The following is a 57,671-nucleotide window of genomic DNA, read 5'->3' as shown; positions in this document are numbered from 1 at the left end:
AGTTCCAATATAAAATTGACGATCCTCCTCGTGAAAATACACGCTGTTGACCGGACCTGTGTTAAGATCAAACGAAACCATTTGCTGTAATGACTCATGAACAATATGCACTTGACTTGCATGGTCTCCCCACGCATAATAGCTTCCATCCCGTGCAACAGCTACTCCATTTGTTAAAACGCCCGTCGATTTGGCAATTTCAATCCCATTTTTTCTGAATTTTCCATCATCAGATGCGGTAATAATATCACCCGCATCAGTCAGCGCAATATCATTGATAGATGGTGTCGCCATTTCGATCTCATCTGATATGACTTTGCCCTTTTCGATCGACCATTCACAATATGTTTTTCCAAAGCTGGCTCCTAGTATTGACTTCTCATCCTCTGTCCAGACAAGTGAGCGCTCCCACTGATATTTATGAGGCAGCAGTGTATCGACTAAATCACCTGTTTCATAATTCCACAGCTTAATTAAATGGTCGTAGCCTGCTGTCAGCAAGTAATTGCCGCTTGGAGAAAAATTCACGCGCTTGACGCCCTGTAAATGGGCTTTGATGATTTTCTTCTCCTGTAAAGTAGCTGCATCGTAAATAATAACGGTGCCATCATCTCTGCCAAGTGCGAAAACTTCTTTTTGATTGCTGCCGCTGATCGTATCGAGCTCATAATCAAACGGGCCGATTTCCCCTACAATTTCTCCGGTTTCATACAGCCATACAAGGACATATCCATCATCACCTGTTGTATAAGCTTTATCACCATGTATCCATACAGCTAATACATCTTTGCTATGGCCATGGAATTCTCTTAAAATAGCGCCCGTTTCGATATCCCAGACTAAGCATCTTCTATCTCTGGACACAGATACAAGTAAAGTATCCTGCTTCGCAAAAGCGACGGCTTCTACATCATCTGCATGACCAAACAACGTGCGGATTCGGGTATTTGTGCCTGTATCATACAATTGAATCGTATAGTCTGACGATGCACTCGCTAAATACTTTCCGTTTTCAGAAAGAGATATGGAGTTAATGATATGCTCGTGACTGCCAATAAACGTTCCTTCTCCCGTCGCCCGGTTCCACTGATAAATACAACGGTCATAGCCGCCAGTGTAAACAATTTGGTCGTGCTGAGTTGATAAAACAGATGTAATTGGTCCTCTATGCATAGTTTTACACTCCCACCTTTATATGTTGTTTTTGACGAGTCACTAAACGAAAACCAGTAAATCGAAAAACGGGATCTGGGTGCTTCCCGTGTCTTCTTGCGACTCTGCATAAATCTCCACCTCTTGCGAAAGAGCCGCCTTTTAAAATATAGTAATCATTTCCGAGTGTTTCCGTTAAATCATCGACGACCTCGATGCCGCCTTCATAAACGTGATATTTGGTGTTGACCCATTCCTCGACGTTGCCCCCCATATCATAAAGACCAAATAAGGATCGGCCCTTTTCGTAATGACGGACAGGCGTCGTTTTTTCAATATTTGATTCGTGCGTATTGCAGTAAGAAGGATCAAACTCATCTCCCCACGGGTATTGATTTCTCGTGTTTCCCCGGGCAGCATACTCCCATTCTTCTTCAGTAGGAATCGAAACATCAATCCCAAGTTTCCCGCTCAGCCACTGACAGAACGAGAAGGCATCCTCAATGTCCATGCCCCAAGCTGGATGATCTTTTCCCCCGCCAAGCTCTTCGTTCGTTAAACTCTCCGGGTATGTCTGGCCTGTTTCATCACAATAGCTTTGATACAGTTCATTGCTGACGACCGTATCTGAGATAAAAAATTCGTTGATATACGGCTGATAGGATGGAAATTCTTTGTACAGCCACTTTTGAAATTTTTTCTCACGGCCGTAGGTTGGATTGAGCAGCTTGTCCTTCCAGAATTCTGCTGCCTTTTTCATATCTTCTTCATTACTTCCAATCGTTGCATAGCCGCTTGGGATTTGAATCCAATTGATATCAGGTTTCACGCTTTTCTCCCGCCTTCTTTCAATATACTCGTCTATTGATTAATTAATTTCTTCTCATCGACCATATGTCCTGAGGCTGCTTTTGCCTTTAAATAGGCTTCATTGTAGAGAGAGGCTTCGACTGTATGATCAAACCGCAAAACAGGAAGACCATAAGCTGCAATAGAATCGACTTTATCTGGATTGTTCGTTAGTAAATGCAATGGTTTCCCTTTGTTTAAATAGTGCAAAACAGCTGCTGCTTCCTCGTAATGCCGATCATCATCCCCGCAGCCGATCAGGCGGTTGGCTTCAAAAGTATCCAGCTGCATCTCCTGTAATTTATACGTCAACGCTTTTGCCATCAGCCCAATAGACCGACCTTCTTGATTGGCCATATACACAAGCATGCCTTTTCCGTAATCGGTGATTTTCTTCAGCGATAATGCAAGCTGTGGACCACAATCACATTTCAGTGACCCAAACACATCCCCTGTTTGGCAGACACTATGGATTCGCACAAGCGGCGGCCGTTCATTTTCAAAGTCGCCAAATAAGAGACAAGAGGAAAAGGTTTGCTGCGCGGTACTCATTTGGACAATAGATTCGATCGTTGGTTTTGTATCCCGTTCAACAGGCGCGAAGGCATACCACTTAAATGGCACTTCTTCATGTTGAATGGAAATTGGCAGATTCACAGGCCCCACGAGCAAATAGTGTTTATCTTGAAAGGTAAAATGATGAATCATTGATTGTAATTCATCTACAAACTTGTTCATTAGTCTCCCCCCTATTCATCACTGCACCCAAATCGACTCCCATAGCGCAGTGATGGAGTGATGAATATGTGTACGCACCCCTCAGCTTGTGTGCTCCCGCAGAAGGAAATGGATGTGCGATGTCTCTCATCGTTTTAGACCTTGTCCTTTTCCAGTACAAAGGAGCAGAAATTTTGGTTCATATGCTTTATTTTCTGTCAGAGCAGCAAACGCTCTTGATTGGCAGACGCTCTTTCTTCCCATGAACTCCTCTGCTAGCTTTGAATCACTCACCTTTGTACTAGATTTTGACGGCAATGACATGATGCTGGCTTATTCCAGCCTTCGCTTGTAACGGTGATATGGATACAAGCTCAAGGCCTGATGTACAAATTTTTTCGCCAAGCTGAGAATCTGAAAATGAAAAATGGAAACGGCCATCTTCTCCGATTAATCCTGTTTTCCACTGTTCTCCCCAGACAACAAGTGAAAAGACACCGCCTTCATGAAGTAAAGAAGAGACCTGTTTTAAATAACGTTCATGATCATCAGGATGTTGATGATGAAAGCAGCCATGATCTAAAATTAAATCAAACTGCATCCCTCGTCCCTGATCCATGGACCATGACATAAAATCTTGATGAACAAAATGGACAGGAACTGTTTCTCTTTTCTGTAACCCTTCCCACTCCTCATGCTCATACAGGTCGATACCGACATATGCGGAAAGCCCGCTTAAATGTTCTAGTGCACGGCCGTTGCCGCACCCGATATCCAGCACAGAAGCAAGTGCATTCTTTTCCCTTGAACGCCATGCCTTTAATGACATCACTGCTGCGTCTGTTAAGGATGGATCAGTAGACCACATATCTGTTCTTTGCTCATAATGCTCTTGGAATGCCATGCGCATCTTTTCTAAATACAATCCACTGTCTTCATGGTACAAAGCCTTTTTCATCATGAAACCTCCTTCAATTCACAATCTTCTTTTCGGGCAAAGGTGGTTTTCAAGCCAAAAACCTTATGTTAAAATGAAAGATGGATTTTTTAGGAAAATCTGTTTTTCTGAAAAAGGAGAGAAGCACCCCACATGTTCACTCTTCTTTTTCAGCATTCATCCTCATATGCAGCCGTTCGAAGACCGCATCGCCTCAGCTTGTTCTCTCTTTTTTTCATATGAGTTCACCTCCTTTACCGTTCGATCAACTCACATTTCTTATTGAAACCGCTTTCTCTTTTTTATAAGGACTTAACGTCTTTTGGACAATCTCTTACACTGTGCTTTTAGTAGAAAGATCAATCTACTGTTTAGAATGGCGATCATTTTTTCTTCAAGTAAACGACGATTTGTTCAGTTCTAGTAGACATTTTTGTATCTAAGAGGCGCTTACGCTTTGGTTCTTGCCACCCCCTTTCACTAGATTATGCTTCGAATAAACCCGCCGGAAATTTAACAACTAATTCCATAATGACTGGATTAAGCCAAATATATTGTTTTTAGTTTATTTTGTCAACAAATTATTTCCTAAACATTAAAATGAATTTTCTAATTGAAAATACAGGTATTTTTCGTGGTTTTTTGACCTTAAAACACTTATTTCTACACAAAAATACAACTTAAACCAATAGAACTAAGAAATTTATCTACTAAATTACACAAGTTTTTTATTTAATTTTAAATCAAAATAGAAAGATACAATAATTATTTCCCGAATGATTTTTTGTGATATTTCGACTATTTTTTCTGATTCTTCATGATTTTCATTGGTATAACGGCATTTTCAATTAGAAAGTTTACTATTTATTCCATACTTATGTATTTACTTATTATCGTAAAAAAGATATATGTCTCTCTTTTAGACATAGAAGCATGAAAAAAAGCCCCTTACAAAAGTAAGAGGCTTTTTCGGTTGGCGATTACGCCCAGTTTTTCACTTTTTCATGATCTGTGACAAAGAGAAGGACTTTCCCTTCGTCTAAATGTTCTTCAAATGTCTCAGCTTCTTCTTTTGAGAAACCAATTTCATGAATTTTATTGCGAAGCTCATCGCCCTTTTTACTAAAGATGTTCCCAACCGCATGTTTGAGTCCAACTTCTCTTGAGCCAATCGTATTGGCATCTGCATTATTTGCAATACGCTCTGTTCGATCATCGTCATGGGACAGAACATAAATGTCCTCTCTTGCAACACCGAGTGCCTTTAATTGCTCTACATCTTTTTGAAGTGTTTCATCATTTGAATACTCTCTTACAACAGGTTTCATTTTATATTCCTCCTTTAACGTCTTACGAATCTTTTACCCGTCACTTTTGACATTAAACCTTCCACGAGCACATCCAATTTGCTTGATCGACGTACCATGTCTATCGACTTATTTTTGACAAAAAGCCTGTAAAAATGACTAAATTTTCTGAATTATTATGTTCAATCCTGTTGATTTGTTGTACAATTCTTATACTGGAGGCTAGAAATGAGGGAGAGCTGATGTATTACTTTTCAGCGGAGCAGCAGTTTAATGCTTGGGTTGTCAGTGATTTGGTGAAACAGCTTTTTCAAAAGTGGAATCCTGAAGAAGCAAATACAAAGCCGCTTACATTGTTTGCCGAACAGCACTTTCACATCTCCATTGATTATCTCTTTTCCATCATTATTAACATTGGAGATATCGAGTCAATTGAACAAGATCCACAAGACCTGTTGTCCTCATACTTGAATATCCTTTTCCCTTTTGTGACGCGCGATATGATGAAAGCCTCCATGCAAAATGCAAACGAATATTTGTTAAAAGAACGTGATGCGGATGTGTATCAGCTGTTTGGCTGTCTCCCGCCGCTCCTCTCTGTATCTTTTCAGAAAAAGTAGTCCCTTCGATAAGATGGCGGCTGCTTTTTTATGTGGGTTTTGAAAAGTCCGTATGTTTTGAACGAAAAGAAGCATCATGTTAATGTAAATCTAGGCTGTAAGTGAAAGGGAGGATTTGACATGAGTCAACAAAAGCAAATTCAATTAGCCAAACGTCCAAAAGGATTACCTACAAAAGATGTTTTTCATTTTGAAACAGTAGATATACCTGTGCCGCAAGATGGAGAGGTCTTGATTCAAACGAAATATGTTTCTGTAGATCCTTATATGAGAGGGCGAATGCAGGATACAAAATCCTATACACCTCCGTTCAAGCTAAATGAAGTGATTCAGGGCGGTGTTGTCGGAGAAGTCGTTGAGTCGAAATCGCCTCAATTTGAAAAAGGTGATTTTGTCCTTGGATTCCTTGGATGGCAAGAATATTCCACTGCCAAAGCTGAATCTCTGACTAAAATTGATCCGTCCATTGCGCCATTGTCCTATTATTTAGGGATTTTGGGCATGCCAGGGCAAACCGCTTACTTCGGCCTGCTTACGATTGGCCAGCCAAAAAAAGGCGAGACGGTTGTCATTTCTGGAGCCGCAGGCGCCGTTGGTTCCGTTGTGGGTCAAATCGCTAAGATCAAAGGCGCACACGTCGTTGGAATTGCCGGATCTGACGATAAACTCGCTTATTTAAAAGAATTGGGCTTTGATGAAACGATTAATTATAAAACAACAAATGATTTAGATGATGCCATTGCAAAAGCCTGTCCTAACGGCGTTGATGTGTACTTTGACAATGTAGGCGGCGAGATTTCAGATGCGGTGATGAATCATTTGAACCGGTTTGCACGCATTCCAGTATGCGGCGCCATTTCTTCTTATAACATTAGCGCAAGCGAGGACATCGGACCGCGTGTGCAAACAAAACTCATCAAAACAAGCGCATTGATGCAAGGCTTCATCGTTGCCAACTATTCCGATCGTTTTGGAGAGGCAGCGAAGGATCTCGCACAATGGGTAAAAGAAGACAAACTCACATATAAAGAAACAATCATTGAAGGCTTTGACAACATTCCTGACGCATTCCTTGGACTATTCAAAGGAGAAAATGTCGGAAAACAGCTTGTCAAAATTTCATAACAAAAAAGGACCCTGCCAATAATGGAGGGTCCTTTTCTTATGCCTGCTTGGGTGCAAGGTGCAGCTGGCCTTGCTTATACACAATTTCTTCAAGCGAAAGATTCAGCTTTTTCGCCATTTTTTTCAGCATTGATTGCTCTTGAGGTGTGACAAGACTGATGACTGCGCCTTCTTTTCCTGCGCGTCCGGTTCTGCCTGAACGGTGGATGTAGCCCTCTTCATTTGGCATATCTGCATGAATCACATATGGGAGATCATCAATATCGATTCCTCTTGCTGCAATATCTGTTGCAAGGAGGAGCGGGAATTCACGCTGTTCAAATGATTTTAAGATCACAGCACGCTCAGCTTTTTTTGCTTCACTATGAAGGACACCAAGGTCGACATGATGGTACGCTAATTTCTCTGCATAAATGCTTAAGTTCGTAATGTCACGCACAAAAACGAGCGCCTGCATGTCCTCAAGCCGTGAGAGCTTTTGCAGCAGTTTCACTTTGTCACGCTGATCACATAACAGATAATAGTGACCCACTTTCTGCGCTTCTTCCTCGCTTCTAGCAATTTTCAATACTTCTGGTTCAGATGTCATTTCTTTGATCAGCTGAACGGTTTCTTCTTTCAACGTTGCAGAAAAGCAAAGGATTTGTCTTTCTTTTAATGTGGACTTAATGATCCCTTGGATCGTTTTCATATGCTCTGGCACAAGAAGCTGATCTGCTTCGTCCAATACAATCGTTTTGACTTCATGCATTTTCAGTTTCTTGATTTTGATTAATTCTTGTACTCGGCCCGGTGTCGCCACAACGATGTTCGGATGTTTCTTTAGTTTTTCTTGCTGCTTCTTGATGTTCGCTCCACCAATCAAGGAGACCGCTTTGATGTCTGATCCTTGTTTGAACTCTTGCACGACATCAAAGATTTGCATCACAAGCTCTCTTGAAGGTGCCAAGATTAAGACTTGAGGATGCTTGATATTGACATCAATTTTATTTAAAAGCGGCAGTACATACGCAAGTGTCTTCCCAGTCCCAGTTGGCGATTCTGCGATCACATCACGCTTCTCCGTAATCCACTCTGCTGTTTTTTCTTGTATAGCTGTTGGTTTTTCGAAGCCAGCCGCTTGAAAATTTTCCTGAATAAATGGCTTTGCTTCTTTCAAAAATGCCCAATTTTCCGTCATGTCGATCTCCTTTATCCTCATTCAATCTATCCTTTAGTATCTCAAAATCAGCTTTGAAACGCAATTTTTCTTTTGATGCTTTTATCGAGCCGGACAGTTCGATATAATCATGAGAGGCACTAGCCGTTTTGAATCTATTTGAGGTGTAAAAAATGATATTATCTGTTAAAGATTTAAGTCATGGCTTTGGCGACAGAGCCATTTTCCACGAAGTGTCCTTCCGTTTATTAAAAGGCGAGCATGTCGGCTTAATCGGCGCCAACGGTGAAGGAAAGTCAACGTTTATGAATATTATTACTGGCAAGCTGGAGCCAGATGCAGGAAAAGTCGAATGGGCGAAAAATGTCCGTGTCGGCTACCTTGATCAGCATACCGTGCTAGAAAAGGGAAGAACGATCCGTGAGGTCCTTCAGGATGCATTCCATTATTTATTTTCAATGGAAGCCGCGATGAATGATATTTATGGCAAAATGGGTGAAGCCGATCCTGATGAGCTGGAAAAGCTGTTAGAGGAAGTTGGCGTCATTCAGGACGCACTGACAAACAATGATTTCTATATCATTGATTCTAAGGTCGAGGAGATTGCAAGAGGTCTTGGGTTAACGGATCTTGGATTAGACCGTGATGTGACGGAGCTCAGCGGCGGTCAGCGTACGAAGGTGCTGCTAGCGAAATTGCTGTTAGAGAAGCCTGAAATTCTCCTTCTCGATGAGCCGACCAACTATTTGGATGAGCAGCATATTGAATGGCTGAAGCGTTATTTACAGGAATATGAAAATGCGTTTATCCTCATTTCACATGATATTCCGTTTTTAAACAGTGTCATCAACTTGATTTATCATGTTGAAAATCAAGAGCTCACGCGCTATGTTGGTGATTATGATCAATTTAAACAAGTGTACGAAGTTAAGAAGCAGCAGCTTGAAGCAGCCTATAAAAGACAGCAGCAGGAAGTGGCTGAACTAAAGGATTTTGTCGCAAGAAACAAAGCACGTGTCAGCACAAGAAATATGGCAATGTCCCGTCAAAAGAAACTGGATAAGATGGATATGATTGAACTGGCGGCAGAAAAGCCAAAACCAGAATTCCACTTTAAACAGGCACGTACGTCTGGGAAACTGATTTTTGAAACAAAAGATTTGGTCATCGGTTATGATGAACCGCTCTCCCGCCCATTGAATTTGAAAATGGAACGCGGGCAAAAAATTGCGCTGTACGGTGCTAACGGTATCGGAAAAACGACGCTGCTCCGAAGTCTTCTTGGGGAAATCACACCTATTTCTGGTGAGGTGGAACGTGGAGAATTCTTGCATATTGGCTACTTTGAGCAAGAAGTAAAAGAGCAAAACAGCAATACTTGTATTAAAGAAGTATGGAGCACCTTCCCTTCTTACACGCAATACGAAGTCAGAGCCGCTCTTGCAAAATGCGGATTAACGACAAAACATATTGAAAGCCGTGTGTCTGTATTAAGCGGAGGAGAAAAAGCAAAGGTCCGTCTTTGCAAGCTGATCAACGAAGAAACCAACTTACTTGTTCTCGATGAGCCGACAAACCACTTAGATGTCGATGCAAAAGAAGAACTAAAACGCGCCTTAAAAGAATATAAAGGCAGCGTCTTATTGATTTCTCACGAACCTGAATTTTATCAAGATGTGGCAACCGAAACTTGGAATTGCGAATCTTGGACGACAAAAGTATTATAACGACAAAAAAGCCTTATATCTTTTGCAGATATAAGGCTTTTTTCTAATTAATGTCCTGCTTGGATATTCACCAAATGCTTACGTCCAAGGAGCAGAATAATCATGCCTAGAAGAACAACAGCAGCCCCGACATAATAAGGTGTACTTGCTGTATAGGATTCAGCGAGAACTCCAGCAATCCAGGGAGCGATCGCGCCCCCAATAAACCGTACAGCACTGTAAGAGGATGAAGCAATTGAACGTTCAACCGGTGCTGACCCCATCACAGCTGTTGTGAGCACTGTATTGATCATACCGAGAATTCCCCCAGCAATGACAATTCCGCATATCACGACCACAACATGAGACGTCCATATCCCAATGCCGAATAAAATTACAGCAAACGAAGCAAACAGAACCACAAGTGAGGTCAATGTCCCAAGTTTGCGATGAATGACCGGCGCTGAGAAGACAGAGGTCACAGCTAAAAATAGCCCCCAACCAAAAAAGACATAACCAAGTCCATGCTCATCAAGATGGAGCACAAATGGTGAATACGCTAAAAGCACAAAGAAACCGAAATTGTATAAGAAAGCGGCAGATGCCATCGTTAAAAGTCCTTTATATTTTAACGCCCCGACAGCCTCGAAAAATTTCACTTTTTTCTGCGGCTTTTGCATAGGTGGAAGCATAAAGATAATCGCTAAAAGTGCAATGAGCATTAACACGGCAACGCCAAAGAAAGGCCCGCGCCAAGAAATTGTTCCAAGCTCACCGCCAAGCAGCGGTCCAACCGATATCCCAAGACCTAATGCTGCCTCGTATAAAATAATGGCCTTCGCACTTCCTCCAACAGATACACCGACAATGACAGAGAGTGCAGTTGAAATAAATAAAGCATTCCCAATGCCCCATCCGCCTCTAAAGCCAATCAATTCATTAATCGTTGAAGAAGTACCTCCTAAAGCAGAAAAAACAATAATAAAAATGAGTCCTACTAATAATGTCCATTTCGCACCAATCCGGCTAGAAATAAAGCCGGTGAAAAACATCACAAAGCCGGTCACAAGTAAGTAGCTTGTAAATAAAAGAGACACCTGGCTTGGAGATGCGTGTAATTGCGATGCAATGGCTGGCAGGATCGGGTCGACGAGTCCTATTCCCATAAACGAAATCACACACGCAAAGGCAACAGCCCAAACGGCTTTTGGCTGCCTAAGCAGACTTGTACGCTGTTTCAACACTTCTTCTTCCTTCATTCCATCAGAACCTTTCCTTCAAATGTTGACAAAATAAAATAAACACGCAGAGGTGTTTATTTTTGTAATTGCTCAATTGCATGAGCCGCTCTTTCTTTCATCGCTTCAAGATCCTTTTTAAAGGATTGAATAGTTTCAAGCTTTTTTGAAATTAATTGATGCTGCACAGTCAGCTGCGCCTCAATATCTAACAGCTTCTCTAATCGTTCCTTCGGATCAAGCGACAGCAAGTAGCCTTCTTTATTCAGCTCTAGCTGCTTTCCGATTTCCATAAACGATTGAAGCTCCTGTAAAGAAAAGCCGAGTACCTCTTTTGCCTGCATGACTTTCTCTAGCTCTTCCATGTCGTCCTCTGAATAAAGTCTGACTCCGCCCTCTGTCCGCTTTGGTGCTGATAATAAACCAATCTCTTCATAGAAACGAATCGTCCGTTTTGTCAGTCCGCTTCTTTTCGCCACTTGATCAATTTTCATCCATTCCATCACCAGTGCCTCCTGCTCATCAATTCATGTTTTATTATACACCTTTATAACCTTAACGTAAACGTTAAAGTTTTAACCCTTGATTTCCTTCCTGTTTTATCGCAAAATAAATAGTAATTATTACGATTTAAAGGAGGTACTATATGCGCTCATTTCTATCTAAAGAAGAACGGCACCAGCTATTCGGATCTGTACCGCCAAGTCTTGGCACAAAGCCTTGGCAAAAAGAGAACATGACGGACATTCAAAAAACAGAGCAGGACTTTTATTTTCATCTTGAACAAGTCGGGATCTGCCGCATGTCCTATCCGGTGCATATCGTATCTAAAACAGCACCACAGCGCCAGACAACTACAGCTGAATTTTCACTAAGTACATCCCTGCCAGCTCATCAAAAAGGCATTCATATGAGCCGGCTCACTGAACAGCTGCACTCGTTTTATGAGAGCAGCAAGCCGCTTGATGTGAATAGCCTAAAAGAATTGACAGCAGCGCTCGCCCGGGAAATGAATCAGCCCTCTGCTTCCGTTCAAGTTGCCTTTCCATGGTACATGGAAAAACAGAGTCCAGTCACCGGTCAGTCAGGCTTGATGCATGCGACTATCAAATATGACGTCCATTTTCATGAAAAGGACGGATGGACCTGTCACGTCGGCTGTGATGCACAGGTCACGACATTGTGTCCCTGTTCCAAGGAAATCAGTGAATATGGTGCACATAATCAGCGCGGATCTGTTTCCATTCAAGTAGGGTTGTTTGAACAAGCATCGCATCCTGACGACATCAAGGCCGCTCTTTTACATATCATTGAGTCCAATGCGAGCGCACCGCTTTATCCCATGCTCAAAAGACCTGATGAAAAGAAAGTGACGGAAGAGGCTTATGAAAATCCGCGCTTTGTAGAAGATATCACAAGATTAATTGCCATCGAATTATATGAGCAGCCATGGATTAAAAGCTTTCAAATCGAGTGCCGTAATGAGGAATCCATCCACCAGCATGATGCGTATGCCAAATGCTCTTATGAAAAAAACCTGTAGATCGCTCTACAGGTTTTTATTTCCACATCTTTATTCATTCATTTCCTCAATCATAAGAGATAGTTCTGTCCAGCGGTCCATTGCTTGTTCTAATTCTTCCGCAACGGCTTTTTGTTCGTCCATCAACTCTTGAATTTTTCCAAAATCACTGCCTGCCTCTGCAATGCTGGCTTCGAGCTGCTGATGTTTTTCCTCTAATGCTTGTATCCGGTCTTCAATCCCGTCCCATTCAAGCTGGTCTTTATAAGAAAGTTTTTTTCTCTTTTTCGGCGCAGCTTCTACTTGTTTTTCAGCAGGCTTTGTCTCTGTCCGCTTCTGCTCTTTTTCCTGTTCCATATAATCGCTGTAAGCACCTTGGAAGTGTGAAATGCGGCCATTTCCTTCAAAGACAAGCAGACGGTGAACCACTCGGTCTAAGAAATAACGATCATGAGACACAGTGATGACGACGCCAGGGAACTGTTCTAAATAATCCTCTAAAATACTGAGGGTTTCTGTATCAAGGTCGTTCGTCGGCTCATCTAAAAAGAGAACATTCGGTTCTTCCATTAAGACCTTCAATAAATACAATCTGCGGCGTTCTCCCCCTGACAGCTTACGGATAAACGTCCGCTGCATCGATCTTGGGAAAAGGAAGCGCTCCAGCATCTGCTCTGCTGTGACAATGGCGCCCTCAGACGTCTTGACGATCTCCGCTGTTTCCTTGATATACTCAATGATGGTCAGCTCATCATTCATTTCCTTGTGATCCTGCGTGTAATAGCCAATACGAACAGTTTGTCCAATGGTCAATTGTCCTGAGGTCGGTTCGATTTTACCCGCTAAACAGTTCAGCAGAGTGGTTTTGCCGACTCCATTCGGTCCGATGAATCCGATACGATCACCCGGCACGACTAAATCTGTAAACCGCTCCACAAGGGTCTGGCCAGCAAATGAAATCGATAAGTCTTCTGCCTCGATCACTTGTTTTCCCAAGCGGTGCGAGCCGATGGCAAAATCAAGCTCTCCCTTCGCATCAGGTCCTTTTTGATCTTTCAGCTCTTCGACTCTGCCGATACGTGCTTTCTGCTTTGTCGTTCTTGCTTTTGCCCCTCGTCTCAGCCATGCAAGCTCTCGTCTAAGCAAGTTTTGACGCTTCGTTTCTTTCACCTGAGCTTCTGCTTCCCGCTCCGCTCTTTTTTCTAAAAAGACTTCATAATTTCCTTTATACGTATAAAGCTGACCTTGATTTAACTCATAAATCCGATTGGCCACCCGGTTTAAGAAATAACGATCGTGCGTCACGAGAATGACAGCACCGCTATATTGGCTTAAGTATCCTTCAAGCCATTCAATGGTGGCATTATCAAGATGGTTGGTTGGCTCATCTAAAATCAGCAAACCTGCAGGCTGAATTAAATTTTTAGCAATGGCGACACGTTTTTTCTGTCCGCCTGATAATGCATGGACAGAGCGGCTCACATCTTTCACGCCAAGTTTTGTCAAAATCGTTTTGGCTGAAAGGTTCGCATCCCAAGCATCTTCCTGATCCATTCGGTTTTGCATGCGCATCAGCGCCTCTTGTTTTGCCTCATTTTGCGGGTCATGCTCTAAATCAGCGAGTGCCTGTTCATACGCCTTCATCGTTTGAATCATTGGTGCCGTTCCAGAAAAAATGTAGTCAAGAATGGTTTCATTTCCGCTCATTTCAGGATCTTGCTCAAGAAATTCGATATCAAGTGTCCCTGCTTTCGTAATGTCACCTTCCTCAAACGATTCAAGTCCCGCGATGACTTTTAGAAGCGTTGACTTCCCTGTACCATTTGGTCCAATCAATCCGATGCGCTCCTTCGGTTCTATATGAAACGAAATATGATCAAACAGCGTTTTCTCGCCATAGGTTTTATATAATCCTTCAACATTCAATAAACTCATTTTATCAGCCCTTACATAGATTCTTCCTTTATTTTAAATCAGCCAGTAGCAGAAAACTAGTTTTAAAAAACCCGCTGCTGAAAAGAATGTTTCCTTTTGATGCTCGATACACTATGAAGAGGTGATCTAAAGATGATAACCATTAGCTTATGTATGATTGTGAAAAATGAAGAGGAAGTGCTGGCGGACTGTCTTTCTTCTGTTCAAGACATTGTCGATGAGATGATCATCGTTGATACGGGATCAACAGATCAAACGAAGGAGATCGCTCATTCGTTTTCAGCAAAGGTACTGGATTTTGAATGGGTGCATCATTTTGCAAAAGCACGCAACTTTGCTTTCTCACATGCAACGAAAGAGTATATATTATGGCTCGATGCTGACGATGTTCTGCTTGAAGAAGACCGCCAAAAACTGCTTCAGCTCAAGCAGACACTTGATCCCTCTGTGGATGCCGTTTCGATGTTTTATCATGTGGGATTCGATGAAAGCGGTCAAGTCAATTTCAAATATAGAAGAAATCGTCTTGTGAAGCGCTCCTTAAACTTTCAGTGGTACGGGGCCGTTCATGAGTTTCTTCAAGTGTATGGAAACATCTTTCCAGCAGATATCGCCGTCACACATCAAAAACGCAAGAAAACAACTCTTGGTGAGCCTGGGCGCAACTTGCGAATTTATGAAAACATGCTGGCAAAAGGAGAGGATATGACGCCCCGTGATCTCTTTTATTTTGCCAATGAATTAAGGGATAACGGGCAGCATGTCAGAGCGATTCGTTTTTATCATGAATTTTTAAACACAAAACAGTGCTGGATTGAGGATGAAATTCGCACATGCCAATATTTAGCCGACTGCTATTATGCGGCAGGTTTCGAGGAAGCGGCCTTATCCTCATTATTACGATCCTTCTTATATGATCAGCCCCGGCCAGAGTTTTGCTGCCGGATCGGGGATCATCTAAAAATACAAAATAAACATCAGGCGGCCATCTTTTGGTATGAGCAGGCGCTGAAGGCGCCTGAAAACGAAACAGCCTTCACACTTACACAATATAAAACGTGGTATCCTCACCTTCAGCTTTGCTACTGTTATTATCAGCTCGGCGACCTGGAAAAAGCCAAAATACATCACCATGCCTCCTCCGCCCATCATCCAACTCATCCAAGTGTCCTGTACAATGAAAAAATATTTGCTGCACAGACATAGATCGTCTGTCACCACATCCGCCTTCGATTTTACGGCGGATGTCTCTTTTTATATACTTATTCGGTTTTGACGTTTAACACTTTAGTGATTTAAAGCGTTTTTCAACCAATTGACTAAATTGTCATTTGCGCATATACTAACATTCGTCTTACGAAAAGATTTATCCATTAGGAGGTCAACATGAGTTCTTTATTTCGAAAAAAATCTCTCGACCAGCTCATGCTTGAAAGTCAAACAAAGCGGCTCAGCCGTTCGTTGAATACGTTTGATTTAATCTTGCTTGGCATTGGCTGTGTGGTCGGGACTGGAATCTTTGTCATTACGGGGGTTGCTGCGGCAAATGATGCGGGACCTGCGATTATTATATCTTTTATTTTGGCTGCGATCGCATGCGCCCTTGCTGCTTTTTGCTACGCTGAATTCTCCTCATCCATTCCTGTGTCAGGAAGCGTCTATACGTATTCCTACGCAACACTTGGGGAATTTCTTGCCTTCTTAATGGGCTGGGATCTCATGCTGGAATATGTTATTGCGCTCTCTGCTGTAGCAAGTGGATGGTCGTCCTATTTTCAATCACTGCTCAGCGGATTTGGCCTGCACATACCGAAGGCTTTATCAGCTGCACCTGGAGCCGCTGACGGGGCCGTCTTTAACCTTCCAGGCGCACTCATTATTTTGCTCATCACCTTTATCGTCTCAAGAGGCGTCAAAGAAAGCACAAAGCTGAATAACATTATTGTGCTGATCAAAATTGCCATCGTCCTGCTCTTTATCATTTCAGGCTTTGCTTACGTCAAACCTGAAAACTGGACACCGTTTATGCCAATGGGCTTCCATGGCGTGATTGCTGGAGCGGCAACTGTCTTTTTTGCTTACCTTGGATTTGATGCAATCGCTAATGCATCTGAAGAAGTTAAAAATCCTCAAAAGGCGATGCCAATCGGAATCATCGGTGCGCTCGGTGTTTGTACGATTTTATACATCGGTGTTTCATTTGTCTTAACAGGCATGGTTCACTATACGAAGCTGAATGTCAGTGATCCTGTCGCTTTTGCTCTTCAAGTGGTTGGCCTGAATAGTGTCGCTGGCATTATATCCGCAGGTGCTATTATCGGGATTACGACAGTGTTAATTGCACTTGTCTACGCTCAGGTTCGTTTAACCTTTGCCATGAGCCGAGATGGACTTATGCCGAAAATCTTTTCAAACGTTCATCCAAAATCTAAGACACCGGTTGCCAACACTTGGCTGACAGGCGCTGTTGCGGCCTGTATCGTTGGATTCGTCAACTTATCAACACTTGCTAATTTAGTCAGCATCGGTACACTTGCGGCCTTTACGGTGATCTCTATCGCTGTGATCGTACTCCGGAAAAAACATCCGAATATGAATACAGCGTTTAAAGTACCCTTTGTCCCTGTCCTTCCTATCATTAGTGCGGTCATTTGTATGATCTTGGCTTTCACACTGAAATGGGAAACATGGAGAGCCTTCCTCATCTGGATCGTCATCGGTGTTGTTGTCTATTTCACCTATGCAAGACGAAAAAGCCATCTTAACGAAACACATTAGAAAAGAGACTCGGGGGTTCCCGGTCTCTTTTTTTGCTTAAATCACGCTGTTTTTGACTGAATTTGAGTCCACCATATCTGGATCTAACACGCTTGAAATCGGAATGACAAGCGGTGAACAATCTCCATTGTCCTCACCAAAACCTTGGTTCAATTTCATTGAGAGAAAATAATCAATCTGCTGATAAGGTCCTAGCGTCAGTGATGCACCCCGATCCATTGTATTGATTTTAAAAGCACCGACATTGACGACTGAGGGTGAAAATAACATCACACGTCACTTCCTTTGAATGGGTTTAGCTGCTGGCGAAAAAGAGGCAGGTGAGTCCACTTGATCTCGATCATCTACATGGCTTTTTGTACCGACAAAACCGCTGGCATCTCCAAAATTCTGTCCGTAACCCTGATTTTTTTTATCTGAGTTTTGCCACTCTGCTAACAAATTTTGTCCGACATTCACCGCCGACGCATTTTCAAAGGAATTAATTTTTAACATGAAAATATTAATATTGATATACGGAGTTGGTTGAACCACAGATAAACCTCCTTTTTATAGGTATATGCAAGCACCCATCAAGTATGTTAACGGGAGGTCTTCACATGGACTTCGAAAAAATGAAGCAGTGGATGGATATTGCCCAGCAAATGCATGGAGATGATTTTTGGAAAATGATCTTCGATGATGAGCAAAGATCCCCCTTTATGGCAAACGGTCCATCTCCATTTACATTCACACAGCAGGATCAGCGGGGATCAGATGCGTCGTTTCCTCCAATCGACATGGTGGAAACCCATGCAGAAATTCAATACTTAATTTACTTGCCTGGCTACCGAAAGGAAGATGTTCAGGTGTTATCATATGGTGAATATTTGGTTGTGAAAGGACAGCGTTTTTCCTTTTTTAACGAGCAGGACTTTCGCCAAAAGCAAGGGAAGTATGGGCCGTTTGAAAAGAAAATCCGCCTTCCAGAAATGATTCTTGGTCAAATGAATGCTGCCTTTAAAGACGGTGTACTTTACATCCGCCTGCAAAAAGATGAAGGAAAAGCAACGGCTATCATCATAGATGACGAATATTGATACTCACTGCGTCTATTTGATCACGATCATCAATTGTTTCAATTGGCAGGATCGTGATCACGCCATCAGCATTCTGTTCCCCAAAGCCATTGTTTCGTTTGATCGTACTGCAATGATTGCGAACAAACGTCGAGCCAAACGTCATAGATGATCCTGTGCCAATCGAATTCGTTTTCATATGAGCAATGTGAATCTGAGTAGGCAGCATGTGCGTCTCCCCTTTCTTGTCATCTCTATAAGTATATATCAGATAGCTTTTCCATAGACTAGAGTAAGGCGGAAGAAAAGGTTGTGGTCTACTTGAAACATTTCATTCAATCACTCTTAAAAAAAACTGAATCCAATCCATCCCCATCTGTCATTGAGCTAGAAAAAAGGCTCGCCGCTCTTGAGCAAAAAATGTCTGCACCAGCTGCTCCTGTCTCAGAGGATACACACATCCATATTGAATCCCTGCGCGTGGACAAAATTGATTATCATTTAGAATTTGGGGAGCTTTCTATTGACCAGCTTCAAGGCAGGCTCAATATTGGGGCAACCTATTACACGCCAAAGGACACATGCATCAAAAAATCCGCACAAACACCGAAGCCAAAAGAAACAAAAACACCGGTTGTCTCGATTCGATCAAAGCCTTCATCTTCTTAAAGCGCTCAGCTTTTCAGCACGACCGGCAGCCAGAAATAGACCGCAAGAACAATCACCACAATACTGATGATATTTAACCAAAAACCCGCCCTGACCATATCAGATATTTTCAGCACGTCCGCACTAAAGACAGCGGCGTTTGGCGGTGTGGAAATCGGCAGCATAAACGCACAGGAGGAAGCCAAAGCAGCCGCGGCCATTAACCCATATGGCTCGATTCCAATCGCAAGACCAAGCCCTACCGTTATCGGAATAATCATATTGGCGACAGCCGTATTAGACATAATTTCAGTCATAAACAGAATCGCTCCCGTTAAAATAATCAACAGCATGATATACGAAAGCCCGTTTAAATGCTGTAAATTTTCTCCGATCCATCCTGTTAGATTGGTTTCTGCAAATCCCGTAGCGAGCGAAAGCCCTCCTCCAAACAAAAGCAAAAGCCCCCACGGCAGTTCTTTCATATCCTGCCATTCTAATATTCTCTCTCCATTTGTTGCTGGGATGAGAAATAACAGCATGGCACCGAAAATGGCGATAGACGTATCAGATACGGTCACCCCTCCAAACAAAAAGAGCTTAAAAATCCATAAGAACGCCGTCATGAGAAAAACAACAAATACCCATTTTTCCTCTCTTTTCATTTTTCCTAAATCCTCTAACCCCTTTTGAATGAACGCTGCACTCATTTCACCTTTGTGTTCTACCTTGAACTGTACCCTCGTCAAATACAAAAATAAGAGAATAAGCAAAATCATCGCAACAGGAAAACCAAACAAAAACCATTCGAAAAACATAATCTCTCGATCTAGCAGTTTTTTTGACATCGCAGCAAACACCGCATTCGGCACAGACCCGACAAGTGTCGCCAAACCTCCAATTGACGCAGAATACGCTACCGACAATAAAATGCTTTTACTAAATCGATCAAGAGATGGACCAGATAAGATTTCATTTGTCTTGACCTCTTTAATCACTGCAAGGGCCACTGGCAGCATCATGAGTGCTGTCGCTGCATTCGAAATCCACATAGATAAAAATGCAGTCGCAATCATGACACCTAAGACAATGCGGTCACTTCTTGTGCCAATCACCCTTAAAATGTGTAAAGCCATTCTTCTATGTAATTTCCATTTTTCAATGGCAATTGCGATCATAAATCCTCCCATGTACATAAAGACGATCGGATCTCCATAAGACCTTGATGCCTGTTCCATAGAAAGCCCGCCAAGTGTCGGCAGCAAGATGATGGGCAATAAAGATGTAGCAGGAATGGGCAGTGCTTCAGTCACCCACCATGTGGCCGTCCAAGCCGTAATACCCAAGACTACCCTCGCAGCATAGGTCAATTCATCTTCAGGTATGAGAAAAAGAACGAGCAAAAAGAGTGTCGGTCCAAGAACAAGTCCAATCAAATTCACCTTTTTATAAACGATAACAATTCCCCCCTATTGAAAGCGCTTGTCATATTTTTTCTAACATTCGATGATCTTTTAAGAAATCCTTTAAATCATAAGAAAAAATGAAGATATCTTTCATGATGAATAGCTGTTATTTTACTCCCGTTACCCAAACCATGACATGATCCCTTGGTCTATTTTCATAGGAGAAACTATACAAATCACGACCAATCACTGTAAAATATAGAGGATCTAATCAAAAAATTGAGGTGTTTTCATTGTATACGGATCAAAAAAAATCATTTTGGAAACAGAAAAAAGTCATCATCCCTCTCCTTAGCATCATCGTCGTTGCTGCTGCTTTCTTTTTCTTAAAAGATACTCTTTTCTCAAAAGAAAAAGAGGCTTTAAAAGCCGCTCAAAGCTTTACGAAACATATGGAGAAGAAAGACTTTACGAAGCTGGCAGATGAGGTGACAAGTGCATCTTTGAAAGCCAATGACTTTTCAAAAAAACAACTAGCCGAAAAATACGACAATATTTTCAACGGTATTGGTGCTTATGACCTGAACATATCAAAGCTCAACGTTGAAAAACAGGACAAAGGAAATGGGTATCAATTTTCCTATGATGTAACGATGAAAACGTCTCTTGGCAAGCTGCACAAGCTGTCTTACAAGGGCGTTCTTTCCGAAGAAGATGACAAGTGGAAAGTGGACTGGAAACCAAATCTCATCTTCCCGCAAATGGAAAAAGGAGATACCATCAAGGTCAAATCTGACCCTGCTGTCCGCGGAAACATTGTCGACCGAAAAGGACGTACGCTCGCAGAAACAACTGGTGGAAACGCACTTGGCATCATCCCAGGTAAGCTCGGAACAGGAGAAGAAAAAGAACGCAATATCAAAAAGATCAGCAAAGCTTTTGATATAGAGGAAGAACTAATCAACAATCAGTTGAAACAAGCATGGGTCACAGACGACACGTTTGTCCCGCTCAAATCGATGTTAAAACAAAAGCCAATTCCAAAGGACGTAAATGGCGTTACCTATCAAACGAAGGAAATGCGCTACTATCCATATAACAAAGCCGCCGCTCATCTCACCGGATATGTCGGAAAAGCAAATGCGGATGATATCAAAAGAAATCCAGCATTAAAGGCGGATCAAATCATCGGCAAAACCGGCCTTGAATTCACATTTGACAAAAACTTACGGGGACAAGATGGCGGAAGCATTCTCATCGTCCATGATGAAACAGGCATTGAAGAAACATTACAAAAATCAGATCGAAAAGATGGAAAAACAGTGAAGCTGACGATTGATGCTTCTTTACAGAAAAAAGCCTATGATCAGTTGAAAGGTGAAAAAGGGGCCGTCACAATCATGAATCCATCAACAGGTGATCTATTAGCGCTTGTCAGCACCCCTTCCTACGATGTCAATCTCATGACAAACGGGATTACACCTAAGCAATATCAGGCATACAGTGAAAATCCAGACCTTCCATTCCAAGCTCGATATGCGAGCCGATATGCACCAGGATCCACATTCAAAACCATTACAGCCGCCATTGGGCTGGAAACAGGTGTCACAAAGCCCGACAAAGTCCGTACCATTCATGGACTGAAATGGCAAAAGGATCAATCTTGGGGAAATTATCGCATCACACGTGTTCACGATAAAGAAAAAGTAAATATGGTCGATGCCCTTGTGTACTCAGACAATATTTATTTTGGACAGGAGGCACTCGAAATCGGCAAAGACACCTACGAGAAAAAAGTGAAAGCATTTGGGTTTGGCGAAGACTTACACATGCCATTTACAATGAAGCCTGCACAAGTATCGAACGATGGTATTCAATCGGATATCTTACTGGCTGACTCGGCGTATGGCCAAGGCGAATTACTCATGTCACCGATTGAACAAGTACATGCCTATTCTCCATTTGCTACAGGAGGCAAGCTTGTCTACCCTCGAGTGATTCAAGATGAAAAAACAGCATCACCAAAACAAATCATCAAAGAAGGCTCGGCAGACACAGTGAAAGACGCATTGACTAAGGTCGTGACCAGTCCAAACGGAACAGCCCACTCCTTACAAATCGAAGGAGCGGATATTGCCGCTAAAACGGGAACGGCAGAATTAAAAAGCAAACAAGGTGCAACAGACGGCACTGAAAATGGATTTTTACTTGCGTTTAATCCTAAAAAAGAAGATTACGTCCTCGTCGGCATGATCGAAGGGGTGAAAAACCGCGGCGGCAGCGGACTCGTCGTTCAAAAAATGAAGCCTGTCATTGCTTCTTTTTACAAATAACTCTTTAGAGACACAAGCTCAATCAAATGCTTGTGTCTCTTTTTTTCTAAATCATGACAATTTGCTATTGTTTTATAGTTCACCTTATGAATAAAATGAGAAGAATGAAAAAATCAGAAAACAGATAAATGAAGGGAGGAAGTCTCATTGGCCATTGCTGCTCGTACAAAGGATAAACCTCAACATTCTGTTACCGGCTCAACGGTTTATCCCATCTTATTGATTATTGGTATTTGTCATATGCTGAACGACACATTACAAGCCGTTATTCCTGCGATGTTCCCTATTTTGGAACGCTCAATGGGGCTGACCTTTACACAATTAGGGCTGATTGCTTTTACATTAAATATGGTCTCCTCCGTGATGCAGCCAGCTATTGGGTGGTACACAGATAAACGGCCGATGCCTTATGCACTTCCGATTGCTTTATTTTCAAGTGCTGTCGGTATATTCGGACTCGCGTTTGCTCCGTCGTTTGCCACCATTCTGCTTTGCGTTGTCTTCATCGGACTCGGCTCTGCGATCTTCCATCCAGAGGGCTCCCGTGTTGCCAACATGGCAGCCGGTCCAAGACGAGGTCTTGCCCAGTCCATCTATCAAGTAGGCGGGAATACAGGTCAAGCCTTTGCTCCGCTTATCGCTGCATTAATGCTCGTCCCGCTCGGTCAGACAGGTGTGGCTTGGTTTACGATTGTTGGAATGTTGGCGGTTGGTTTCCTTCTTTATATTTCAAGGTGGTACGCAAGAAGGCTTCAAACCATTCGGGCCGAAGCGAAAAAAGCTCCTGCAAAAGCTGTCAGATCTGATATTCATCGTAAATCAGCACTCATTGCACTTGGCATTATCGTCTTTCTCATCTTTGCCCGCTCTTGGTATGGAAATGCCATTTCGAATTTCTATGCGTTTTATGCGATTGAACAATACGGTTTGACGATTAAAGAATCACAGACTTATATCTTCTTATTTCTCATTCTAGGTGCAATTGGGACATTTTTAGGCGGACCGCTTGCAGACCGCTTTGGCAAGAAAAACGTCATTTTAGTTTCCTTATTGGCATCCTTCCCGCTTGCCCTGCTGCTGCCATTTGCCGGACCGGTTTTTGCTTATGTTTTACTCGGGCTGATTGGGCTCATTTTGACATCAAGCTTCTCTGTCACCGTGGTTTATGCCCAAGAACTATTTCCCGGGAAAATTGGCACAATGTCTGGTTTAACTGTTGGGCTTGCGTTTGGTATGGGCGCAATCGGATCGGTTGCCCTCGGCTCATTCATTGATGCCTTCGGCTTAACACCTACCATGATCGGTGTTGCCTTTTTACCGATATTAGGCATCCTAGCCTTCTTACTTCCTAGCGACCAAACCATCTCTAAATGGAATGAATCATAAAAAGAAAACCGCTCAATAATGAGCGGTTTTTTCAATTGTTGACAAAGGGATAAAATGATGTGTATTTTAGCACTTTGTCTTCTTTTCAGCGTGATAGAAAACCTTTGCAGTCTAGGAAGGACAGCTACTTTTGCGGAGCGAATATGTTATTCGTGAGCACCAGCGCACAGGACTGACACCGAATGCGAGGGTTTGTCTACACGCTGAAACCGCTCAATAAATGAGCGGTTTTTTCATCTCTCATAAAAATGCGTGTCAGGAACATGCTTCTTCGCAATAAATCCTTGCTTAAATTCTGGAAATACCTTTTGCACCTGTTTAATCTTTTGATGAACCAAGTCGGCATACGGAATATACAAATGATCCACAAGCTTCTGTTCTTTCATATAGTAATACCAATTAAGGTTAAAGGTATTCTCATCAATGATCGTAAAGGCAGAAAAATGATAGAACAAGAGTGGACATTCGTCGAGATACATATCTCCTTTTACAACTGAAAGCTTGTAGTTTTCAATGTTCCAAATCGCCGCATTGGCTCCTTTAGATGCAACGATATGAACCCCTTCAAAATCATCAACCCATCTTTCCACATACCGCTGATCTCCGTATGTCTTTTTTTCTGTATCCATTTCTACTGTACAATGGGCAAGACAATTTTCTTTCCATTGCGTGACTGCCTGTTTGGCAACATCTGTGTTACGACAGCCTACAAACCCTGTATTAAAGCGGCCAGACAGCTCATAAAAATGATAGAACCGCTTGGAATTCATATGATCCGTCAAAAATAAATGAGCGCTTGGATTCTCTGCAAAAATCGCCTCCGGATCATGATAAAAATACAAATCCGTATCCAGATGGGCAAGATAATCTGCATCCGAGGACTCAAGAATGTTGAGCAGAAAAGCAGGCTTTAATGTCCAGCAATACTCATGAAACGTTCGATCTTCTTTTGCCTTCCGCAGCGTATCATCTTCAATGTCCTCAAGCTGTTCATATTGAACATGCGGGTGAGGGAACTCCTTTAATACCTTATAAGCCAAAGGGTCTGCACATAAAACGGACAGCTTGAAGGCATGCGCGTTTTGTTCAAGCGAATGAATCAGCGCCAAAAGCTTAAAAACATGGGTATTCGACACAATGGTTGTAAAGTGATAAGACGCCATTTACAACACATCCACTTGGAACAAATCAACGCGCAACAGCTCTTTCGTCAGCCCTTGAATGGCTTCTACAAGCACCATGCAGCCATACTCCTCACGTGCAAGCTGCGCCGCTTCTGCCAGCTTTTTCAACGGAACATGCTTGGCTGTCAGCATATCTTTTTTATCCCGCTTGATGCCTACATTCCGTTCTGTGATCAAATGAAGCAGCTCTAAAAAATAGGATAACAGGTCATCAAATGCTGGATTCTCACGCAGCTGCCGAACTTCTTTCACAATATCATTTGTCACAGTGTGAGAAAACGGACCAGAGAAAGCCAAGTGGACATCAATGGAATCAATATTGTTATACTTCTCACACATATACAAAATGTTGTATTTGATGTCATCAAATGACGTTAAATTACTTGGATGCTCTTGATGCACACTCATGATATCCTCTCGCAATTCAAAGGAGAGACCAAGCTGATTCAATCGAATCCCTAAATCATAATCCTCAAATCCGTACCGAACGATATTTTCATCAAACATCCCTAATGCCATGACATGCTTACGTTTAACAGAGGAGTTATTTGTAATAAAAAATCGCCATGGCAGCTCATAAGAACCTAAATCATAGTGGTACGTTTCCAAAATGTCTTTCAGAATATCAATAAACTCAGACTGCAAATCGAAGCTTTTCTCTAAAAATGCACCATTTTCGACTTCTTCCAATGATAAAAGAGGTGTTTTGTCCTCCATTTTCCGTTTATACAGTCCTTGCTTTTTTAACCGCTTCATATGATCCTTATCAAAGGCTTTGTAAAAATAGCGATAAATCCGCTTCCAGCACACACCGCAAATGACAAGATCCTCCCTGTCAGCATGAGCCTCTGCATGCTTTTGAATAAATCTCGGTTCTGCCAGCATATCACTGTCATGAAAAATGAGCAGATCTCCCTCCGCCTCGCGAATGGCATGATTACGCCCCTTTGCAATCCCTTGATTGACAGGAATACGCACCTTTTTAAATGGGAAGTTCACCTCAATATTCTCGAGCATTTCCATCGTGCCATCCGTTGAGCCATTATCGGCAACAATGACCTCAAATGGAATATCTGTTTCCTGAAGCGTTAAGGAAAAAAGGCTTCCTTCTAAACGCTCTTTGGCATTATAGCTTGGAATAATGACGCTTACCTTTGGCTTTTCGTTCATGCGTCATCCTCCTCCCGTTTGGCATAGCCGTTAAACAGCGGGTCGACCTGCTCCACAGATTCAATCACATGGCGAAGCACTTGCCGATAGGCTTCTTGGAAGAACGGCAGGTCATTTCGTCCTTTTTCATGAATTTGCTGCATCTCATCCTTGCTCACAATCCGAAAGCCGCTGTAATGATAGCAAATGAGCGGGTGCCCATCCTCCAGAAGAATACGTCCATTCTCCTCCCGATAAGAATGCTGCCCATAGTTCCAATGACCAATATTCACGCCTTTTGTCTCAATATCTTCTACTTTGTCAAACAGCCTCGGCATATGATCTAGATATCCTTGATCGCCAAACTTGCCTTCTCCCGGTGCATTTTTACATTCTTTTAAGCATTCTTCTTTCCACCAGCTGAGGCATTTTCGTCCGGCTTCATCTCCTTTAAAATGCAGAAAGCCTGAGTTATAGCGTCCTAAAAGCTTCTGAAGCATCTTCACTTCCTCTGCATCAAAGCTTGGAATGACAATATCCCCTCTCGAAATTAAAACAGAAGCATTCGGCTGATGTTGAAAAATCACCTGAGGGCTCTCATAAAAGAACAAATCCGCATCAAGATAGGTCACGCTCTCTGCCTGCTCCTGTTCAAATAACCACTCAATCCAAATCGGCTTTAAGGTCCAGCAATATTCCGATGCATCCCGTTCCTCTTTTTTCTCCAGCAGCTCTGGTGTTTCGAGCTCCCGTACATGAACAAGATCCACATGCGGAAAATTCATTTGATGAAGCAAATCAAATGCAGCATCATCCATGCATAACGTCTTGATGACAGCATCATCTTCTACTTGCTTCAACGATAAGAAAAACGCAATGGCTTGATAAAGTCTTCCACTTGAAAGAACCGTACAATATATGCTGTTCATCTTTTTACACCTCTATTTTTGAAAGAATTCGCGGTACCATTCAATCGTCTTCTCTAAGCCTTCATCAATGGAGTAATCAGGCTTCCAATCAAGCAGCTTTCTCGCTTTCTCTGCTGACAAATATTGATGCTTAATTTCATGTGTTCCTTGGTTGAGAATACGAGGCTTCAGTTCACTTCCCATTGCCTTTAAAATCTTATCCACAAGCTCTAGCACTGTCAGCTGAATCTCGTTACTAAAGTTAAAGGCTTCTCCCGCCAGCCCTTTTTCCTCCATCTTCTCAGCTAGCAGTAAATAAGCCTTCACTGCATCTTCAATGTAGAAATAATCACGAATAAATGTCCCGTCACTTCTAATTTCCGGCGCCTTTCCTTCTAACACAAGCTGAATGGTTTGCGGAATGATTCTGTTGAAATTCAAATCTCCGCCTCCATATAAATTACCGCAGCGTGTAATACAAACTGGAAGACCATATGTGTTGTAGTACGTATGAGAAATGAGATCTGCACAGCTCTTCGAAACATCATACGGATGTTTCCCGTTTAACGGCATGTCTTCATCGTATGGCAGCTGCTCTTGATCACCGTAGGCTTTGTCACTTGATGCCACGATCACTCGTTTGATCAGCGGCTGTCTTCTGCAAGCCTCCAGTACATTCCATGTCCCTAAAATATTCGCTTCAAATGTAGAAACAGGATGTCTATTTGCGACCCCAACAATGGCTTGGGCAGCCAAATGGAAGACGGTGTCAATTTCATATTCTCCTAACGCACGTTCAATCGTCTGCATATCCTCTAATGCGCCTTGCACCACATTCATTTTTTCAAATTGACTGCCTTGATATAAATTCGATCGAGGCACCTGATCACGCACAAGTCCAGTCACGTTTGCCCCTTGATCAATCAATTCCTTAACGAGATAGCTCCCTAACAGCCCTGTACATCCAGTTACAAATACGTTCTTTCCATTCCAAAATCCGCTCATGCTGTCACCAAACCTTCCATGGTTGTTTTCCATCTGTCCACATGTCGTTGATTTCCTTCAGGTTTTTATACGTATCAATTGCTGTCCAAAATCCGTGATGCTCATAAACGGCAAGCTCTCCATCATCCGCCAGGTTTTGAAGAGGCTCCGCTTCAAACACGCATTGATCATCATCTGTCAAATAATCAAATACCTTTGGAGACAACACAAAAAATCCTCCATTGATCATCCCGATACTGTCTGTCTTCTCAGAGAAGGATTGTGCCATCCCGTTATACACCTTCAGTGTCCCGTACTGGGACTTCTTTTCAATGCCTGTGACAGTCGCAGCTGCTCCAAGATCCTGATGACGTTTCAGCAAATGAAACATATTGATATTGGCCAGTCCATCACCATACGTCATCATAAAGGTCTCATCACCAATGTAATCCTGTGCCTGCTTTAAACGTCCGCCTGTCATCGTATCTTCACCTGTATCTAAAAAGGTGATTTTCCAGTTCTCCTTTTTCCCTAAAAGCTTCATTTCTCCTGTCGCCATATCGAGCTGCATGCTGTGATGCTGCCAGTCGTAGTTCAGAAAGTACTCTTTGATCTTCTCTCCTTTATATCCAAGCAATAGGATAAATTCGTCTACACCGTAATACTGATAGATTTTCATAATATGCCATAGAATAGGCCGATCTCCGATCATAGCAAGTGGTTTAGGAAGCGCTTGTGTGACCTCACTCATTCTCGTTCCCTTTCCTCCGCAGAGAATGACTGCTTTCATCTTCTCCCCTCATCTCTCTATGAAGATTTTTTGATTAAAAACCCTATCTTTATGCGGAAAATCAGTACATGTACCCCCATACTTTGTCCGACATCAGGTTTTGAATCTACTCTATTCATATGTCGAAATGAGAGAGTGTGCCACCTAGCATTTAACTATTTTTACAAATAAAAAAAGAGCGAGATTCATATTCTCGCTCTTCCAAAGTTTAAATTGTATATTTTCAGGGTAGATGGTATGATAAACATGTGCATAACCAGCACAAACAGCCTCTTTCTACAAAGAGACTACTAGATTGAATGAATTCAAGTGGCAGCTTGTTTCATTCTCAATATGAATCACGGAGGTGAATTCCCTTGGCACAAAACGTTCTTTGTGAAGTGAACTCTTGCCGTTTTTGGGCTGAAAACAGCTGTACCGCTTCTACCATTAAAATCGGTAAAAACACGATGACTGAAGTGACTCGCAATGCTGAAACTGATTGCGAAACATTTGAAACAAAATAATATTTTTCTCTGAGATGAAGGAACTGGCAGGTTCCTTCTTTTCTTTTACCATTCTATCAAGAATGATAATTATTATCAAGTGTTTTTCAATAAACATTTCTCGGGAAATAATGACACGATATTTCTCCATTCGTTGACGATTTTCACTCCTTTTTCTATACTCAACATATCCGAAGAAGAAAAAGTGGTGACCAATCAATGGATTTTACGATACGTTTTCTATCATTCTTTGTCGTGGAAATCGAAGGCAAAGATGAACAAGCAAATAAACGATTTAAACATTATCAAACACTAGATCAAGAGGAATTTGAACAAAGTGAGCTGAAGGACTTTTTAGACGGTGAACTGAAAAAAATCGTCAAACGAAAAGTGGACCGACACCCTAAATCTGAACAAGTACCGACCAAAATTGGCCGATTTATTGTAGAACCCGGTCATGAGCTCGATTCAAACCCAAACTACAACCTATTTCATCAAACGAGATTTGCAGATACAAAAGAATTGTTTAATGAATGCAGTGAACAGTTTGTTCGCACATATTTAGATACAAGTGCTGTCAGAGGCGGCGTTTTTTTAGTTGCTTCTGCTGTTCCTAAAAAGTATTTCGATGATTCCTTTGTCTTTATTATGAAATGCGATTTCGAACAAAAAGTGGCTTCTATCGCTGATACATCTACCTTGATTAGAAAAGTCGAAATGGCTATTACGACAAAAAACATGAAATCGATTCAATACCCCTTTATGCCAGAAGAGGGAATGACTGAGGAAGCTGAAGTGAAAATTCACCAATCTTCACACGCTCGTTATTTTGAAGACTTTTTGAAGTTCGTCGAATACGGTGAATCCATGCCTGAAATCATGAAATCACAGGTTATGAATATGGTACAGGAACAGGTTTTTGAAACATTACAGGATGAAAGTGAAGAATTAAAGCAGTTTGAAGAGGATCTTGAAATATGGGAAGCGAGTGAAAAACGAGAAATTAGAGAAACACTCGATACAGAACAGGTCACACAAGCGGCCTCCCATATTGTTGAACAAACCCCTGATATCACAATGAAAATGCGTCTAGGCGAAACGGAAATCAAAGGTCTTCTAGCAGACTTTGGCCAATCAATCCATATTGCAAAGCTCAACAATCGATATGTCGTGCTCGTTGAAGCTGATCAAATCGTCTTCGAAAAAGGAAGCACACCTGTTGAATTCCATAAACCAAATGGTTTAAAAGAGGTGGTCAGCCAGCTGACGAAAAAAGCCTATGATTCAGATCTAGAATAAAAAAACACGACTGCCTCTTGCATTCAGCGCATGAGGCAGTTTTTTTGTATAACGCTTGATTTATTACGCTGGATCAGAAGAAACATTCAGCTCCCTGCCTCTTGCCCACATGCTGACAAGCAATAAGCTTATGATGAGCATCAGCCAAAAGACGCTGCTTGATCCAAAAAACTGAATCATCGTATATCCGCACAAGGGTCCTAGAGCCGCTCCCATATCTTGAACAAAGGAATAGCTTGCGAGGAAGCGGTTTTTATCTGTTTGAGCAGACGCTTTTTGAAAAGCAAGCGTATCCGTTAATGTCGTTAAGATTGTTGACATCAGCTGGATCAAAAGCAGCATCACAAGAAACCAGCCGCTTACCTTCAGCATGACCGCCAGAAAACTGAGACCTCCAAATGAAAGAAACATCCAGCAAAGCGTTCGTTCCTTCATTACAAGCCCATCAAACCATCTGCCCGTTTTCGGTGCGACAAATGGTTCCCACCCCCATCTGAGCGCTTGAATGATTCCACTTAAAGCCGAAGCTCCGATAACAAAGCCGAACAGAGCAAATTCACCATGACCGATCCTTGCTTCAATGACATGACTGAGGGTTGATGCGAATAACCCTTGGATCACAAGTGCGATCAGCATACCTGTCATTAATACTTTTACAACATCTCGTGCAAGCCACCTCTGTTTGATGACTTGATACACCTGCCCCTCTTCTCCCTTTTCAATCTCATCCAAAGAGACATAAAAAATGATTCCTAGTAATGAGAGTAAACCAAAAACAAGCGTCATGAACTGGAAGCCGATCAGGCTGGCGAATATTCCGCCACATAACATGCCGAATAAACTGCCAAGCCGGTAAAGTCCATTATAAATGCCCGTATAATGCCCTTGAGAGCTTTCCTCCATCTCAGCAATTAATCTCATTCCACTCATACGCAATAACGTCCATGCCAGCCCCCAAGCGCAGCGGCAAATCAGCAGGAGCCAAAAACCGCTCACACCATATAACATCGTGGTCACTGATGCAATCAAAATAGCGATCAATACACCAGTCTTCATTGGGACAAACCGATAAAGCCACCAAACGACAGGTGTTAGCGGGATGCGGATGAATCGGTTAATGGACAGCAGCAGCCCGACCTCCCAAATAGATGATAAACCAACCTCTTTCCAATAGATCGGAAGAACAATATAAAGCATTGAATCCCCAATCAGTGCAAATGCTGTGATAAGCGATATTGACACCACTTGCTTTTGACGATGATCCATTTTTCCTTCCCCCTTCGCTATCTTTACAATAAGGGATGCCTTATAATAAATCTAATGAATGTTTTTGATTAAACCATCAAAATAATTAATAGGTGGTGCAAAGTTGAATTTACATGCCCTTCGGATTTTTGCAAAGGTCGCAGAGACAAAAAGCGTTACACAAACAGCAGACGTGCTATCTTTGACACAGCCAGCTGTGACGGCTCAGCTTAGAAGCATTGAAAGTGAGATCGGTTTCCGTCTTTTTAAACGAAATGGCAGAGGCATTACACTTACGGAAATGGGAAAAATTCTATACCCTTATGCCCGGCAAGTGTTCGAGGCTGAAAAAGAAGTAGAATATCAGATCACACTTTTACAAAACGGAAAAAAGGGGCGGCTCCGCATCGCTTCTACCTATGTACCACTCAACTTTTTACTGCCAGATTGGCTTGCTGCTTTTAAAACATCTTCACCACAGACAGAAATTGAATTAAAAAGCGGAAACTCCGCTCAAGTTTTAGAGAGCCTGCTTCAATATGAATCAGATGTGGCCATCGCTGTGATCGAGGATCTGCACCATGAGGAGATCCTCACTTCTCATTTAACGAATTTAAGCTATGATTTTATTGTGCCGGCTGACCATCCGTTGAACGGAAAAACGGTCCCGCTGGAGCGCCTGAGTCAGGAGCCTTTTTTGATGCGTGAAGAAGGCAGTTCCACAAGAGATAAGCTCTTTTCTCTTTTTACCTCGAAAGGAATCAAAAAACCGACCGTTGATTTACAATTCAGCGGTGTTCATGAAGCGATTCAAATGATCAAAGCTGGATATGGCATCACACTTGTTCCCCGTGATGCGGTTCATGGCAGTCTCAAGCGGCAAGAAATTGGGCGCGTGTACATTGAAGGCATTGAGATCGTCAGACCGGTTGTTGTGTGCAAACGGGCGAATGATCTTGAAGAAAATAGAACCGTGGATGCCTTCCTGCAAATGAAAGGTATCGGTCCATTTACTACGCCTGCTGCCAATTAAAAAAGTGCCTGCTTCTGAAACAGGCACTTTTTTTCTCTATTCAGCTGGCTGCACGATGTCAAACGGTACAGCTTTGGAGGCTTTCACCAATTGTTCTGGGGTGATGAGGATTTCATTTCCCCATTCGCCTGCCCCAACACCTAATATTTCCTCTTCTAATAACGAAGCCTCAATAATGGTGCGGAATCCTTCTGGCTGCCAGCAAAACGGCGGAATCGAACCAATTCGATAGCCCGTCACTTCAAGAACCTTCTCCGGTGAAGCCATTTTAATATTACGGGAGCCGGCTGCTTTCTTGAGTTTCCCTGACTTAATATGCTGGTCAGCGCCAACCATCACAAGCAGCTGCTCTCCTTCTCCTGTTTCAAAAATCAATGTTTTAATCATTTGTCTTTCACGAAAACCAAGAGCTGCCGCTACATTTGCTGCTCCCTTTTCTGTTTCGGCAGAAAATGTTTTGATTTCATAAGGGATACCATGTTTGTCCAAAAAGTCATGTGCCGGTAATTTTTTCAATCGATTGAACCCCTTTCCTTACAATGTCCTTCATTTAGCTTATCACAATCTTCTCATCCTTAAGATGTATTTTTCAATGAAAAGCCTCTGGACACACCATCACCATGCTATACTGAACTTGTTTTTGAAAAGGAGCCGGTTTAATATGGGAAACAAGTTTTGGTGTTATACAAGCAGTAAAAGCCTTCTCATGCTGAGTGATATTTTATTTGTGATGACGATCACGTTTGTCATTTATCAAGATACACAATCTGTTGCCTATGCGGCTGTCTTTCCGCTGATCAGAACGATATGCCAGCTATTGGCTGGGCTATTCTCTCCTGTTTTAACTGATTATTTTCAAGCTGGCCGCCTATTGAAATGGGTCCCGCTTTTACGTCTTGGGATGCTCATCATGTTTACAGCCCAATTTCACTTCTTTCAGCAGCATATGGTCTGGTTGTTTAGTGCGCTTATTTTGATTTCCCTCACAGGCGGGTTCATCAGTCCGTTGTTACAGGCCATCATGCCGATGCTTGTGCCAGCAAATCAGCTTGTGAAAGCGAACAGTACGGCCTCGATTTTTCATCAAATGGTTCAAATCGCCGGCTATTCGTTCACTGGAATGCTCGTCCTGTTGATCGGTCCATTTTATTTAATGTGGATTACTTGTGTCATGATTGTATTGTCTTATCTATTATTCATCCCTGTCTTTCCTCTTCTCAAGCAAGAAGAGACGGTTCGAAAAACAAATAAGATGAACAGCTTCAAAGATGGTTGGACGATCATTTGGAGAAATAAAACGGTGCGCACCCTGACATTTATGGATGTTTGTGAAAATATTGCGGGTGCTGTGTGGATCGGGGCGATTACGCTTGCCTTTGTCAGCCATGATTTAAAGCAAGGTGAGGAATGGTGGGGATTTATCAATGCCGCTTATTATACAGGTGCCATCATAGGCGGGCTCTTAGCTGCATGGATGAGTCAGTTTATTCAAAAACAGCTTCTCCTCTATATGGCAGCTGGTTCATTCATTTATGCAGTGCTGACCATTGTCTATTCACTGAACAGCCTGCCGTGGCTTGCTTTGGTGCTTTGTATTTTGATGGGGCCTGCCTACCAAATCCGAGATGTTTCGCAGCAAACCATTCTTCAAACGGAAACGCCAGTACATGACTTATCAAAGGTGTATTCGGCTCACTACGTCCTTTCTTCAGTATCGGTCGGTTTATCTATTTTCTTTGTTGGATTGATTGCAGATGCATACGGGGCGAGGTCTGTGTATTTGCTGGGCGGTCTGTTTGTGCTCGTCTGTTCCGGCATTGCCATCCTTGCTTTTATGAAGCAGAAAAAAGAGAGCAGCTGATGTATGCAGCGGCTCTTTTACTTTTCTTTTAACATCGCAAACATGTCACGGGCCATTGCTTCTAAAATATACACAACTGGCGTCTGTGTGGTGATATTCGCTCTGTGGACCCGCTCATCTGTGACGTAGTAGGCAATATTTAAATCTGAAATGCGCGAAATCGTGCAGTGCTGGTTATTCGTAATACTAATGATCTTGCTGCCTTCTCTTTTTAACTTCGAAATATGATCAATCGTAATACTGTTCTCCCCTGATACAGACAGCACAATGGTGACACTATTGTCTAAATACTGCATATTCATCGGGAAAAACGGATCGTTGATGTAAAATGAAAATTTCTCAAGACTGGAAAAGTACCTCGCCCCATACTGCGCCAAAATGCCAGAACTTCCAGTTCCGATAAACAGCACATTTTTTGCCTCAGCTATGAGCTTCGCGGCCTCCTTAATTTTCCCCTCAAAGTCTCCCTTCAATGTTCGTTCAATAAATTCATATAGAAAGTGCTGTGTGCTTTTTAAAGAAGGTGTCTGCTCTGATTCTAAATACATTTTGAGCTTCACTTTAAACTCTGAAAAGCCTTCACAATTTACTTTTCGGCAAAAGCGAAGGACAGACGAGGTGGAAATATGTGCAGCATCTGCAAGATCTCGAATTCTCATGTACACGACCTTTTCACTGTTTTCCATGATATATCGGTATAAAGCGCTTTCTAGTTCATTAAAGCTGGAAATGACCTCACTTGAAAACATCTGACTTCCCCTTTCTCCAACTACATGTCACAATGTGTTTCTTTTATGTAACAAATCTCTAAATAGGGCACCCTTGCCTAAAGACGCTGAAGTCATTTACGCACATGATGCTCTCACGATAAGCTATAGATGTACAAACAAGAAAAAAGACTTTTCTCTATTATAACATTGCGCGTTACATTATTCGGAGGTGCAGAACATGGCAAAAGGATTAAAGGTTGTCACAATTGGCGGAGGATCAAGCTATACACCAGAGCTTGTAGAAGGATTTATTAAACGATACGATGAATTTCCGATTAGCGAGCTGTGGCTCGTTGATATTGAAGCGGGAAAAGAAAAGCTTGAGATCGTCGGAAATCTTGCAAAACGCATGGTCAAAAAAGCAGGGCTTCCAATCGAGGTTCATTTAACATTAGATCGCAGGAAAGCACTTGTAGATGCTGATTTTGTCACAACACAATTCCGTGTCGGACTTCTTGAAGCACGTATGAAGGATGAACGCATTCCTTTAAAATATGATGTCATTGGCCAAGAAACAAATGGTCCAGGAGGTCTATTCAAAGGACTTCGCACCATTCCTGTCATTCTTGATATTGTCAAAGATATTGAAGAGCTTTGCCCGAATGCATGGCTTGTGAATTTCACAAATCCAGCTGGTATGGTCACTGAAGCCGTTCTTCGTTATTCAAACCATCGTAAAGTCGTTGGTTTATGTAACGTGCCGATCGGCATTCGCATGGGAATCGCCAAAGGGCTTGGTGTCGACGCAAGCAGAGTCGAAGTCAGCTTTGCTGGATTAAACCATATGGTCTTTGGACTCAATGTATTCTTAGATGGTAAAAGCATCATGGATCAAGTCATTGAAGACATGGCTGATCCAAACTCCAGCATGTCGATGAACAACATTCAAGCGATTCCGTGGGATGCTGATTTCTTAAAAGGGCTTGGCGTCATTCCTTGTCCGTATCACCGTTACTACTACAAAACAAGTGATATGCTGGCTGAGGAAAAGAAAGCAGCAGCAAATGAGGGAACTCGTGCTGAAGTCGTTCGCGCATTAGAAAATGATTTGTTCGAGCTTTACAAAGACCCTGATCTCGACATCAAGCCGCCACAGCTTGAAAAACGAGGCGGTGCCTACTACAGTGATGCGGCTTGTAACTTGATTGCATCCATTTATAACGACAAGCATGACATTCAGCCTGTAAACACCATTAATAACGGAGCTATTAGTGACATTCCAAATGATTCTGCGGTTGAACTCAACTGTGTGATCACAAAAGACGGTCCTAAACCAATCGCTGTTGGTGAAATGCCGGTCGCTGTCAAAGGACTTATTTCTCAAATTAAATCCTTTGAACGTGTAGCTGCTGAAGCAGCCGTGACAGGCGATTACAACACAGCTCTTGTCGCAATGACCATCAACCCGCTTGTCCCATCAGATGCCATTGCAAAAAGCATCCTAGATGAAATGCTAGAAGCACACAAAGAATATTTGCCACAGTTTTTCAATAAAGTAGAAGCATAAAAAGAAGCCGCACTTGTCGAAAGTGCGGTTTTTTTATTTGGCTGCAAACAGCCGGTCCATCTTAGGACGATCATAGTCTAATAGCCAGTGCTGTAAGCCTTCATAGACTGGGCGTAGACGCTCAGCATCTGCCGCAATGAGATCACAGCCTCGATCATCATATAAGTGAAAAATCATTTTTTTTGAGAGATTCATTAGGTAAATTTCATACCCTAGTTTTCCCTTTAAGATTTGATTCGGCGTATAGAAGTCCTCCTGGCACATCGCATGGAGAAGCGGAGGCAATCGAATGTCTTGCAGCTCACATTTGAGTGTAAATCTCTCTAATGTCAGTGAATCTTCTATTTCTGGACGTACATAAGTCAAAAGCTCGTGGCGCAATCTGTTCCTTACTTGCCGATGCACATATTTTTGATAAATCAGGAGCTTTCGCTTCGTTAATTCATGTTCATGTTCTGTATACACATCCGTTACAAACAGTATGTCGTCTTCTGGATCAAAAACATATTTCACAATCTCTAAAGCACGATCTCCCGCTTTTTCTAATACAATCGATTCTTTTCCTAATGACCAATCTGCCACTTCAAACCGAAGCCCAATAGGCCACTCATAAAAAAGAGGCGGCGTGAGGATAAGATGAGGAAAATGATTTTTTAAAAATCTATTGGTTTGATCACTCATTTGCTTTCCTTTCACTCGTTTTATTTTTCATTTTACCGTTGAAACATATAGGAAAACAAATTGGAAATAAACTGTCATTTCTTATATGATAGAAAGAGATGGAGGTGTGGTCAATTGAAAACATCAAAATGGTTTTTACAAGTGTTCCTTACAGCACTGATCACCATGTGGATACAGGCTGGACTTGATCAGGCGAACGTCATTCAGATCACCAATGTATGGGTCGATGCCAGCAGCTGGATCCTGATCTTCTTTGTCATCTACGCACTTTTTGAATGGACAGCTCACGTCTTAGCAAAACGGAAAACCGTTCATCGCTGAACATCTCTTTTCATAGAGATGTTTTTTCCTGAAACTCTTCTTGAACAAGTTCATGAATGACACCCATTCCTGCCTGGCTTCCAGCAGCTGCTGCGAGAACTAACTGAGCAGGACCGCCTAGATTATCACCACATGCAAAGACACCACTGACGGTTGTACGTCCAAGGATATCTGTTTCGATACCCGTATTCTTCGTCATTTGACAGCCAAGCTTTTCGGCAAATGGGGCTGACTGCTTGAATTCACTTGCGACAAAACCGCCTTCCCTTTTCACTGTCTCCCCATTTGCAAGCTGGAGAGAGCGCAGCTGCCCATTGTCTTGATCAATCGACACAATTGGCACATCAATGACTTGAATAGAATGTGCCGTCAGAAGTACCTTGTCCTCTTCAGCCAACACGTGCCCATTCGTAAACACGATCAAATCCTTTGTCCAATTGGAAAGAAGCTTAGCCATATGCAAGGCTCGCTGATTCTCTGCAATGAGGGCAAGTGCTTTGTCCTTTAATTCCCATCCATCACAGAAAGGACAGCTAAACAACGTTTTTCCGTACACATCATGAATTCCTTCAATCTCTGGCAGTATATCCTGAAGACCTGTTGCCAAAATGATTTTTTTCGCTTTGAATGTATCCCCCTCGTGTGTTAGTAACGTAAATCTTTCCTCTTTCTTTTGTATATCAACAATTCGACTTCGTTTGATTTTGATATTAGGGTATTTTTGAAGATCTGCCTCTCCCGCTCGTCTGATCTCAAACGGTGTCATTCCATCGTTTGTAATAAATCCATGTGATTCCTGCGTCACTCGATTTCTTGGCAGCTCATCATCAAATACAATGACTTGCTTTCTGCCTCTCCCTACAACAAGTGCTGCACTTAATCCAGCTGGCCCGCCTCCGATAATGGCACAATCTAATAACATATCAATCTCTCCTTTTCTATTCAAGATTTTAAAGACTCTTAATATCTATAATTAGTTCAAAAAAATCACATGTTGAAAAATGGATTTTTTTCTGTCTGTTCAATTTGGCTCGCAATATCAATTAACCGTTTTTGACTTAATGTCTCCTGCATTTTCGTTTCAACATCCTGCATAACTTGTTCAATCAAACAGCCATCATGAGGCATAAAGGAGTCATGCTCTAAGGAGCAGCGAAATAAATTCGTTTGTCCTTCTACAGCCTGAATGACATCTAAAAAAGAAATGTCTTCCTTTCGTTTGATAAGGGTATAACCTCCCTTTGCACCAGGTGTTGATTCAATCAATCCCGCCTTCACAAGCTTTGTTAAAATTTTGGATAAATAGGTTGGTGAAAGATCTTGTATCTTAGCAAGAGGCTCAACACCAATCGCTTTACCCTTTGGTGCAAGAGTTAAAAACACCATCGTATGCAGCGCATAGTTGGTTGCTTTAGAATATTTCATGAGGAAACTCCTTTCTATCTATTATAGACCTTTTATATCTGTAATTGATCATAGATGATTCAAGAGAAAAAAGCAAGAGTTGTGAATCTGCTCCACTTTTCATTCCACATTTCACATTTCCTTCCGATAATAGAAGTAAGCACGAAATAAAGTTTTGATTGAGAACTAGAAGGAGTGAAGAAAAATGTCAGATCAACAGCACAATGCAGCACACGAAGAAGAAGAGGAATTTAACGTATACGACATGCTTCCGCCCGCAGGTACAATCATCGGAGAAGCAACAGAAGAAGAAATGGATGCCGCAGCAGCACTTGAAGTGAGACATGTCGCGTTCATGCGTCTTCAAGATATGTTCATTCAATTCGATGGCTCGTCTTACAAAGACTTATTAAAAGACTTTCAAGAATTCGAAATGGATTCCACAAAATTCTGGAGAGCCATTGCTAGACGTCTTCAAATTCCATACGAATGGCCAATCCGAATCGACCACGCAAACGGCCCTATTTATATTGGTGAAACAGAGGATAGCCGTGAGGTTGAGGAGAGCGCAGAGTAAGGAATGGCGGCCCCCTTTTGGTAAGGAGGCTTTTTACAATACATCGGTTGAAAAAACAAATAAGCAATATGAGCGCTGTCACGCCCATATTGCTTATTCTCGTGTTATGTTAACTCTGGCCAAAATGCTTGATTTGCCACAATTAAGTCGTCTAAAATATCTTTTGCTACTTTAGCACTCGGCACCGTTTTCGATAATGTGATGGCCTGCCATAATTTTTGATAGGACCCTTCTTCAAATGCTTCTACTACTAGTTTTTCTACGCCAACTTGCTGCTCCATAAGACTTTTTTGAAATCTAGGAATCTCTCCAACTACTAATTTTTCTGGACCATTGCTGCCAACAATACAAGGAATTTCGACCATGGCTGTTGGATCAAAGTTCCTAATAGCGCCATTGTTCTCTACGATCATCAGCATCCGTTCCTTTTTATTAAAAGCAATGGCTCGTGCCAAATCAACGATATAAGAAGCGTGCTCATCAATGGTCAGCTTTGTTTCCTTTGCAGTTCCTTTATCAATGATGGCCTGACATTCACTAAAAACAAAAGCTTCCCGCCCCTCCATCACTTCATTGGCACGCGTGAACGCTATGTTTGAATGTGCCACTTCTTCATCTGGAAATAGATAGTATTTCAAATACGTATTCGGTACCGTTTTTGGATCAAGCGCTTGAATATCTTTGGCCTTTTTTAATGTGCTGTTCCAGCTCTTCTGCTGTTCTAACTCAGATGTTCCATCTGTTGCATAACCATGCTGGCTTACATGCTTAATTACCTCAGGCATTAAGCTATTTCCTGCTTTATCTCGAATATCTGTCCACCAGCCAAAATGATTCAAACCATAGTAATCGACTTCTAGTTCTTTCCGCGAAGATAAGCCTAAATTTTTTGCAATTAATTCTTCAATGCCAATTGGCATATCGCATATGTTTAAAATTTTGGCATTCGGTCTTAGCTTACGTGTTGCCTCTGCTACTATCGCTGCAGGGTTCGAATAGTTTAACATCCAAGCTTCAGGTGAGTATTTTTCCATATAATCGACAAGTTCTAATACACCTGGAATGGACCGCATTCCGTAAGCTATTCCGCCTGGTCCGCATGTTTCCTGTCCGACGACTCCATGCTTCAATGGAATTTTCTCATCTAATTCTCGCATTGCATATTTCCCGACACGAATATGTGCCATCACAAAGTCGACTTGAGTAAAGGCTTCTTCTGGGTCTGTGCTTGCCAGTAATCGCACTTCTGGTGCTCGTTCTTTTAACATAATCTCACATGCATCTGCAATCGTCTTTTGTCTAGCTTCATCATTATCATAGAGTTTAATTGTATGAATTGGGAACTCATCTAGATAGTCTAACAGCATCAAAATGATTCCGGGTGTAAATGTACTTCCGCCTCCAGCGATGGTAATATTAAATTTTTTCATCATATCCAGCTCCTTTTTTCAATCTAATGATAGTTTTGTCTCAAAGGACTCTCTTACTTGCGGTACACTTAAGCCAACAATGATTTGAATGCTTTGACCACTCTTCGCCATGCCGTGGGCCAGTTTATTTTTTGTAAAGTAGTCCCTATCTTTCACCAAGCTAGGGTCAATCACTGTAATACGTAGACGTGTGGCACAGTTTGTCACATCTTTAATGTTTTCTTTACCGCCGAGGCCTGCTAAGAAATACACGGCTTTCTCTTCATACTCAGACGCATAAACGGGCGCTTCTTTTTGGTCATGACCTTTTTTATGAGCATTCTCATAATCTTGTTTTGTATATAGCCTCGTCTCCTCCTCATGTTTTCGTCCTGGTAATGGAATATCGAATTTCACAATCATCCATCTAAATATGACAAAATACACTGCTGTAAAAAGAAGTCCAATCATCGCTTGGATCAGATAAGTCCCTCCATGATTTGAAGAGAGCGGAATCCAGTTCAATGCAGCTATTTCAATAAACCCGGAACCCATCATTCCGACAACACCAAACATATTCATGATTGTCACCATGGTCGCACCAAGAAGTGCATGTATCACAAATAAATAAGGCGCGAGGAATAGGAATGTAAATTCAAGCGGTTCTGTAATTCCGGCAAATACCGCTGTTAATGTGGCGGGTAATACCAATGCCAAAACCTTTTTTCTGTTTTCTTTCGGTGTTGAAAAATACATGGCTAAAGCTATCCCTAAACAGCCAAACATCTTAATATTCCCATGCAATAAAAATCCGTATGGATAAAGATCCTTCAAATCAGAAGTGGAGGACGCAAATTCATTTAAGTGAGCAATCCAATATGGTTTTAACCCCCCATTTACAGCCGCTGGACCAAACTCAAAAGGTGTATAAATAAAATGGTGAAGTCCTGTTGGAATTAACACCCTTTCCAAGAAATGAAACAGCCAGACACCAATATAACCAGACTGTGCCATGAACCCTTGGAGAGATTGAATCCCCTGCTGAACATAGGGCCATACAAAAGCAACGATAAAAGCAATAGGAATCATCACAAAGAATCCGATGATGACAACAAATACAAGCCCCTGGAAAATCCCAAGCATTTCAGGCAGCTTTTGATCATAAAAACGATTATGGATCCAAATGACGATTCCAGATATCATCACCGCACCAATGATACTTGTATCCAGCGTAGGTATACCCGCAATTTCTTTTACACCCGCTACGTTCTCGACACCTTGCGATAAATCAACGCCAAAAGTAGACGGCCAAAGTGTCAAAATAGCATGAATATAATTGTTAAATACAAGATAAATCATCAAAGCTGCGAGCGTCGCACGTGCTTGCGCTTTTTTTGCAAGTGAGATGGGCAATCCAATCACAAAGGCTAATTCCATATGATTGAAAATCGTCCATCCCCCGCTTTCAATCAGTGACCAAACCTTGTACCACATCGTACCTTCTCCAGCCATTTCTCCCATAATCGCTGGATTCTTACATAAAGTCGCGAGGCCGACAACAATACCAAAAAACGCGAATAAAAGTACAGGAACTACCATAGCACTGCCAAACCGCTTGATTGCATTCATAAGCATAACCCCTTTGCTTGATCCATATCATCACTGTAAAGGTAGCGCTTACAAAAACCAATAGGTTTGACGTATTTAGAAATCAAGTTGTAACATTAGATTATATTTTCACAGGAAGAAAATATTTTCATGTTGGAGGGCACATCGCATGATACTGGACAAGCTGGTTAATAAACACTTCGAAGATTTAAACAAGAATGACCTGCACATTATTAAAACAATCCATGATCATCTTGAAGAAATGAAGACAATGAAAATTCAGGACCTTGCCCGTTATGCTCATACTTCCATCTCATCCATCCATCGGCTTGCCAAGAAAATAGGGTTCGACGGCTACAGTGACTTAAAGTCTTATGTGAAATTAAATGCTTTCACTGAAGAGACCACACAGGATTTAATGCAGCTGCTTGATCAAGATATCCGCCAGACAAGAAAATATATGGAGCAGCTCGACTTTCATCAATTAAATCAACTGATAGATCGTGCACCGTATATTTATATTTATGGGACAGGAACAGCACAGCTCGATTTGGCCAATGATATACAGCGGCAGCTATGGTCACTGCATAAGAAATCTCAAGTATTACGAAGCAAGCGGGACTTAACAGATGGAATCATTGAATTTGGTGAGGATGACCTTTTATTTATCATTTCTTTATCGGGTGAATCGAAGAATTTAGATGAAATCATTCAATTGGTGAAAACGAGACATATCAAATTTATCAGCATGACCACATTAAGAAATAACCTTCTTGCACAAAATGCCATGTTTAACATCTATGTAAGCAGCACCCCGTTTCACTTATATAACAAAGTGGACAACTCCAGCTTTCTGCCATTTTACATTGTGGCAGATATTATCGTCAGAAAATTTAGTGAGTGGAAAGTGAACCAATTGAATAATAAGACTTAAACATAACAGATACAGTTTTGGAGAGAGATTCAATGTTGCTTCACAAAAAAAAGAGAGACTCTTTTGTCTCTCTCAAAAAATACTGTATAACAACGGTTTTAATGAAATATATCTACTTGCGGCTGCCTTTCCTATTCATGCTATTCAGCGTTATAATGCCCAGCAAGCAGTTCATCAAACGAATCAGCTAATTTAAAATCTGTCTCATATTCTAGATCAAAGTAATGAACCGGCGGATGCTCCTTTGTTTCTCTATAATCCAATGCAATCCACGTATGACCATCCCCACAAATGAGCACAAGTCCCTCAGGCAATTCCCATTCTTCTATTAAATAATCACTATCCATAATGCCTTCATCTTTGGCAATTCCTTTTAAATGATCAAATGACACATGATCCTCTGCCCATCCATTCGGCTGATCCGTTGGAAAAGCGTTATGCAGGGTATACCCGCCATTTTGTTCGAGAATAAGTTTCTTATATGTATCAGGCAAGATGACGCCTAGCTTCTTTTCCGCTTTTGCAATGCCTTTCTCATTGATTTTCTTAAATGTCTCTTCACTTTCTCTGTCTTTATCCCAAAATGGTTTCAAATAAAATACCTCCAATTGTTATTTCTATCTCATTTTACCATTTAAGATAACTAGTTTAATAGTTCTATTTAATAAAAAAGAGAAGGGTTCCCCCTCCTCCTCTTGTTGGTCATGATTGTTCTTGATTTCTCGCTTCAAATTCATCCAGCATGGCACGCACTTCATCTGTTGATGATGTGTTCATTAATTGATTTCTTAAGAAACTCGCTCCTCTGAATCCTTTTACATAAATCTTAAAGAAACGATGCAGTGCCTTGAATGGACGCAAGCCTAATGAAGAATATTGATCATGAAGGTCAAGATGTAATCTTAAAAGACCAAGCAGTTCATCGCTTGTATGCTCTTTCGGCTCTTTTTCAAAAGCAAATGGGTTATGGAAAATTCCGCGCCCAATCATCACGCCGTCCACTCCATACTGTTCAGCGAGCTTTAAGCCTGTTTGACGATCAGGAATATCACCATTGATCGTCAAAAGAGTATTAGGTGCTACTTCATCACGAAGTTTTTTGATCTCAGGAATGAGCTCCCAATGCGCATCCACCTGGCTCATTTCCTTTCTTGTGCGAAGATGGATCGATAAATTCACAATATCTTGCTCCAAAATATGTCTAAGCCACCCGCGCCATTCATCGACCTCAGTAAAACCAAGTCTTGTTTTCACACTGATAGGTAATCCCCCTGCTTTTGCCGCTTGAATCAGCTCTGCCGCAACGTCTGGACGAAGAATCAAGCCGCTGCCCTTTCCGTTTTGCGTGACATTCGGGACAGGACAGCCCATATTAATATCAAGCCCCTGAAATCCCATTTCCGCCATTCCAATGCTCATTTGTCTAAAGTTCTCAGGCTTGTCTCCCCAAATATGAGCAACAATCGGCTGCTCATCCTCTGTAAACGTTAAACGCCCCTTCACACTTTGAATGCCATCAGGATGGCAATAGCTCTCACTGTTCGTAAACTCTGTAAAAAACACATCCGGTCTCGCCGCCTCACTCACAACATGACGAAACACAACATCTGTCACTTCTTCCATTGGTGCTAATATAAAAAATGGCCGCGGTAAATCACGCCAGAAATTTTTACTCATCTTTCGTTCAATTCCTCTCATGACATAGCGCCTAAAGGGCATGTCCTTCTGTAAATTCTTTCAGCAATTTTTATCATTATATACTTTAATATGAACCGTGCAAAATTGCAAAAAAGGACATTTGGAGATGAATTGCGGGATAAAAATATTAATTCCACTTCCAAATATCATTTTTTAGGTCGATTGAACATACAAAAATAAAAACATCCCGATATCAATGTTTTTCACAGAATCGGGATGTCACAATACATTACTGATTAATCACAAGACTTGCTACACATTCTACATGGTTGGTATGCGGAAACATATCCACAGGCTGCACTTCCTCTGTCACATACCCGCCATCTTCAAGAATTCTCAAATCACGAGCAAGCGTCCCTGGATTACAGGACACGTAAACAACTCGTTTTGGTTTCATCTTTAAAATGGTGTCAAGCAGTGCTTCGTCACAGCCTTTTCTTGGCGGATCAACGACTAATGTATCTGCTTTGATGCCTTCTTTGTACCAGTTTGGGATGACGGTTTCTGCTTCGCCGACTGCGAATTCAACATTGTTGATTCCGTTTAAGGCAGCGTTGCGTTTTGCATCTTCAATTGCTTCTGGAACAATTTCAACCCCATATACTCTGCCTGCTTTTTGTGCGAGAAATAAGGAAATCGTACCGATTCCGCAGTAGGCATCGATGACGGTTTCTTCGCCTTGCAGCTCTGCATATTCAAGCGCTTTGTCGTAAAGCACCTTTGTTTGAGCTGGGTTCACTTGATAAAATGAGCGGGCTGAAATGGCAAATTTGATGTCGCCAATCGTGTCATAAATGTATTCTTCGCCCCATAAAACGGTTGTTTCGTCTCCGAAAATGACATTTGTTTTCTTTGAATTCACGTTTTGCACAATTGACCGAACATGTGGGAAGCGTGCTATAATCTGCTCAATCACCTTCTGCTTTTGCGGAAAGTCAGCCGTTCTAGTAACAAACACAACCATCATTTCACCTGTTGCCATACCGTAGCGAACCATCACATGACGCAGCCATCCTTTGTGCCGCTCTTCGTTATATGCTTTGATGCCAAACGCATTGCATATGTCTTTTACTGCCTGTACCACTTCGTCGTTTTCTGACTGTTGAATCAAACATTTTTCCATGTCAATGATTTCATGGGTACGCTGCTGATAAAACCCTGCAACAAGTCCGCCTTCCCGTTCGCCAACTGGAACTTGTGCTTTGTTTCGGTAATTCCAAGGGTCTTCCATGCCGAGTACAGGATGAACTTTTACACGGCTCATATCAAGCTTGCCGATCCGCTCTAAAACGTCCTTTACTTGTTTCTGTTTAAATAGCAGCTGGCCTTCATAGCTCATATGCTGAATTTGGCAGCCGCCGCACTGTTTGTAAATGGGACATGGCGCATCTTGCCTGTGCGGACTTTCCTTTGTCAGCTCCATGAGTCGTCCAAAAGCAAATCCTTTTTTGACTCGTGTGACTTTGATTTTCCCTTGTTCGTCAGGAAGTGCATTCGGTACAAAGACAGGGAATCCTTCAATTTTTGCTACACCTGCACCTTCATGCGTTAAGTCTTCGAAGGTTACATTGTAGTATTCATTCTTTTCAACAGGCGGTTTCATTTTCACCAACTTTATCACCTCATTTGCAAAGAAAAACTTGGCCGCCATAAGGAACCAAGTTCAATCTTCACCCTATTTTTTCAGCTGTTGCTTTTGGCACAATAAATTCAATATGGCGATACAGGTTTTCAAATTCACCTGGCAGCATGCCGCCGTATTCACCATCTAAATTTAATTGCATTTTATCTTTTACATCTACCTTCACGCGATTCGCTTTTGCGTAGATGACATTGTTATCATGAATATGCTCGCCTCTGAGTGCAAGGCTGACCACTCGAATGGCTTCTGCTAGATTGACCTTCTTTAGAATAATCAGGTCAAACATCCCATCATCTAAAATGGAATCTGGCGCTAGTTTTTCAAACCCGCCTACTGAGTTTGTGAGTGAAACAAGAAACAGCATGATTTCTCCATGAAACAATTTGCCGTCATATTCAATTTCGACTTCTGTCGGGCGGATAGAAGGAAGCATCTCCATGCCTTTTAAATAATAAGCAAGCTGTCCAAGCATGGTCTTCAGCTTACTAGGCACCTCATAGGTGAGCTCTGTTAACCGGCCGCCGCCAGCAATATTAATAAAATAATGGCCATTGACTTTACCGATATCAAGCGGCTTCGCTACACCCTCAATAATGGCATCTGTCGCTTTTAAAACACCTTCTCGTGGAATGCCAAGTGCTCTTGCGAAGTCATTTGTCGTTCCAACTGGAATAATTCCTAGTTTCGGTCTTTTTTCAAGCGGTGCTAGTCCGTTGACGACTTCATTGATCGTGCCGTCTCCACCTGCTGCTACAATTAAATCAAAATCTCTCTGTGCGGCTTTTTCTGCTGCTTGCGTGGCATCTCCTGCACATGTCGTCGCATGACAAGAAGTTTCATAGCCAGCTTGTTCAAATTTTTGCAAAACCTGCGGTAAATTCTTCTTGAAGAGTTCACGCCCAGATGTCGGATTGTATATAATTCGAGCACGTTTCATTCATCATCATCCTATATTCATTATGCAATCTATTTTCACCACTAACAACCTTTAATTATACTATGAGATTTGAAAATGGCAACAAAACAACCACCTAATTATGTGAAATCTCCTAGCCAATCTCCCTCAGCAAGAAAGCATTCTGATAAGATAAAAGAAAACGCTGTAAAGGATGATATGCGATGAAAAAGCCTGTCTATTTTAATCATGACGGCGGTGTTGATGACCTCGTCTCTTTATTTCTTCTCCTTCAAATGGAACATGTGAAAGTGATCGGAATGTCTGTGATTCCTGCTGATTGTTATTTAGAGCCTGCTCTCAGTGCATCTCAAAAAATCATTGATCGCTTTAGTCCTTATGAAATTGAAGTTGCTGCTTCAACTTCTAGAGGCGTCAATCCATTTCCAAAGGAGTGGCGTATGCATGCTTTTTATGTAGATGCTCTGCCAATTTTAAATGAAAAAGGCACTGTTGATACAAAAGTGTCCAAGCTGCCAGCACACCTTCACCTGATTGAAACGGTTAAGAAGGCAAAAGAACCTGTCACCCTGCTCTTTACTGGTCCGCTCACAGATCTTGCACGCGCTTTAGAAGAAGATCCTTCGATCTCTAATAAAATTGAGAAATTGGTGTGGATGGGTGGCACGTTCCTTGAAAAAGGCAATGTTGAAGAACCCGAGCATGATGGGACAGCAGAATGGAATGCCTTTTGGGACCCTTATGCTGTCAGCACTGTCTTTCAGGAACCGTTTCCTATTGAAATGGTCGCGCTTGAAAGTACAAATCAAGTCCCGCTTACACTTGATGTACGTCAGCGCTGGGCTTCTCTTCGTTCTCATATTGGAATAGATTTTATCGGACAGTGCTACGCCTTTTGTCCGCCGCTCATTCATCATGAAACGAACTCGACTTACTACTTATGGGACGTGCTGACAACGATCACTCTTGCTTCCTCTTCATTTACTCGCTCAAAAGAAGTGAACGCAATCGTTTATACCGGAACGCCTAGACAAGGTCGCACTGAAGAGCATCCAGATGGAAAATCAATTCAAGTGATTGACCATGTCGATCGTGATGCCTTTTTCCACGCTTTTGAAGAGCTTATGAGAAAAGCTGTTTGTCAGATTTCAAAATAAAAAAAGCCCCGCTCATTGGCGGGGCTTCCTCTTACTCTTCTTCTGCGTACTTTTTCTTACGTCTAAACTTGCTTAACATTTCATACACGATTGGAACGATAACCAATGTGAGAAGTGTAGAACTTGTTAAACCGCCAATTACGGTAACACCAAGTCCTTTTGATACGATTTGGCTTCCGCCTTCAAATCCTAATGCGAGTGGCAGCAGTGCACCAATTGTCGCAAGTGCCGTCATTAAGATTGGACGTAATCTTGTTGTACCTGCTTCAAGTAATGCTTCTCTTGTTGAGAGACCTTCTTGTTCTTTATGAATCACTCGGTCAATCAAGACAATGGCATTAGTTACAACGATACCGATCAGCATGAGCAATCCAATCATGGCATTTAAGCTGATGGTTTCTTTTGCTATAAACAATCCAGCGAGAGCGCCAATAATCGTAAATGGCAGTGAGAAGAGAATCGCAAATGGTGCAAGACCTCCGCCAAATGTGATGACGAGAACGAGATACACAATGGCAATCGCTGCTAGCATTGCAAGGCCAAGCTGTGTAAAGGATTCTTGGATATCCGCACTTACGCCGCCTGTGTCGATCGTTACGCCAGATTTTAGATCAAGCTTGTCGACTTTCTTCTGAACATCCTGCGTTACACTTGAGACGTCGTCTGTTGTCATGTCACCAGACACTTCTGCGTAGATCTTTCCATCACGTTTTGTCACCGTATTTGCTGTCGTACCATCTTTTACTTTGACGACATCACCAATACGGACTTCTTGCCCTGTTGGTGTGGTGATCTTTTTATTTTCTAAATCTTTTTTGCTCTTATATTCATCTTTTTCCGTTTGAAGCTTCACATCAAGTTCTTTGCCGTCCTCTGTGACTTTCGTCAGTGTTGTTTCACTATTTTGAGGTGCAATCGCTTGAGCGATTTGTGAAGCAGTTAGACCTAGTTTCGCCAGTTTTTCTTGATCTGCATTAAACGTATATTCGTCGTATTTCTCAGATAAGCTTGTGCTGACATTTTTCAGGTTTTTCTCATCTTTTAAGATGTTCTCAACATCTTTTACTGTGCCTTCAATATCACTTGCTTTGTCCCCGTACACATAGTATGTCACGGTATTATTTGCACCAGCAGATGAGAAGTTTTGTGATTTCCATTCCCCTTTAGACGCTTTGTCTTGAAGGGCTTTGACCACGCGGTCTTTTTCTTTATCAAAGTTTGGCGTGTCATCATCATATTGTACGAAGAATAACGCACCGTTAGAGTTACCGCCAACACTTGCGGTCATAGCATTTGAAGAGCCTAGTGAATACTGAACTGTATTGACATGGTCACGTTTCATCAAATATTCTTCAGCTTTTTTCGTTTCATCAATTGCTTGCTCTCTCGTTTGTCCAGGTTCAGGTGTATATGTCACCATGGCCGTTTTCTCTGCTTCCTGTGGTAAGAAGCTGACACCGACAAGTGGTGCTAAGAATAAGCTTCCGACAAGCATAAGAATGGCAATCCCTGATGTGATCCATTTATGGTTGAGTGTCCAATTAAGTACACGTCTATAACCGCCAGCAAGCTTGCTTGGTTTATGTTCTTTTACTTTTTTCGCTGTGCCGTACAGGTTCTTTTTAAATAGAGTGTGTGCCATCATTGGAACAATTGTAATAGCGACAAGCAGTGAAGCAAGTAACGCAAACACAATCGTTAAGGCAAACGGGATGAATAGTTCACCAATCATTCCACCTACTAATGCTAACGGTAAGAATACCGCAATTGTCACAATCGTCGAAGACATGATTGGGATAAACATTTCTTTTGTGGCTTCTCTGACGAGTGCCTTGCCTTTTAACGGTTCATCCTTTAACGCCATTCGTCGATAGATGTTTTCTATGACCACTATCGAGTCATCGACAACACGCCCGATGGCGACGGTCATGGCACCAAGTGTCATGATATTTAACGTGATATCCAGCTGATTTAATAGTAAAACAGCAATCAACAGAGATAAGGGTATGGAAATGACCGAGATTAATGTTGATTTGATATCTCTCAGGAACAATAAAATGATAATGATCGCAAAGATCGCTCCGATGATCGCCTTGTTCAGCATTGTGCTGACAGACTCTTTAATCGGCTCTGCTTGATCATATGTGGTGCTTACTTTAATACCTTTGTTGTCTTTTTTGAATTTCTCAAGCTCTTTTGTCACTTCTTCTGCTACACTCACTGTGTTGGCATCAGAGCCTTTAACAATTTGCAGACCGATACTGTCTTTTCCATTCGTTCTAGAGATCGATTCAGCATTTTTTACGACTTTAATATCTGCTATCTCAGAAAGCTTGATCGTCGGAAGCTCTACAGATTGACTGCTTGCTGCACCTCCACCTGCTTGCTGCTGACTTGCACTTCCAGCCTGCTGCTCCGTACCTTGCGCACCTTGGTTTTCTGAACCGTTAGAAGGTGCTCCAGCTCCAGCGCTTCCCGCACCGCCGCCTGCACTTGGTGTGACTGGAATACGCATGTTTTTCAAATCTTTGACGCTTAAAATATTGCCGTCCACGACAACTGATTTTTGTTTGTTGCCAAATGTATATAGACCTAATGGTACATTCACATCAGAGCCTTTGATCATGTTTTGGACGGTATCTTCATCTAGACCGTATTCTTTCAATTTCTTTTGTTTAAACGAAAATTCTACTTCTTTGATTTGCTGTCCTGAAGTTTCGACAGAAGAGACACCGTCTAATCCTTGAAGTGAAGGAACGAGATCATTTTCTACTTTTTGTGTAAGGTCTTGTAATGATTCTTTATCACCAGAGACACTAAGGGCTAGGATTGGAATCGCATTAATACTAAAGCGTGCGATTTTAGGTTTTTCTGCATTTTCAGGGAAATCGATATTGCTAATCGCATCTTCAATTTCCTTTTTTGCTTCATCCATGTCTTTGTTGTAATCGTACTCGATTTGAATGGATGATGCATTTTCAAATGAATTAGAAGTGACCACGCTGACCCCATTGAGGTTTTGAATCGATTTTTCAATTGGATCTGTCACCTTATCTGATACTTCGTCCGGCGTTGCGCCAGGGTACGTTGTAGAAACCGTAATGACTGGCGTGTTGATATTCGGGATTGATTCTTGTTTCATATTCAATCCAGCATATAGACCAGCAACTGTTACGATAATCGTCATGAGCCATACAGCGAACTTATTCTTTAATACAAAATTGATGATCGAATTCATTATATCCTCCATTTTCCTTTATGTATTGACTGACTGGTCATTCTATATCATAATAAACGGTGATATACAATGCCGTCAACCATTTCACTTGCGTTTGACGTAACATTCTAAAGCTGAAGGGGCCTTATTTCATGAACGAAAAAAAAGAAAAAATCATTAAAGCAAGCATCCAATTGTTTGCGAAAAAGGGTTTTTCTTCTACGACCATTCAGGAAATTGCAGATGAATGCGGAATATCAAAAGGCGCATTTTATTTACATTTCAAATCAAAAGAACAGCTTTTCAACCGAGCGTTTGAATATTATATCGACACTTCGATGCAAACTATCGAAATGATTCGAAAAGAGAATCAGCATCTCGCGCCGAGAGAGATCTTTCAGAAACAAATCGCTGAACAGTTCCAGCATTTTGCTGAGAACAAGGATTTTATCATTCTGATCCTCAGCGAGAACATTATTCCGGAAAACCAGCAGATTAAAAAGTATTCAAAAACTGTGAAAAAGCAAATGAACGATGAAATTCAAATTTCCATCTTGACCACTTATGGACAGGAGATCGAACCATATGTAACTGACCTGTCAGTCATGATCCAAGGAATTATCCAATCATATGTGCAGGTTCTGCTTTTACAGGATCAAATGCAATTATCATTTGATGAGCTCTCATCCTTTATACTCGAACGGTTTGATGATCTGGTCCACGGCTTGCTTCGTTCTCAGTCGAAGCCGATTTTGAAGCAAACCATTTGGGATGATGAAGCGCCGAGTGCTGCTTCCCTTCAAGAGGAGCTTCGTTCGTTAAAGCTTGAGCATCTGCTTTCAGATGATACTGTTGTATCCATTGAAGTGATTGAAGAAGAGCTGGCAAAAGCTGAACCTCGTAAGCCAGTCATCAAAGGGATGCTGACGAATTTAGAAAAGTGTGAGGACCCTGCTGTTCTTAGAGCAGTTGAGCAATTGAAGCTGTTTCTTCAGTAACATGACGTGCTGTTTTCGATTTAGCTCACCTTTTCCCCTTCGAATGTGCACTTTCGCTTATGCTTCATTATAAGAAAAGATTCTCTAAATTGATATACGGCGGTGGTCTGAATCTATGATAAGACCCTGTCATTTCAAGCAAAAAAAACCGCCTATTACATAAGGCGGTTTTTTGCGATTTAGCGCTTTTTGATTTCTTCAAGGAGAATCTTGTTCACCATCGGCGGGTTAGCTTGGCCCTTCGATGCTTTCATGATTTGTCCGACTAAGAAGCCAATCGCGCGGTCTTTACCATTTTTAAAGTCTTCAATGGATTGCGGGTTGTTATCAAGTGCTTCTGTGACAAGTTTGAGCAGCGCACCTTCGTCAGAAATTTGAACAAGTCCTTTTTCTTTGACGATTGTTTCTGCATCTCCCCCATTTTCAATGAGCTCTTTGAATACCTTTTTCGCAATCTTAGAGGAAATTGTTCCTTTTTCAATGAGCTTGATCATGCCAGCAAGTCCTTGCGGTGTTAGCTTTGTATCGTCCAGCTCTTTTTGAGCAGAGTTTAAGTAAGCAGACACTTCACCCATGAGCCAGTTCGATGCTTGCTTCGCTTCTGCACCTTCTGAAATGGTCGCTTCAAAGAAATCAGACATTTCTTTCGTCAGCGTGAGTACCATTGCATCGTATGCAGGAAGTCCAAGCTCATCGATATAGCGTTTGCGGCGCTCGTCAGGAAGCTCTGGAATGGATGCTCTTACGCGTTCTTTCCACTCGTCATCAATGTACAGCTCCACCAAATCCGGTTCTGGGAAGTAGCGGTAATCATCAGATCCCTCTTTGACACGCATCAGGATCGTCTTTTTAGACGCTTCGTCATAACGGCGGGTTTCCTGTTCGATCAAGCCGCCAGAAAGCAATACTTGCTCTTGACGCTTCTCTTCGAATTCAAGGCCTTTTTGTACGAAAGCGAATGAGTTCAAGTTTTTGAGCTCTGTCTTTGTACCAAACTCTTCACGGCCGATTGGGCGAAGAGAAATATTGGCATCACAGCGAAGTGAGCCTTCTTCCATCTTACAGTCAGAAACGCCTGTATATTGAATAATAGATTTTAATTTTTCTAAGTAAGCATACGCTTCTTCTGGCGTGCGAATGTCTGGCTCAGATACGATTTCAACTAGCGGTGTTCCTTGACGGTTGAAATCGACGAGTGAGTAACCGTCGCCTGTGTGCGTCAGTTTCCCAGCATCCTCTTCCAAATGAAGACGCGTAATACCGATTCGTTTTGTTTTGCCTTCTACTTCAATTTCAATCCAGCCGTTTTCACCGATCGGTTTATCAAATTGAGAAATTTGATACGCCTTTGGGTTATCAGGATAGAAGTAGTTTTTACGGTCAAATTTTGTATCTGTTGCGATTTCACAGTTCAGCGCCATGGCCGCTTTCATCGCAAAGTTCACCGCTTCTTTGTTCAGTACAGGCAATACGCCAGGATATCCAAGGTCGATGACACTTGTTTGCGTGTTGGCAGCTGCACCAAAAGGTGTCGGCGAGCTTGAGAAAATTTTCGATTGTGTTTTTAGCTCTACGTGGACTTCAAGTCCAATTACCGTTTCAAAGTTCATTCTGATTCACCCCTTACAGTTCAGGTTTTGCTTTATGATGATCTGTTGCTTGCTCAAAAGCGTGAGCCACGCGGTACACTGTTCCTTCGTCAAAGTGCTTGCCGATGATTTGCAGTCCTAACGGAAGGCCATTTGCAAATCCACAAGGCACACTGATTCCTGGAACGCCTGCAAGGTTAACAGGGATGGTTAAAATATCGTTTGCATACATGGTTAGCGGGTCGCTTGTCTTTTCACCAATCTTAAATGCAGGAGTCGGTGTTGTTGGTCCTACAATGACATCATACTTTTCGAAAACATCTTCAAAGTCTTTTTTGATCAATGTACGGACTTTTTGTGCTTTTTTATAGTACGCATCGTAATATCCTGAGCTTAGCGCGAATGTACCAAGCATGATGCGGCGCTTCACTTCGTCTCCAAAGCCTTCAGAACGAGTATTTTTGTATAAATCAATCAGGTTGTCTGCATTATCTGTACGGTAGCCATAGCGGATGCCGTCAAAACGAGCAAGGTTTGCAGATGCTTCTGAAGAAGACAGTAAGTAGTAAGTCGCAAGCGCATATTTAGAATGCGGAAGAGACACTTCTTCCCACGAAGCACCAAGTCCTTCTAATACTTTTAACGCTTGAAGAACAGATTCTTTTGCTTCCTCGCCAACGCCTTCGCCAAGGTATTCTTTCGGCACAGCAATTTTCAAGCCTTTGATGTCGCCAGTTAATGAAGAAAGAAAATCTGGGACATCGACATTTGCACTTGTTGCGTCCATTTGATCGACACCTGCAATCGCTTGAAGAACATATGCGTTGTCTTCTACATTACGTGTAATCGGACCAATTTGGTCTAATGATGAAGCAAATGCGATTAATCCGTATCTGGATACACGGCCATATGTCGGCTTAAGACCGACAACCCCGCAGAATGATGCTGGCTGACGAATTGAACCGCCTGTATCTGAACCAAGTGAGAACGGTACTTCACCTGCTGCAACAGAAGCTGCTGATCCACCACTTGATCCGCCTGGAACGGTGTTTAAATTCCACGGGTTTTTCGTCGCTTTGAAGCCTGAGTTCTCCGTAGAAGATCCCATTGCGAATTCGTCCATATTTAATTTACCGATTGTGACTGCTTCAGCGTCTCTTAGGCGGTTCACAACGGTTGCATCATAAATTGGATCAAAGTTTTGCAGGATTTTACTTGAAGCTGTAGTACGCAAATCCTTTGTAACAATGTTATCTTTCACACCGATCGGCATACCGAACAATAGGCCAAGCTCGTCCTTTTCACCTACTGCCTCGTCCAATTCCTTTGCATACGCACGTGCTTTCTCTTCGTCCAGTGCAAGGAATGCTTGTACTTTTCCGTCTACTTCATTGATTCGTTTATAAGACTCGTCCACTAAATCAGAAACAGACAGTTCCTTTTTATGTAAAAGCTCTTTTAATTCAGAAATTTTGTGATCAAACAGTGACATGTCTCGGGCCTCCTTTAGTCCAAAATTGATGGCACACGAATATAGCCGTCTTTATGATCAGGCGCGTTTTTGACGACTGCCTCAATGGAAAGACCTTTATTCGGAACATCTTCTCTCATGACGTTTTTCATTTTTAATACGTGTGTAGTAGGTTCAACGTTTTCCGTATCTACCTCGTTTAACTGCTCTGCAAATGAAATGATGCTATCAAGCTGTTCTGTAAACATCTCAGCTTCTTCTTCTGTAATCGCAAGCCTTGCTAAATGCGCAACGTGCTTGACTTCTTCTATTGAAATTCTTGACATGCAGGTTCACCTCCAAAAATGATGCGTACTCGTGGTCATGATCATAAGTCATATACACTTTATCATATCAAATTTTACTGTTCTAAAGCAACTTTACGCAGGTGCCGTGAAAGGTTCGTTCTCTTGAAAACGTCTTTTTATCAAACCGATAAAGGAAATATTCATCAGGTGACTTTTTATTTTTCAGAAAATTTTTACTTTTGTTTATTTTTGTAATCGCTTACATATCGATTCTTATCACCGATATGTCTATTTTTCCTTCAAAATGAAGAGGTTTAGGCAGGTTGATCACTTGGGAATACTCTGTTAGGTTAAGTAACCATAGCAGTGAGCGGGGCAGTCAAGCAAAAAAGCTGTCTTCGCACTTCTGTATATTTTGATTGAGGTGATGTCAAATTAATACGAAAAAGGTGAGAACACAAAATGAGTATTGAAGTTACAATTTCCTTATCTATTTATTTTATCGGGATGCTTGCCATTGGTTGGTATGCATTCAGGAAAACACATGATTTAAATGATTATATGCTTGGTGGACGCGGGCTTGGTCCATTCGTTACAGCCCTTTCAGCAGGTGCTGCGGATATGAGCGGATGGATGCTGATGGGTGTGCCAGGTGAAATGTATAAAACAGG

General features: G+C 41.9%; 55 protein-coding genes and 1 pseudogene (2 of these 56 running past the window's edge). 22 read left to right on the top strand and 34 right to left on the bottom strand.

The window, feature by feature from the left end:
• The 3 genes in view from NSS76_RS03840 to NSS76_RS03830 are tightly spaced (at most 32 nt apart) and all read right to left on the bottom strand, a layout consistent with a single transcriptional unit that may run on beyond the window.
• Positions 1-1,173, bottom strand: partial view of a WD40 repeat domain-containing protein gene (locus tag NSS76_RS03840; protein ID WP_024424598.1) — the 5' portion only. The gene continues 585 nt to the left of window position 1, outside the view; only the first 1,173 of its 1,758 coding nucleotides appear in the window; its start codon is at positions 1,171-1,173; the stop codon falls past the left edge of the window.
• A gap of 4 nt (positions 1,174-1,177) precedes the next feature.
• Complete coding sequence (locus tag NSS76_RS03835; protein ID WP_044335455.1) at positions 1,178-1,981, bottom strand: formylglycine-generating enzyme family protein; 804 nt, start codon at positions 1,979-1,981, stop codon at positions 1,178-1,180.
• 32 nt (positions 1,982-2,013) lie between these two features.
• Positions 2,014-2,739, bottom strand: a complete 726-nt coding sequence (locus NSS76_RS03830) for a GTP cyclohydrolase II (RefSeq protein ID WP_024424596.1) — start codon at positions 2,737-2,739, stop codon at positions 2,014-2,016.
• 119 nt (positions 2,740-2,858) lie between these two features.
• Here NSS76_RS03830 and NSS76_RS03825 point away from each other — a divergent pair, with 119 nt between their 5' ends.
• On the top strand, positions 2,859-2,984 hold the full coding sequence (locus NSS76_RS03825; RefSeq protein WP_254968622.1) for a hypothetical protein: 126 nt from the start codon (positions 2,859-2,861) through the stop codon (positions 2,982-2,984).
• 35 nt (positions 2,985-3,019) lie between these two features.
• On the opposite strand, the gene NSS76_RS03820 is transcribed toward NSS76_RS03825, so the two are convergent.
• Positions 3,020-3,676, bottom strand: a complete 657-nt coding sequence (locus NSS76_RS03820) for a class I SAM-dependent methyltransferase (RefSeq protein ID WP_024424594.1) — start codon at positions 3,674-3,676, stop codon at positions 3,020-3,022.
• A 959-nt stretch (positions 3,677-4,635) separates the two neighbouring features.
• Positions 4,636-4,983 carry a general stress protein gene (locus NSS76_RS03815; protein ID WP_034282732.1) on the bottom strand — a complete coding sequence of 116 codons (348 nt, stop codon included), beginning with the start codon at positions 4,981-4,983 and terminating at the stop codon, positions 4,636-4,638.
• Positions 4,984-5,204: 221 nt separating this feature from the next.
• Between NSS76_RS03815 and NSS76_RS03810 the strand changes: the two genes are divergently transcribed.
• Entirely contained in the window at positions 5,205-5,582 is a 378-nt protein-coding gene (locus NSS76_RS03810) for a YfmB family protein (RefSeq protein WP_024424591.1), read from the top strand.
• 120 nt (positions 5,583-5,702) lie between these two features.
• A complete protein-coding gene (locus NSS76_RS03805; protein WP_122631755.1) occupies positions 5,703-6,707 on the top strand; it encodes an NADP-dependent oxidoreductase in 1,005 nt (334 codons plus the stop codon).
• 37 nt (positions 6,708-6,744) lie between these two features.
• Here the strand turns inward: NSS76_RS03805 and NSS76_RS03800 are convergent, their stop codons facing one another.
• Positions 6,745-7,887, bottom strand: coding sequence for a DEAD/DEAH box helicase (locus NSS76_RS03800; protein WP_024426644.1), 1,143 nt, complete (start codon positions 7,885-7,887; stop codon positions 6,745-6,747).
• A gap of 152 nt (positions 7,888-8,039) precedes the next feature.
• On the opposite strand from NSS76_RS03800, the gene NSS76_RS03795 reads away from it, so the two are divergent.
• Positions 8,040-9,593 (top strand): ABC-F family ATP-binding cassette domain-containing protein, encoded by a 1,554-nt coding sequence (locus tag NSS76_RS03795; protein ID WP_341080846.1) that lies wholly within the window; start codon positions 8,040-8,042, stop codon positions 9,591-9,593.
• A 47-nt stretch (positions 9,594-9,640) separates the two neighbouring features.
• Here NSS76_RS03795 and NSS76_RS03790 read toward each other — a convergent pair whose 3' ends face one another.
• The gene (locus tag NSS76_RS03790; RefSeq protein ID WP_122631754.1) at positions 9,641-10,831 is read right to left on the bottom strand and encodes an MFS transporter; all 1,191 of its coding nucleotides are present in this window, start codon (positions 10,829-10,831) and stop codon (positions 9,641-9,643) included.
• A gap of 56 nt (positions 10,832-10,887) precedes the next feature.
• Positions 10,888-11,313, bottom strand: coding sequence for a MerR family transcriptional regulator (locus NSS76_RS03785; protein WP_024424586.1), 426 nt, complete (start codon positions 11,311-11,313; stop codon positions 10,888-10,890).
• A 143-nt stretch (positions 11,314-11,456) separates the two neighbouring features.
• Between NSS76_RS03785 and folE2 the strand changes: the two genes are divergently transcribed.
• Positions 11,457-12,353: a GTP cyclohydrolase FolE2 gene (gene folE2, locus NSS76_RS03780; RefSeq protein ID WP_341080845.1), complete on the top strand. Its 897-nt coding sequence runs from the start codon at positions 11,457-11,459 to the stop codon at positions 12,351-12,353.
• 30 nt (positions 12,354-12,383) lie between these two features.
• On the opposite strand, the gene NSS76_RS03775 is transcribed toward folE2, so the two are convergent.
• The gene (locus NSS76_RS03775) at positions 12,384-14,267 is read right to left on the bottom strand and encodes an ABC-F family ATP-binding cassette domain-containing protein (protein WP_341080843.1); all 1,884 of its coding nucleotides are present in this window, start codon (positions 14,265-14,267) and stop codon (positions 12,384-12,386) included.
• Between the two features lie 132 nt (positions 14,268-14,399).
• Here NSS76_RS03775 and NSS76_RS03770 point away from each other — a divergent pair, with 132 nt between their 5' ends.
• Both NSS76_RS03770 and NSS76_RS03765 read left to right on the top strand, forming a co-directional pair.
• The gene (locus NSS76_RS03770) at positions 14,400-15,473 is read left to right on the top strand and encodes a tetratricopeptide repeat-containing glycosyltransferase family 2 protein (RefSeq protein ID WP_341080842.1); all 1,074 of its coding nucleotides are present in this window, start codon (positions 14,400-14,402) and stop codon (positions 15,471-15,473) included.
• A 180-nt stretch (positions 15,474-15,653) separates the two neighbouring features.
• Positions 15,654-17,045, top strand: coding sequence for an amino acid permease (locus NSS76_RS03765; RefSeq protein WP_133744849.1), 1,392 nt, complete (start codon positions 15,654-15,656; stop codon positions 17,043-17,045).
• A 36-nt stretch (positions 17,046-17,081) separates the two neighbouring features.
• On the opposite strand, the gene NSS76_RS03760 is transcribed toward NSS76_RS03765, so the two are convergent.
• Together NSS76_RS03760 and NSS76_RS03755 are read right to left on the bottom strand one after the other, a co-directional pair.
• Positions 17,082-17,315 (bottom strand): hypothetical protein, encoded by a 234-nt coding sequence (locus tag NSS76_RS03760; RefSeq protein WP_034623095.1) that lies wholly within the window; start codon positions 17,313-17,315, stop codon positions 17,082-17,084.
• Between the two features lie 6 nt (positions 17,316-17,321).
• A complete protein-coding gene (locus NSS76_RS03755; RefSeq protein WP_003213975.1) occupies positions 17,322-17,579 on the bottom strand; it encodes a hypothetical protein in 258 nt (85 codons plus the stop codon).
• 65 nt (positions 17,580-17,644) lie between these two features.
• Between NSS76_RS03755 and NSS76_RS03750 the strand changes: the two genes are divergently transcribed.
• Positions 17,645-18,124, top strand: a complete 480-nt coding sequence (locus NSS76_RS03750) for an Hsp20/alpha crystallin family protein (RefSeq protein WP_024424582.1) — start codon at positions 17,645-17,647, stop codon at positions 18,122-18,124.
• On the opposite strand, the gene NSS76_RS03745 is transcribed toward NSS76_RS03750, so the two are convergent.
• On the bottom strand, positions 18,105-18,332 hold the full coding sequence (locus NSS76_RS03745) for a hypothetical protein (RefSeq protein WP_039177063.1): 228 nt from the start codon (positions 18,330-18,332) through the stop codon (positions 18,105-18,107). The two genes, NSS76_RS03750 and NSS76_RS03745, sit on opposite strands and share 20 nt — an antisense overlap.
• An 83-nt stretch (positions 18,333-18,415) precedes the next feature.
• Between NSS76_RS03745 and NSS76_RS03740 the strand changes: the two genes are divergently transcribed.
• Positions 18,416-18,772: a hypothetical protein gene (locus tag NSS76_RS03740; RefSeq protein ID WP_103132308.1), complete on the top strand. Its 357-nt coding sequence runs from the start codon at positions 18,416-18,418 to the stop codon at positions 18,770-18,772.
• A gap of 5 nt (positions 18,773-18,777) precedes the next feature.
• Here NSS76_RS03740 and NSS76_RS03735 read toward each other — a convergent pair whose 3' ends face one another.
• Positions 18,778-20,193 (bottom strand): SLC13 family permease, encoded by a 1,416-nt coding sequence (locus NSS76_RS03735; RefSeq protein ID WP_172881029.1) that lies wholly within the window; start codon positions 20,191-20,193, stop codon positions 18,778-18,780.
• 257 nt (positions 20,194-20,450) lie between these two features.
• On the opposite strand from NSS76_RS03735, the gene pbp4 reads away from it, so the two are divergent.
• Together pbp4 and NSS76_RS03725 are read left to right on the top strand one after the other, a co-directional pair.
• Complete coding sequence (gene pbp4, locus NSS76_RS03730; protein ID WP_341080840.1) at positions 20,451-22,490, top strand: penicillin-binding protein PBP4(5); 2,040 nt, start codon at positions 20,451-20,453, stop codon at positions 22,488-22,490.
• Positions 22,491-22,637: 147 nt separating this feature from the next.
• A complete protein-coding gene (locus NSS76_RS03725; RefSeq protein WP_341080837.1) occupies positions 22,638-23,876 on the top strand; it encodes an MFS transporter in 1,239 nt (412 codons plus the stop codon).
• A gap of 233 nt (positions 23,877-24,109) precedes the next feature.
• On the opposite strand, the gene NSS76_RS03720 is transcribed toward NSS76_RS03725, so the two are convergent.
• The 5 genes from NSS76_RS03720 to rfbF are packed head-to-tail and all read right to left on the bottom strand — an operon-like array spanning position 24,110 to position 28,891.
• The gene (locus NSS76_RS03720) at positions 24,110-25,039 is read right to left on the bottom strand and encodes a putative nucleotide-diphospho-sugar transferase (protein WP_024424577.1); all 930 of its coding nucleotides are present in this window, start codon (positions 25,037-25,039) and stop codon (positions 24,110-24,112) included.
• Positions 25,040-26,230, bottom strand: a complete 1,191-nt coding sequence (locus NSS76_RS03715) for a glycosyltransferase family 2 protein (protein WP_024424576.1) — start codon at positions 26,228-26,230, stop codon at positions 25,040-25,042.
• Complete coding sequence (locus tag NSS76_RS03710; RefSeq protein WP_024426658.1) at positions 26,227-27,138, bottom strand: putative nucleotide-diphospho-sugar transferase; 912 nt, start codon at positions 27,136-27,138, stop codon at positions 26,227-26,229. Before NSS76_RS03710 ends, NSS76_RS03715 begins: the two co-directional genes overlap by 4 nt.
• A 12-nt stretch (positions 27,139-27,150) precedes the next feature.
• Entirely contained in the window at positions 27,151-28,122 is a 972-nt protein-coding gene (locus tag NSS76_RS03705) for a GDP-mannose 4,6-dehydratase (protein ID WP_025092661.1), read from the bottom strand.
• A gap of 4 nt (positions 28,123-28,126) precedes the next feature.
• Positions 28,127-28,891, bottom strand: a complete 765-nt coding sequence (gene rfbF / locus NSS76_RS03700) for a glucose-1-phosphate cytidylyltransferase (protein ID WP_024424573.1) — start codon at positions 28,889-28,891, stop codon at positions 28,127-28,129.
• A 356-nt stretch (positions 28,892-29,247) separates the two neighbouring features.
• Here rfbF and NSS76_RS03695 point away from each other — a divergent pair, with 356 nt between their 5' ends.
• Both NSS76_RS03695 and NSS76_RS03690 read left to right on the top strand, forming a co-directional pair.
• The gene (locus NSS76_RS03695; protein WP_073204211.1) at positions 29,248-29,397 is read left to right on the top strand and encodes a DUF1540 domain-containing protein; all 150 of its coding nucleotides are present in this window, start codon (positions 29,248-29,250) and stop codon (positions 29,395-29,397) included.
• Between the two features lie 198 nt (positions 29,398-29,595).
• Positions 29,596-30,675, top strand: coding sequence for a DUF3900 domain-containing protein (locus tag NSS76_RS03690; protein ID WP_073204207.1), 1,080 nt, complete (start codon positions 29,596-29,598; stop codon positions 30,673-30,675).
• A gap of 63 nt (positions 30,676-30,738) precedes the next feature.
• Here the strand turns inward: NSS76_RS03690 and NSS76_RS03685 are convergent, their stop codons facing one another.
• A complete protein-coding gene (locus tag NSS76_RS03685) occupies positions 30,739-31,941 on the bottom strand; it encodes an MFS transporter (RefSeq protein WP_212052791.1) in 1,203 nt (400 codons plus the stop codon).
• 103 nt (positions 31,942-32,044) lie between these two features.
• Here NSS76_RS03685 and NSS76_RS03680 point away from each other — a divergent pair, with 103 nt between their 5' ends.
• Positions 32,045-32,953 (top strand): LysR family transcriptional regulator, encoded by a 909-nt coding sequence (locus tag NSS76_RS03680; RefSeq protein ID WP_024424569.1) that lies wholly within the window; start codon positions 32,045-32,047, stop codon positions 32,951-32,953.
• Between the two features lie 36 nt (positions 32,954-32,989).
• On the opposite strand, the gene NSS76_RS03675 is transcribed toward NSS76_RS03680, so the two are convergent.
• Positions 32,990-33,469 (bottom strand): aminoacyl-tRNA deacylase, encoded by a 480-nt coding sequence (locus tag NSS76_RS03675; RefSeq protein ID WP_024424568.1) that lies wholly within the window; start codon positions 33,467-33,469, stop codon positions 32,990-32,992.
• Between the two features lie 145 nt (positions 33,470-33,614).
• Between NSS76_RS03675 and NSS76_RS03670 the strand changes: the two genes are divergently transcribed.
• Positions 33,615-34,814, top strand: coding sequence for an MFS transporter (locus NSS76_RS03670; RefSeq protein ID WP_197172123.1), 1,200 nt, complete (start codon positions 33,615-33,617; stop codon positions 34,812-34,814).
• A gap of 17 nt (positions 34,815-34,831) precedes the next feature.
• Here the strand turns inward: NSS76_RS03670 and NSS76_RS03665 are convergent, their stop codons facing one another.
• The gene (locus NSS76_RS03665; RefSeq protein WP_024424566.1) at positions 34,832-35,563 is read right to left on the bottom strand and encodes a MurR/RpiR family transcriptional regulator; all 732 of its coding nucleotides are present in this window, start codon (positions 35,561-35,563) and stop codon (positions 34,832-34,834) included.
• 199 nt (positions 35,564-35,762) lie between these two features.
• Here NSS76_RS03665 and NSS76_RS03660 point away from each other — a divergent pair, with 199 nt between their 5' ends.
• Entirely contained in the window at positions 35,763-37,091 is a 1,329-nt protein-coding gene (locus NSS76_RS03660) for a 6-phospho-beta-glucosidase (RefSeq protein ID WP_024424565.1), read from the top strand.
• A gap of 33 nt (positions 37,092-37,124) precedes the next feature.
• On the opposite strand, the gene NSS76_RS03655 is transcribed toward NSS76_RS03660, so the two are convergent.
• Positions 37,125-37,772: a DUF3885 domain-containing protein gene (locus NSS76_RS03655; RefSeq protein WP_198457218.1), complete on the bottom strand. Its 648-nt coding sequence runs from the start codon at positions 37,770-37,772 to the stop codon at positions 37,125-37,127.
• A gap of 114 nt (positions 37,773-37,886) precedes the next feature.
• Between NSS76_RS03655 and NSS76_RS03650 the strand changes: the two genes are divergently transcribed.
• Positions 37,887-38,093 carry a hypothetical protein gene (locus tag NSS76_RS03650; protein ID WP_103132301.1) on the top strand — a complete coding sequence of 69 codons (207 nt, stop codon included), beginning with the start codon at positions 37,887-37,889 and terminating at the stop codon, positions 38,091-38,093.
• A gap of 10 nt (positions 38,094-38,103) precedes the next feature.
• On the opposite strand, the gene NSS76_RS03645 is transcribed toward NSS76_RS03650, so the two are convergent.
• Entirely contained in the window at positions 38,104-39,015 is a 912-nt protein-coding gene (locus tag NSS76_RS03645; RefSeq protein WP_024424562.1) for an NAD(P)/FAD-dependent oxidoreductase, read from the bottom strand.
• 65 nt (positions 39,016-39,080) lie between these two features.
• Positions 39,081-39,518 (bottom strand): Rrf2 family transcriptional regulator, encoded by a 438-nt coding sequence (locus tag NSS76_RS03640; protein WP_024426668.1) that lies wholly within the window; start codon positions 39,516-39,518, stop codon positions 39,081-39,083.
• Between the two features lie 184 nt (positions 39,519-39,702).
• On the opposite strand from NSS76_RS03640, the gene NSS76_RS03635 reads away from it, so the two are divergent.
• Positions 39,703-40,074: a hypothetical protein gene (locus tag NSS76_RS03635; RefSeq protein ID WP_024426669.1), complete on the top strand. Its 372-nt coding sequence runs from the start codon at positions 39,703-39,705 to the stop codon at positions 40,072-40,074.
• Positions 40,075-40,178: 104 nt separating this feature from the next.
• On the opposite strand, the gene NSS76_RS03630 is transcribed toward NSS76_RS03635, so the two are convergent.
• Both NSS76_RS03630 and NSS76_RS03625 read right to left on the bottom strand, forming a co-directional pair.
• Entirely contained in the window at positions 40,179-41,504 is a 1,326-nt protein-coding gene (locus NSS76_RS03630) for a 6-phospho-alpha-glucosidase (RefSeq protein ID WP_311165088.1), read from the bottom strand.
• Positions 41,505-41,522: 18 nt separating this feature from the next.
• Entirely contained in the window at positions 41,523-43,112 is a 1,590-nt protein-coding gene (locus NSS76_RS03625) for an alpha-glucoside-specific PTS transporter subunit IIBC (RefSeq protein ID WP_151863218.1), read from the bottom strand.
• Positions 43,113-43,260: 148 nt separating this feature from the next.
• Here NSS76_RS03625 and NSS76_RS03620 point away from each other — a divergent pair, with 148 nt between their 5' ends.
• The gene (locus NSS76_RS03620; protein WP_125587227.1) at positions 43,261-44,025 is read left to right on the top strand and encodes a MurR/RpiR family transcriptional regulator; all 765 of its coding nucleotides are present in this window, start codon (positions 43,261-43,263) and stop codon (positions 44,023-44,025) included.
• 143 nt (positions 44,026-44,168) lie between these two features.
• Here NSS76_RS03620 and NSS76_RS03615 read toward each other — a convergent pair.
• The 4 genes and pseudogenes from NSS76_RS03615 to NSS76_RS03600 form a co-directional block, all read right to left on the bottom strand.
• A pseudogene (locus NSS76_RS03615) lies at positions 44,169-44,618 on the bottom strand (SMI1/KNR4 family protein); the annotation flags it as partial.
• Positions 44,619-44,727: 109 nt separating this feature from the next.
• Positions 44,728-45,702: a tRNA dihydrouridine synthase gene (locus NSS76_RS03610; RefSeq protein ID WP_341080820.1), complete on the bottom strand. Its 975-nt coding sequence runs from the start codon at positions 45,700-45,702 to the stop codon at positions 44,728-44,730.
• Positions 45,703-45,952: 250 nt separating this feature from the next.
• A complete protein-coding gene (gene rlmD / locus NSS76_RS03605) occupies positions 45,953-47,332 on the bottom strand; it encodes a 23S rRNA (uracil(1939)-C(5))-methyltransferase RlmD (RefSeq protein ID WP_197172108.1) in 1,380 nt (459 codons plus the stop codon).
• 61 nt (positions 47,333-47,393) lie between these two features.
• The gene (locus tag NSS76_RS03600) at positions 47,394-48,302 is read right to left on the bottom strand and encodes a diacylglycerol kinase (protein ID WP_024424554.1); all 909 of its coding nucleotides are present in this window, start codon (positions 48,300-48,302) and stop codon (positions 47,394-47,396) included.
• A gap of 182 nt (positions 48,303-48,484) precedes the next feature.
• On the opposite strand from NSS76_RS03600, the gene NSS76_RS03595 reads away from it, so the two are divergent.
• A complete protein-coding gene (locus NSS76_RS03595; RefSeq protein WP_206534016.1) occupies positions 48,485-49,438 on the top strand; it encodes a nucleoside hydrolase in 954 nt (317 codons plus the stop codon).
• Between the two features lie 31 nt (positions 49,439-49,469).
• Here NSS76_RS03595 and NSS76_RS03590 read toward each other — a convergent pair whose 3' ends face one another.
• Positions 49,470-52,676 carry an efflux RND transporter permease subunit gene (locus NSS76_RS03590; RefSeq protein ID WP_341080817.1) on the bottom strand — a complete coding sequence of 1,069 codons (3,207 nt, stop codon included), beginning with the start codon at positions 52,674-52,676 and terminating at the stop codon, positions 49,470-49,472.
• Between the two features lie 131 nt (positions 52,677-52,807).
• Here NSS76_RS03590 and NSS76_RS03585 point away from each other — a divergent pair, with 131 nt between their 5' ends.
• Positions 52,808-53,653, top strand: coding sequence for a TetR/AcrR family transcriptional regulator (locus tag NSS76_RS03585; protein WP_024424552.1), 846 nt, complete (start codon positions 52,808-52,810; stop codon positions 53,651-53,653).
• Between the two features lie 179 nt (positions 53,654-53,832).
• Here NSS76_RS03585 and gatB read toward each other — a convergent pair whose 3' ends face one another.
• Genes gatB through gatC form a run of 3 tightly spaced genes read right to left on the bottom strand, consistent with a single transcriptional unit; the run spans position 53,833 to position 57,039 of the window.
• On the bottom strand, positions 53,833-55,263 hold the full coding sequence (gene gatB / locus NSS76_RS03580) for an Asp-tRNA(Asn)/Glu-tRNA(Gln) amidotransferase subunit GatB (RefSeq protein ID WP_024424551.1): 1,431 nt from the start codon (positions 55,261-55,263) through the stop codon (positions 53,833-53,835).
• A gap of 13 nt (positions 55,264-55,276) precedes the next feature.
• Positions 55,277-56,734: an Asp-tRNA(Asn)/Glu-tRNA(Gln) amidotransferase subunit GatA gene (gene gatA, locus NSS76_RS03575; protein WP_073979902.1), complete on the bottom strand. Its 1,458-nt coding sequence runs from the start codon at positions 56,732-56,734 to the stop codon at positions 55,277-55,279.
• Between the two features lie 14 nt (positions 56,735-56,748).
• Positions 56,749-57,039 carry an Asp-tRNA(Asn)/Glu-tRNA(Gln) amidotransferase subunit GatC gene (gene gatC, locus NSS76_RS03570; RefSeq protein ID WP_024424549.1) on the bottom strand — a complete coding sequence of 97 codons (291 nt, stop codon included), beginning with the start codon at positions 57,037-57,039 and terminating at the stop codon, positions 56,749-56,751.
• Positions 57,040-57,462: 423 nt separating this feature from the next.
• Here gatC and putP point away from each other — a divergent pair, with 423 nt between their 5' ends.
• A protein-coding gene (putP, locus tag NSS76_RS03565) for a sodium/proline symporter PutP (RefSeq protein ID WP_206534018.1) crosses the window boundary here: on the top strand, positions 57,463-57,671 show its beginning. Its footprint extends 1,273 nt past the window's final position; the window shows 209 of its 1,482 coding nt (coding positions 1-209); it begins with the start codon at positions 57,463-57,465; its stop codon lies off the right edge, out of view.

This window comes from Bacillus sp. FSL R5-0654, assembly GCF_038008745.1.
GTDB classification, from domain to species: domain Bacteria; phylum Bacillota; class Bacilli; order Bacillales; family Bacillaceae; genus Bacillus; species Bacillus safensis.
Note: the sequence above shows the minus strand (reverse complement) of the source record. Positions and strands in the feature narration are given on the sequence as shown.

Bases quoted from the DNA above. Each gene is read 5' to 3' on its own strand.
- NSS76_RS03685 (WP_212052791.1), bottom strand. From the start codon at position 31,941: ATGGATCATCGTCAAAAGCAAGTGGTGTCAATATCGCTTATCACAGCA.
- NSS76_RS03800 (WP_024426644.1), bottom strand. From the start codon at position 7,887: ATGACGGAAAATTGGGCATTTTTGAAAGAAGCAAAGCCATTTATTCAG.
- NSS76_RS03810 (WP_024424591.1), top strand. From the start codon at position 5,205: ATGTATTACTTTTCAGCGGAGCAGCAGTTTAATGCTTGGGTTGTCAGT.
- NSS76_RS03645 (WP_024424562.1), bottom strand. From the start codon at position 39,015: ATGTTATTAGATTGTGCCATTATCGGAGGCGGGCCAGCTGGATTAAGT.
- NSS76_RS03820 (WP_024424594.1), bottom strand. From the start codon at position 3,676: ATGAAAAAGGCTTTGTACCATGAAGACAGTGGATTGTATTTAGAAAAG.
- gatB (WP_024424551.1), bottom strand. From the start codon at position 55,263: ATGAACTTTGAAACGGTAATTGGACTTGAAGTCCACGTAGAGCTAAAA.
- NSS76_RS03600 (WP_024424554.1), bottom strand. From the start codon at position 48,302: ATGAAACGTGCTCGAATTATATACAATCCGACATCTGGGCGTGAACTC.
- NSS76_RS03690 (WP_073204207.1), top strand. From the start codon at position 29,596: ATGGATTTTACGATACGTTTTCTATCATTCTTTGTCGTGGAAATCGAA.
- NSS76_RS03760 (WP_034623095.1), bottom strand. From the start codon at position 17,315: ATGTTATTTTCACCCTCAGTCGTCAATGTCGGTGCTTTTAAAATCAAT.
- NSS76_RS03625 (WP_151863218.1), bottom strand. From the start codon at position 43,112: ATGAATGCAATCAAGCGGTTTGGCAGTGCTATGGTAGTTCCTGTACTT.
- NSS76_RS03830 (WP_024424596.1), bottom strand. From the start codon at position 2,739: ATGAACAAGTTTGTAGATGAATTACAATCAATGATTCATCATTTTACC.
- NSS76_RS03750 (WP_024424582.1), top strand. From the start codon at position 17,645: ATGGACTTCGAAAAAATGAAGCAGTGGATGGATATTGCCCAGCAAATG.
- NSS76_RS03775 (WP_341080843.1), bottom strand. From the start codon at position 14,267: ATGAGTTTATTGAATGTTGAAGGATTATATAAAACCTATGGCGAGAAA.
- NSS76_RS03585 (WP_024424552.1), top strand. From the start codon at position 52,808: ATGAACGAAAAAAAAGAAAAAATCATTAAAGCAAGCATCCAATTGTTT.
- NSS76_RS03665 (WP_024424566.1), bottom strand. From the start codon at position 35,563: ATGTTTTCAAGTGAGGTCATTTCCAGCTTTAATGAACTAGAAAGCGCT.
- NSS76_RS03790 (WP_122631754.1), bottom strand. From the start codon at position 10,831: ATGAAGGAAGAAGAAGTGTTGAAACAGCGTACAAGTCTGCTTAGGCAG.
- NSS76_RS03590 (WP_341080817.1), bottom strand. From the start codon at position 52,676: ATGAATTCGATCATCAATTTTGTATTAAAGAATAAGTTCGCTGTATGG.
- NSS76_RS03765 (WP_133744849.1), top strand. From the start codon at position 15,654: ATGAGTTCTTTATTTCGAAAAAAATCTCTCGACCAGCTCATGCTTGAA.
- gatC (WP_024424549.1), bottom strand. From the start codon at position 57,039: ATGTCAAGAATTTCAATAGAAGAAGTCAAGCACGTTGCGCATTTAGCA.
- rfbF (WP_024424573.1), bottom strand. From the start codon at position 28,891: ATGAAAGCAGTCATTCTCTGCGGAGGAAAGGGAACGAGAATGAGTGAG.
- NSS76_RS03630 (WP_311165088.1), bottom strand. From the start codon at position 41,504: ATGAAAAAATTTAATATTACCATCGCTGGAGGCGGAAGTACATTTACA.
- NSS76_RS03770 (WP_341080842.1), top strand. From the start codon at position 14,400: ATGATAACCATTAGCTTATGTATGATTGTGAAAAATGAAGAGGAAGTG.
- NSS76_RS03660 (WP_024424565.1), top strand. From the start codon at position 35,763: ATGGCAAAAGGATTAAAGGTTGTCACAATTGGCGGAGGATCAAGCTAT.
- NSS76_RS03825 (WP_254968622.1), top strand. From the start codon at position 2,859: ATGTCTCTCATCGTTTTAGACCTTGTCCTTTTCCAGTACAAAGGAGCA.
- NSS76_RS03805 (WP_122631755.1), top strand. From the start codon at position 5,703: ATGAGTCAACAAAAGCAAATTCAATTAGCCAAACGTCCAAAAGGATTA.
- NSS76_RS03670 (WP_197172123.1), top strand. From the start codon at position 33,615: ATGGGAAACAAGTTTTGGTGTTATACAAGCAGTAAAAGCCTTCTCATG.
- NSS76_RS03745 (WP_039177063.1), bottom strand. From the start codon at position 18,332: ATGCTGCCTACTCAGATTCACATTGCTCATATGAAAACGAATTCGATT.
- NSS76_RS03705 (WP_025092661.1), bottom strand. From the start codon at position 28,122: ATGAGCGGATTTTGGAATGGAAAGAACGTATTTGTAACTGGATGTACA.
- NSS76_RS03815 (WP_034282732.1), bottom strand. From the start codon at position 4,983: ATGAAACCTGTTGTAAGAGAGTATTCAAATGATGAAACACTTCAAAAA.
- NSS76_RS03595 (WP_206534016.1), top strand. From the start codon at position 48,485: ATGAAAAAGCCTGTCTATTTTAATCATGACGGCGGTGTTGATGACCTC.
- NSS76_RS03710 (WP_024426658.1), bottom strand. From the start codon at position 27,138: ATGAACAGCATATATTGTACGGTTCTTTCAAGTGGAAGACTTTATCAA.
- NSS76_RS03715 (WP_024424576.1), bottom strand. From the start codon at position 26,230: ATGAACGAAAAGCCAAAGGTAAGCGTCATTATTCCAAGCTATAATGCC.
- gatA (WP_073979902.1), bottom strand. From the start codon at position 56,734: ATGTCACTGTTTGATCACAAAATTTCTGAATTAAAAGAGCTTTTACAT.
- NSS76_RS03635 (WP_024426669.1), top strand. From the start codon at position 39,703: ATGTCAGATCAACAGCACAATGCAGCACACGAAGAAGAAGAGGAATTT.
- NSS76_RS03795 (WP_341080846.1), top strand. From the start codon at position 8,040: ATGATATTATCTGTTAAAGATTTAAGTCATGGCTTTGGCGACAGAGCC.
- NSS76_RS03720 (WP_024424577.1), bottom strand. From the start codon at position 25,039: ATGGCGTCTTATCACTTTACAACCATTGTGTCGAATACCCATGTTTTT.
- folE2 (WP_341080845.1), top strand. From the start codon at position 11,457: ATGCGCTCATTTCTATCTAAAGAAGAACGGCACCAGCTATTCGGATCT.
- NSS76_RS03655 (WP_198457218.1), bottom strand. From the start codon at position 37,772: ATGAGTGATCAAACCAATAGATTTTTAAAAAATCATTTTCCTCATCTT.
- NSS76_RS03610 (WP_341080820.1), bottom strand. From the start codon at position 45,702: ATGAGTAAAAATTTCTGGCGTGATTTACCGCGGCCATTTTTTATATTA.
- NSS76_RS03785 (WP_024424586.1), bottom strand. From the start codon at position 11,313: ATGGAATGGATGAAAATTGATCAAGTGGCGAAAAGAAGCGGACTGACA.
- NSS76_RS03620 (WP_125587227.1), top strand. From the start codon at position 43,261: ATGATACTGGACAAGCTGGTTAATAAACACTTCGAAGATTTAAACAAG.
- NSS76_RS03640 (WP_024426668.1), bottom strand. From the start codon at position 39,518: ATGAAATATTCTAAAGCAACCAACTATGCGCTGCATACGATGGTGTTT.